Below are 56,138 nucleotides of genomic sequence, written 5' to 3'. Positions count from 1 at the left end.
GATGTCGTGCAGCAGGGCGGCGACGAGGAGGAGGTCGGGGCGGCTGACGCGCCGGGTGAGGGCGGAGGCGCGGACGGCGGTCTCGATGAGGTGCCGGTCGACGGTCCAGACGTGGACGGCGTTGCGCTGGGGGCGGCAGCGGACCCGTTCCCAGTCGGGGAGCAGTCGGCTGATCAGGCCCTCGGCCTCCAAGGCCTCCCAGACGTCGACGGTCGGGCGCCCCGAGCCGAGCAGCGTGACGAGCTGTTCGCGGGCCTCGGCGGGCCAGGGGGTGGGCAGCGGGCGGGCGAGGGAGGCCATGCGGCGGACGGCGTGCGGGGAGAGCGGGAGTCCGGCCTGTGCGGCGGCGGCCGCGGCGCGCAGGGGGAGGACGGGGTCGCGTTCGGGGCGGGCGGTGCGGGCGAGCACGGCCTCGCCGTCCTGTTCCACGACGCCCTCGGCGAGCGGTGAGCGCTCCACGGGGGGCTTTCCACCGCCGAGCATGGCGCGCAGGCGCGGTCGTACGGCGCGGGAGCGCAAAACGCGGCCCACTTCGCGCCAGGTGACGTCGCCCGCGTAGGAGATGATCCCGGCCGCTTCGTAGACCTGGCGGAGGAGGGTGTCGGCGTCGAGGAGGCCGAGTTCGGCGGCGACCTGGTCCTGTTCCTGGAGGGCGAGGCGGTCGGTGGCGCGGCCGGTGACGAGGTGGAGGGCGTCGCGGGCGTCGAGGAGGCGGCGGCGGGCGTCGGCGAGTCCTTCGCGGGGTGCGTCGGCGAGCCAGGAGGCGGCGACGGCGCGCAGGGCAGTGGCGTCGCGCAGCCCGCCGTGGGCCTCCTTGAGGTCGGGTTCGAGGAGGTAGCGCAACTCGCCCTGGCGCTCGGCGCGTTCGGCGCAGAGTTCCTGGAGTTCGGGGAGGCGTTTGGGGGCCTGGTTGCGCCAGTCGGCGAGGACGGCGGTGCGCAGTCCGGCGGTGAGGCCGAGGTCTCCGGCGAGGTGGCGGGCGTCGAGGAGGCCGAGGTGGACCTTGAGGTCGTCCCCGGCGGTCTTGCGGGCCTCGGCGGGGGTGCGGACGGAGTGGTCGAGGGTGAGGCCGAGGTCCCAGACGGGGTACCAGAGGCGGTCGGCGAGGGCGGCGACGGCGGTGGGGTCGCTGCCGTCGTGCAGCAGGACGAGGTCGAGGTCGCTGCGGGGGGAGAGTTCGCCGCGTCCGTAGCCGCCGACGGCGACGAGGGAGACGCCCTTGATGCCGGGGGCGGCGGTGGCGAAGAGTCCGGCGAGCCAGTCGTCGGTCAGTTCGGCGAGGGCGGCGCGGCGCGGCGGCCCGGGCCGCTCCCCCTCGGTGAGGAGGCGCAGCCGGGCCGCCGCGTAGCCGCTGGGTCCCGAGTCGTCGGTTTCTTTCCGGTCATCCGTGCGCGTCACCCAGCGGCTCCTGTTCGTGTCGTCGTGTCAGAGCGCGTCCGGGCCGCGCTCGCCGGTGCGGACCCGTACGGCCGTCTCGACCGGCAGGGACCAGACCTTGCCGTCTCCGATCTTGCCGGTGCGGGCGGCCTTGACGATGACGTCGATGAGCTGTTCGGCGTCGTCGTCCTCGGCCAGCACCTCGATGCGGATCTTGGGGACGAGGTCGACGGTGTACTCGGCGCCCCGGTAGACCTCGGTGTGGCCGCGCTGGCGGCCGTAGCCGCTCGCCTCGGTGACGGTGAGCCCGTGGACTCCGAAGGCCTGGAGGGCCTCCTTGATCTCGTCGAGGCGGTGCGGCTTGACGACCGCGGTGATCAGCTTCATGCGTCCACCTTCTTGTTGGGCGAAGCGGCCGTGGCGGGGGCACCGGCGACGACTCCGCCGCCCGCTCCGCTGAAGTCGTATGCGGTCTCGGCGTGCTCGGCGCGGTCGATGCCGGAGATCTCGTCGTCCTCGGGGACGCGCATCCCGATGGTCTTGTCGAGGAGGAAGGCGAGGACGGCGGAGACGACGAGGGAGTACGCGAGGACCGCGAAGACTCCGGCGCACTGCTTCCAGAGCTGGTCGAAGCTGTGGTCGCCGTAGAAGACTCCGGTGGCGGTGGACTGGCCCTTGCCGGTGGCGAAGAAGCCGATGAGCAGGGAGCCGACGATGCCGCCGACCATGTGGACGCCGACGACGTCGAGGGAGTCGTCGTAGCCGAACCTGAACTTCAGGCCGACGGCGGCGGCGCAGGCGACACCGGCGATGGCGCCGACGGCGATCGCGCCGAGCGGGGAGACGGCTCCGCCGGACGGGGTGATGGCGACCAGGCCCGCGACCGCGCCGGAGGCGGCGCCGAGGGTGGTGAAGGCGCCGTGCTTGATCTTCTCGTAGGCGAGCCAGGCGAGCATGGCGGCTGCGGTGGCGACCTGGGTGTTGACGAACATCAGCGCGCCGACGCCGTCGTCGTTGCCGAGCCAGGAGCCCGCGTTGAAGCCGAACCAGCCGAACCAGAGCAGACCGGCGCCGAGCATCACCAGCGGCAGGCTGTGCGGGCGCATCGGGTCCTTCTTGAAGCCGACGCGCTTGCCGATGACGAGGATGACGCCGAGGGCGGCGGCACCGGCGTTGATGTGGACGGCCGTACCGCCGGCGAAGTCGATGACGCCGAGCTTGAAGGCCCAGCCGTCCGCGCCCCAGACCCAGTGGGCGACGGGGACGTAGACGATCGTGCCCCACAGGGCGACGAAGAGGGCCCAGGCGGTGAACTTGACGCGGTCGGCGAGGGCGCCGCTGATCAGGGCCGGGGTGATGATGGCGAACATCATCTGGAAGATCATGAACACGAAGACCGGGATGGTGTAGCCCGGCCACAGCTCCGTGAGGCCGATGTCGCTGAGGCCGATCCAGTCGGCGTTCCACCCGATGAACGGCGAGCCCGAGCCGAAGGCGAGGGAGAAGCCGTAGAGCACCCAGAGGATGGTGATGATCCCGATGCTGACGAAGCTCATCATCAGCATGTTGAGGGTGCTCTTGACGCGGACCATGCCTCCGTAGAAGAAGGCCAGGCCCGGGGTCATGAGCAGTACCAGGGCGGAACAGATCAGCATGAAGCCTGTGTTCGCGGAGGACAGTTTGGGTGCCTCCGCCGCGAGCGTGATGGCTGGAGCCATCGGCGTCTCCTCATCGGTTGGTACGGCCCCGTGCGGGTGCCTGAACGGTCCGGTCGGTCGAGGGGGGCGGTTATGGGCCACGAGACTGACGCAGCGCGGTTTCGGTGGGCGCCCCTCGCTGTTTCGCCGGGGTGACGAAGGCACCTCGCGTGTTACGCGTGGATGAATTGCCGGATGCCGGGCGCGGCGATCGTTATCGTGACGCAACCGTCGGGCGCGGACGGGCAGACATGCGGAACCGGCCGCGTCCGGCCTCTCGATGACCTGGCATGGGGGAGCCGAGTCGGGCAGTTCGGGAGGACCGGCCGCGGCCGGGGCAAGGGGGGTGCCGGGCTCAGAGCGCTCCGGCGGACTCCGGGAGGTCGCTGGCGAGCTGGTCGGTGAGGTCGACCACGACGGCGAGGTCCCCGAAATCGCGTACGGCCGTGTCGACCGTCTTGCGGATACGGGTGTTGACCCGCTCGGAGCGGACCTTGCGGGCTATGTCCATGGCGCGCTTGGCGTACTCGGTGCTGTGCTCGGGCTCGCGCTGGAGCAGGTGCACGGTGGCCATGCCGATGAGGTTGAGCGCGTAGGACCGCTGGTGCTCGTCGTCCTTGGCGAACAGTTCGACCGCGCGCTCCATGAGGGGCTCGGCGAGGGAGGCGTAGGTGGGGCTGCGGCCCGCCACGTAGGCGAGGTCGCGGAAGGAGTGGCTGTTCTCGCCGTGCAGCTCGGCCTCGGAGAAGAAGCGGATCCAGTCGGGGTCCGGCTCGTCCCACTCGTCGGCCTCGGAGAAGGTGTCCTCGGCCATGCGGACGGCGCGTTTGCACTTGCCTGGCTGGCCCATGTTGGCGTAGGCGCGGGCCTCCATCGCATACAGCATGGACTGGGTGCGGGGCCCGGCGCAGTCGCGGCTGCCGTACTGCGCGAGGTGGATCAGCTCCAGGGCGTCGTCGGGCCGACCGAGGTGGATCATCTGGCGGCTCATGCTGGAGAGGATGTACGACCCGAGGGGCTTGTCCCCGGCCTCCTTGGCGGCGTGCAGGGCGAGGACGAAGTACTTCTGCGCGGTGGGCTGGAGGCCCACGTCGTACGACATCCAGCCGGCCAGTTCGGCCAGTTCGGCGGCGACCTTGAAGAGCCTGCGGGTGGTGGCCTCGGGCTGGGGTTCCTGGAGGAGGTCGGTGACCTCGTGGAGCTGGCCGACGACCGCCTTGCGGCGCAGTCCGCCGCCGCACTGGGCGTCCCACTGGCGGAACATGCGCGTGGTGGACTCGAGCAGCTCCAGCTCGGGCCGGGAGAGCCGGCCGGGCCTTCGGGAGTCGTACAGCGAGTCGGGTCCGGGGGGCAGCGGGGAGGAGGGCGAGGGCACCAGCCAGCGCTGCATGGGTTCGACGAGGGCGGGTCCCGCGGCCAGGCCGAGCGAGGTGCCGAGGAAGCCGCGCCGGGCGAGCATCAGGTCGCTGCGGGAGAACTCGCTGAGCAGGGCGACGGTCTGCGGGCCGGTCCAGGGGAGGTCGACGCCGGTGGCGGACGGGGACTGGCGGGCGACGCGCAGGCCGAGGTCGTCGGTGGAGACGACGCAGCCGAAGCGCTCGGAGAACAGCTCGGAGAGGATGCGCGGGATGGGCTCGCGCGGGTTCTCCCCGTCGAGCCAGCGGCGTACGCGTGAGGTGTCGGTCGAGATGTGGTTGGCGCCGAGCTGGCGGGCCCGGCGGTTCACCTGACGGGCCAGCTCGCCCTTCGACCAGCCGCTGCGCACGAACCACGAGCCGAGCAGCTCGTTGGGGCGCTTGTCAGCGTTCGTCCCGCCTCCGCCGTTGCCGCCCACTGGAACGCCCCCATCCCTGAAACCCTGTCGCCGTGCGCCAAGCCCTATCAGAATGCCGGTAAATACGGCCGCCCGTCCGGTGGTTCTCACCCTTCGAACGAGCTGACGACTTGCCTCCGGCATACCCACGAAGGCAAGTGCCCCCGGGGCTCGCATACTCACAGTAACCCCACGATCACCCTTCCAACCACGGCGATCCTTGAAACGCCACCATTCGCCACCCCTTCGAATGAACTCACGATCGCACCCACGCGATTCACTTGACATAGGACGGACGGAAGTGGGCGGAGCGGTGCACTCGGGGGCGCATGAAGCCCCGCGCACAACCCGCCGCGCCACGATGCGCCGCCTTGCTCCCGGGGCACCCCGGGAAGGCGGATGTCGTAGCGTCACGTTCCGCATCCATCTCGCTCCGGTTCGTAACCACCGGCGCGCTGGACCCGTTGGAGGGGGCATGGGCTTCACGATCGGCGGCATCCGGGAGATCCGCTCCGGCACACGTCGGCGCGGCCGTTCGCCGGAGTGCACGGCCGTCGCCGAGTTCACGGGCCTGTGGGGCTGGGACGTGGTGCCGGGCGCGCGGGCCGCGTCGGGCGTCTGCTCCTGCGGGCGCGCGAACTGCCCGGCGCCGGGCGCGCATCCGCTGGAGTTCGCCGCACCCGTGTCCGCCGGGGCCACGCTGGACGAGGTGGGCCGGGCCTGGGCCGAGGTGCCGGGCGCCGCGGCGATGCTGCCGGTGGGCCGCGCGTTCGACGTCATCGAGGTCGCCGAGGCGGCCGGGCGCCGCGCCCTGGTCCGCCTGGAGCGCATGGGCCTCCCCCTCGGCCCCGTCGCCGCGACCCCCGAGGGCCGCGCCCACTTCCTGGTCGCCCCCGGCGCCGCCGCCGAGCTGCCCCGGCTGCTCTACCGCCTCGGCTGGGACGACCCCGCCGCCCTGGACCTACGCGGCCTCGGCCCGGGTACGTACATCACCGCCCCGCCCTCCGACCGCGGCGGCCTCGGACCCGTGCGGTGGCTGCGCCCTCCGGCGCTGGACAGCGCGACGCGGCCGCCGGCGGCCCGGCTGCTGCTGGGGACGCTGGCGTATGTGGCACACCGGTCGCGGGCCGGGGCGTAGAAATCCGTACGGCATAGGGCCCCAATAACGCGGCTCACCGGCTCACACGGCGAAGCGCCCGTCCCCCACCGTTCGTGTGGGGACGGGCGCTTCGCCGTGTAGTGGAGTGATCGCGTCCGGGGGCTCAGTCACCGAGAAGCGCGTCCACGAACGCCTCCGGGTCGAAGGGCGCCAGGTCGTCGGGGCCCTCGCCCAGGCCGATCAGCTTGACCGGCACGCCCAGCTCGTTCTGGACGGCGATGACGATGCCGCCCTTGGCGGTGCCGTCGAGCTTGGTGAGCACGATGCCGGTGATGTCCACAACCTCGGAGAAGACGCGGGCCTGCACCAGGCCGTTCTGGCCGGTGGTGGCGTCGAGCACGAGCAGCACCTCGTCGAGCGGGGCGTGCTTCTCCACGACGCGCTTGACCTTGCCCAGCTCGTCCATGAGGCCGGTCTTGGTGTGCAGACGCCCCGCGGTGTCGATGAGCACCACGTCGACGCCCATCTCCTTGCCCTCCTTCACCGCGTCGAAGGCGACGGAGGCGGGGTCGCCGGCCTCCGGGCCGCGCACGGTGTAGGCGCCGACGCGCTCGCCCCAGGTCTGGAGCTGGTCGGCGGCGGCGGCACGGAAGGTGTCGGCGGCGCCGAGGACGACGGTGCGGCCGTCGGCGACCAGGACCCGGGCGAGCTTGCCGGTGGTGGTGGTCTTGCCGGTGCCGTTGACGCCGACGACCATGACGATGCCGGGCTTGCGGCCCTCGGGCTCGGTCTTGACCGCGCGGTCCATGTCGGTGCCGACGAGCTTGAGCAGCTCCTCGCGGAGCAGCCCGCGCAGTTCCTCGGGGGTGCGGGTGCCGAGCACCTTGACGCGCTCGCGCAGCCGCTCGACCAGTTCCTGGGTGGGCCGCACGCCGACGTCGGCGGTCAGGAGGGTGTCCTCGACCTCCTCCCAGGTGTCCTCGTCCAGGTGCTCGCGCGAGAGCAGCGTGAGCAGGCCCTTGCCGAGGGCGTTCTGGGAGCGGGAGAGACGGGCGCGGAGGCGGATGAGCCGCCCCGCGGTGGGCTCCGGGATCTCGATCTCGGGAGCCTTCTCGGCGGCGGGCGGCTCCTCGACGGTGGTGGTCCCGCCGCCCGGGAGGTCCACCTCCTCGATCGTCCGGCGCGGTTCGTCGCGCGGAGTCTCGGCCTCTTCGCCGACCTGTGGCTCGGCCGGGGGCGCGGTGAGGTCGGGCGCGGAGGGCGGTGGCGGCGGCAGCCGCTTCTTCTTCTTGAGTGTGCTGCCGATGAGGAGCCCGCCGAGCGCGCCGAGCACGACCACGGCGATGACTACAGCAAGGATGATGGTTTCCATAACGCGTCCAGTATCGGCCATGGGGTATCCGCCGAAGAGGCTTGCGGACGCCTGTCGTTTCCTCCAAGAGACAAATGCCACAGGGGCAGTGGAGTCGGATTAAACTACGATGACTCTTGGCTCCGCCGCGCGCGTCGAGCCCGTCGTCCTCGTCCCCCACCGCAAGGACACTCCTTTTTCATGAGCAAGACGGCCGCGCGCGAGAGCGCGCTGGAAACCCGTGGCATCGAGCCGGTCCCCGATCACGAACGCACCGCGCGTACGCGCGGGCTCTTCCCCACTTGGGTGGGCGCCAACATCAGCGTCCTGCTGCTCACGATGGGCGCGAGCCTGGTGGTGTCGTACCACCTGAACTTCTGGCAGGCACTCGTCGTCGCGGGCGTCGCGCCCCTCGTCTCCTACGGCCTGGTCGGTCTGCTCGGCATCGCGGGCAAGCGGGGTGCCGCGCCCGGCATGGCGCTGTCGCGGGCGGTCTTCGGCCAGCGCGGCAATCTGCTGCCCGGTTCGCTGATCTGGGTCGCACGCTGGGGCTGGGAGACGATCAACGCGGTGACCGGCGCGTACGCGCTGCTCACCATCCTGGACCTGGGTCTCGGGATCAAGGCGAACGGCGTGCTGGACATCGTCACGCTGCTGCTCTTCGTGATCGCGACCTTCGCGATCTCCGGGCTCGGCATCAATGCCGTGCAGAAGTGCAGCAAGTACGCGACGTATCTCTTCGGTGTCTTCTCGGTGCTGGTGCTCGGGTATCTCGCGGTGCACACCCACTGGTCGAAGGTGATGCACCAGGGCGCGGGGTCCACGGCCTCGCTGATCACCGCCGTCGGCATGATCGCGGCGGGTGGCGTGAGCTGGATTCCGTCCGCGCCGGACTTCACGCGCTATCTGCCGCGTACGGCCTCCTCCAAGGCGATCGTCGGCAACACCGTCGGCGGTGCGGGCATCGTCGTCCTGCCGCTGGTGCTGATGGGCGCGGTCATGGCGGTCGGCACGCCCGACCTGGCCTCGGCCACCGACCCGGTCTCCTTCCTCGGCACGATCCTGCCGCTGTGGATCACGGTGCCGTATCTGCTGATCGCGGTGGTCGGCATGCTGCTGATCAACTCGATGTCGATGTACTCGGCCGGTTTCACCGCGCAGACCCTCGGCTTCAAGATCCCGCGCCACTGGGCGGTCTCGGTGAACGCCGTGATCTCGCTGGCGCTGGGTGGCGTGCTGATGCTGGTGGCGACGAGCTTCATGGGCTCCTTCATCGCCTTCCTCTCCATGCTCGCGGTCGCCTTCTCCGCGTGGACCGGTGTCTTCGGCGCGGACATGTTCCGCCGCAAGGAGTACGACGCCCGCGCCATGGCCGACACCGGCCGCACCAGCGCCTACTGGTACCGGGCCGGCTTCTCCCCCACCGCGGTGGCCTCCTGGGCGATCGGCCTGGTCTCCGGCCTGATGTTCACCACCTCGGACTGGTTCACCGGCCCGCTGGCCAAGAACAACCTCGTCGGCGAGTACGGCCTCGGCTGGATCGCGGCGATCGTGATCTCGGGTGCGCTGTACCTGCTGCTGCCGAAGCCCGCGGTCCCGGCCCCGGCCGAGCCCGCCGCGACGGCCGCCGAGGAGCGGGTCCCGGCCGCGGTCTGACGTCGTACGGGGAGTTCCGCGGCGGCACTACGGTGCCCCCATGGAACTCCCCGCGCCTGTGCCCGACTGGTGGTCCCGCCTGGACGACGAGACCCGACGGGAAGCGGACACCCACGTCCTGCACGACCACTGCCTGATGGCGGTCAAGACGGTGTGGGAGGCCCTGCGCCCCCAGGGCCTGGGCCTCCACGAGGCCGAGACCCTGATCCGCACCCGCTACGGCTCCCTGGCCCCCCGTGTGCGCCCGCCCGACCCCCTCGACACCCCCTCCCTCGCAGCCCGTGCCGCCTCCCTCCCCGGCCGGGTGATCGCGATCGAGGCCGTGTGGGACGGCGACACGGTCCACGACTGGTTCGTCATCCTCCTGGCCATCCTGGACACCCCACCCGGCGAGTCCCACCTGGCCACGATCCACCAACGCCGCGGCACCCCCTCCCCCGCCACCCGCGCCACCGAGGCAGGCCACGCCCTCGCCGCCCACCTCGACATCCCGTTCCACTTCGCGTCCCCCGACGTCCCGGACGACGAGGCGCCACGCTGGAAACAGGGCTGACGCCGGGGGCGCGCTGCGGGACGGTCGGGTTCGGTCGGCCGGGGTGGTGGCACCGGCGCGTACGAGGTCGGGGTCCGTGATTGGTCAGGCTTGCGCGTGTCTCCGGCGGGGCGCCTTGGTAACTCGGTGGTCCAGGTCTACGAGCCGTCCCGGCAGGGTGTGTCGGCGTACGGGCCCGATGGCAGCCAGGCGGTTCGTCGCCGAGGGCCCATCGATCACGCGCCGCGCCCCACCTCGCCGACCACCCCCGCCCCCGGCACGCGGGGCCGTCCCCCTCCATTCGGGCTTGGGCGCCCTCCCGACGCCGTACCCGGTGATCTCATACAGGCCGTACCCGGTGACCTCATACAGCTCGTCCCGCCGGCCGTGACCGACCGGGCCCCGCCACGAACCAGGCCGACCGCCGTCACGCGGCCCCATCACACACACAGGCCACCCGAACCGCACTCGACGTCTGCGACAAGCCCGGCCCCATCCGCCGAAGCCCAGTGCAAACGCCACCGCCCCCGACCCAGGCAGTGGCCGGGTCGGGGGCGGTGGAGGGTGCGAGGAGAGGGGCAGCGGGGACTTGGCCCTTCTCCCCGGGTCGAGGGGGCTGCTAGCCCATCTCCTCCAGCGTCTTGCCCTTCGTCTCCTTGACGAACTTCAGGACGAACGGGATGGAGAGGGTGGCGAAGATCGCGTAGATCACGTAGGTGCCGGAGAGGTTCCAGTCGGCCAGCGACGGGAAGCTCGCGGTGATGGCCCAGTTGGCGATCCACTGCGCGGAGGCGGCCACGCCGAGGGCGGCGGCGCGGATCTTGTTCGGGAACATCTCGCCGAGGAAGACCCAGACCACGACACCCCAGGAGAGGGCGAAGAAGAGGACGAACAGGTGGGCGGCGACGAGCGCGATCCAGCCCTGGGTGGCGGGCAGCTTGCCGTCGACCAGGTGGTAGCTGAACGCCCAGGCCTCCAGGGCCAGACCGGCGGCCATGCCGACCGAGCCGATGAGGGCCAGCGGCTTGCGGCCGATGCGGTCCACGAAGATCATCGCGATCACGGTGCCGATGATGTTGATGATCGACGTCGTGAAGGAGTAGAGGAACGAGTCCGACGGGTCGACACCGACCGACTGCCACAGCGTCGAGGAGTAGTAGAACGCGACGTTGATGCCGACGAACTGCTGGAAGACCGAGAGGCCGATACCGATCCAGACGATCGGCTTGAAGAAGAAGCCGCCGCCGAGCAGGTCCTTGAAGGACGACTTGTGCTCGGACTTCATCGCGTGCTCGATCTCGTTGACACGCGCGTCGAGGTCGATGTCCTTGCCCTCGACCTCGGCCAGGATCTCGCGGGCGCGCTCACGCTTGCCGACGGAGAGCAGGAAGCGCGGGGACTCGGGGATCGCGAAGGAGAGCAGACCGTAGAGGACGGCCGGGATGACCATGACGCCCAGCATGACCTGCCAGACCTCGAGGCCCATGAGCTTGCCGCGCTGGTCGCCGCCGGCGGCGTTGAGCAGGCCCCAGTTGACGAGCTGGGAGATGGCGATGCCGATGACGATCGCGGCCTGCTGGAAGGAGCCGAGACGGCCGCGGTAGGCGGGCGGGGCGACCTCGGCGATGTAGGCCGGGCCGATGACCGAGGCCATGCCGATGGCGAAGCCGCCGATGATGCGCCAGAACGCGAGGTCCCACAGGGCGAACGGAAGGGCGGAGCCCACGGCGCTGACCGTGAAGAGGACGGCGGCGATCTGCATACAGCGGATACGGCCGATCCGGTCGGCTATGCGGCCGGCCGTGGCGGCACCGATGGCGCAGCCGATGAGCGCGATGGCGATGACCTGCGCGAGACCGGCGGAGCCCACGTGGTAACGGTCACGGATGGCCTCGACGGCGCCGTTGATGACGGAGCTGTCGTAGCCGAAGAGGAAGCCGCCCATGGCGGCCGCGGCCGCGATGAAGATGACGTGCCCGAGATGTTCGGGGTGAGCCGTCCCGGCTCCTGGCTGGGGTGCCTGCGCTGTGCTGGTCACGTGTAACTCCTCGGGCCACGGCAACGCTGCCGGGTGGGGGCGAGCCCTTCCAGGTTCCAGTGGCGCACAACTTGGCACCGCTCACACCTGAAGGTAAATGCAACGTTGCAGAGACTATGCCTTCAAGTTTCGAAGTCAATAGCCAGATGAGTGTGACTTAAGAGATACGACGAGCCCGCAGATGTTCAAGAAGTGAACGAGAGATTTGTTGATCTTGAAAGCGGGAGCTAACGCAGCCGCTGGGAGATGACCTTGGACACGCCGTCGCCCTGCATGGAGACGCCGTAGAGCGCGTCCGCGATCTCCATCGTGCGCTTCTGGTGCGTGATGACGATCAGCTGGGACGACTCCTGCAGCTCCCGCATGATGCGGATGAGCCGCTGGAGGTTGGTGTCGTCGAGCGCCGCCTCGACCTCGTCCATCACATAGAAGGGGCTCGGGCGGGCCTTGAAGATGGACACCAGCAGCGCGACCGCCGTCAGCGACCGCTCCCCGCCGGAGAGCAGGCTGAGCCGCTTGACCTTCTTGCCCGGCGGCCGCGCCTCCACGTCCACGCCGGTGGCCAGCATGTCGTCGGGGTCGGTCAGGATCAGGCGCCCCTCTCCGCCGGGGAAGAGCCGGGAGAACACGCCCTCGAACTCGCGCGCGGTGTCCCGGAACGCCTCCGTGAAGACCTGTTCCACCCGCTCGTCCACCTCCTTCACCACCTTCAGAAGGTCCGCGCGGGTCTTCTTCAGGTCCTCCAGCTGCTCGCTGAGGAACTGGTGCCTCTCTTCCAGCGCGGCGAACTCCTCCAGGGCGAGCGGGTTCACCTTGCCGAGCTGCTGATAGGCGCGCTCGGCCGCCCGCAGCCGCTTCTCCTGTTCGGCGCGGTCGAAGGGGCGCGGCCGGTTGCGGGGATGCTCGGGGTCCTCGGGCAGGGTCTCCCCCTCGGCCGGGAGCGACGGCGGCACCGGCTGCCGCGGGCCGTACTCCGCGACCAGCCCCTCCGGCTCCACCCCCAGCTCCTCCAGCGCCCTGGCCTCCAACTGCTCGATGCGCAGCCGCTTTTCGGCGCCGAGCACCTCGCCCCGGTGCACGGAGTCCGTCAACTTGTCGAGTTCGGCCTTGAGTTCGCGTCCCGCCGTACGCGCCTCCGCCAACTCCCGCTCCCGTAGCCCCTTCACGGTCTCGGCGGCGGAGCGCTCGCGCTCGGAGCAGGCGAGGGAGACCTCGATGTGCGCGAGCAGCTGCCGGGCGCCGGAGGCGACCGCCCCGGCGACGGATGCCTCGTGCCGCAGCCGGGCCCTGCGCTGCTCGGCCCGCGCGCGTGCCTCACGCTCCGCGCGGGCGGCCCGGTCCAGCGAGTCGGCCCGCCCGGCGAGCGCCTTGACCCGCTCCTCGTGCGTACGGACCTGGAGGCGCGCCTCCATCTCGGTCTGCCGCGCGTTGGCGCCGTCCGCCGAGAGCCGGTCCCGTACGGAGGTGTCGGGCTCCTCCTCGACCGGCATCTCCTCGGCCACGACGAGCCGCTCGGCCAGCTCCTCCGCCTCCCGCACGGCCCGCTCCAGCGCCTCCTGCGCACGGGCGGCCGCCGCGGCGGAGCGTTCCGCCTCGCCCACGGCCCCGCGCGCCTGCCCGGCGAGCCTGCCGAGCTGCTGGGCGACGGCCGACTTCTCCCGGTCGGCGGCCCGCCGCCGCTCCCCCAGCTCCTCCACGAGCGCGGCACTCCCGGTCCGCTCCTCCACGGCCGCCGCCCGCGCCCGCTCCAGTTCCTCGCAGCGCACCGCCAGCTCCGCCAGCTCGGCGGCGGCCTCGTCCACGGACGCCTGCACCTCGAGGAGGCTGGGCGCCCCGGCCGAGCCGCCCTGCGCGAAGTGGGCCCCGAGCAGATCCCCCTCGGCGGTGACAGCGGTGAGCCCGGGCCGCGCCCGCACCACCTCCTCCGCCTCCTCCAGCGTCCCGACGACGACGATCCCGCGCAGCAGCCGCCGCACGGCGGGCATCAGCTCGTCGGGGCCGCGTACGAGGTCGGCGGCGTAGGGGTGGCGGGTACGGACGCTGTCGGGCTCGCCCTGCTCCTCAGGTGCCCCCGCCAGCAGCAGTGCCGCACGTCCGCCCTCCTGCTTGCGGAGGAGTTCGATCGCCTCGACCGCCGCCGTGGGGCCGGTGACGGCGATGGCGTCGGCGGCCGTACCGAAGGCGGTGGCGAGGGCGGTCTCGTGGCCGGGGCTGATGGTGAGGAGTCCGGCGGCGGGGCCGAGTACGCCGGTGAGACGGTCGCGGGCCGACAGGAGGGCGCCGGTGCCGTCTTTCCGGCGCAGACCCAGGGCCAGGGTCTCGTGGCGGGCGCGGGTCGCGGCGCGGCGGCGTTCGGCGTCGGCGGCGGCCTCGCGGGCCGTGCTCAGCGCGTCCTCCGCCGCCGCGAGCCGGTGCCGGGCCTCCTCGTGCCGTACGGCGAGGCCGGCGTCGTCCGCGTCGAGGCCGTCCACCTCGGCCTTGAGGGTCTCGTACTCCTCCTGGGCGTGGGCGGCGCGCTCGGCCGCCTCGTCGCGGGCGGCGGCCAGGCGGTCGATCTCGGCCTGGGCGGAGGCGGCGCGGGAGCGGGCGGCGCTCACCTGCCCAGAGAGCCGGGCCAGACCCTCGCGGCGGTCGGCGATGGCACGGGCGACATCCTTGAGGCGGCGTTCCTCGGCGGTGAGCGCGCGTTCCAGTTCGGCGCGGTGGGCGACCGTGTCGTCCAGGGCGTGCCGGGCGGCGTCGAGGGCGGCCGCCAGCTCGGCCTCCTGTTCGCGGACCCGGGCGGCCTCGCGCTCCAGGTCCTCGGGGTCGCGGCCGCGCCGTTCCTCGGGGGGTGCGGAGGTGGCGCTGGTGACGCGGGCCTCGGCGAGGGAGACGGTGCCGCGTACGCGCTCGGCGAGCTGGGAGAGTTCGTACCAGGTCTGCTGGGCACGGGTCAGGCGCGGGGCGAGGCGTCGTACCTCTTCCTCCAGGCGGGCTTCCCGCTGGAGGGCGTCGCGCAGTTCGCGGGCCGCGCTCTCCTTGCGTTCCTTGAGGGCCGCCTCGTCGGCGATCTCGGCGCCGAGGGCTTCGCGCAGGGTCACGAGGTCGTCGGCGAGCAGGCGCAGACGGGCGTCGCGCAGGTCGGCCTGGATGACGGCGGCGCGGCGGGCGACGGCGGCCTGACGGCCGAGCGGCTTGAGCTGGCGGCGGAGTTCGTCGGTGAGGTCCTGCACACGGGCGAGGTTGGCCTTCATCGACTCCAGCTTGCGCAGCGCCTTCTCCTTGCGCTTGCGGTGCTTGAGGACTCCGGCCGCCTCCTCGATGAAGGCGCGGCGGCCCATGGGGTCGGCGTGCAGGACGGAGTCGAGCTGGCCCTGCCCGACGATGACGTGCATCTCGCGGCCGATGCCGGAGTCGGAGAGGAGTTCCTGGAAGTCGAGCAGACGGCAGGTCTCGCCGTTGATCTGGTACTCGCTGCCGCCGTTGCGGAACATGATGCGGGTGAGGGTGACCTCGGCGTACTCGATGGGCAGGGCGCCGTCGGCGTTGTCGATGGTCAGGGACACCTCGGCGCGGCCCAGCGGCGGGCGGCCCGTGGTGCCGGCGAAGATGACGTCCTCCATCTTGCCGCCGCGCAGCGACTTGGCGCCCTGCTCGCCCATGACCCAGCTGAGCGCGTCCACGACATTGGACTTGCCCGAGCCGTTCGGGCCGACGACACAGGTGATCCCCGGCTCGAACCGGAGCGTGGTCGCCGAGGCGAACGACTTGAAGCCGCGCAGGGTCAATGCCTTGAGATGCACGCAATCGGACTTTACCGGCAGCGGCTATCTCACTCCACGGACACTCGCAACCCCACGGTTTCGTACATGAACGAGAAGGGCACACCAGATGGTGAAACGGTTGAAAGGATGCGGGGGAAAGTACGAAGGGACGCCGAAGCGTCCCTTGCGGCTCGGACAGCCGGATCCCGGCCTGTGCCCGAACCTTCCTGAGCGGTTGTCACGGGCGGCCCGACCGCTGCGCGTGCTTTCGTGGAGCTGATGCAGCGATCAGGTGAGCGCAGGCTCCGCCTGGTGTGCGTCGATGCTCTCCATGATCCTGTCCTGAGAGGCGGCAGCCGCCAGCGCGTCGTTCTCCGCCTGGATCCGTACGAGCTCGGATTCCAGGTCCTGGACGCGCTGCTGAAGCCGTCGCATCTCGGCGAGGAGTCGAGGGTCGGAGCCGCCGACGTAACCGAGAAGCGCCTTTGCCATGATGGATGGTCCTCCACACTGAGTGACCGACCGATGCGGTGTGGGTCGTGAGGGATTCGCACCCGCGGTGCTTGGCACACTCGAGTGTTGCTCTGCGTCGCCATGCCAAACAGCTAAGGTGCGCGGGGCTTTCAGCGTCTCACCAAAAAGTTTGACGGTCAACACGATCACACCCCGTATCGGCGGGCGAACCCGGGGCGCGCGGCCGGTGGCCGGCGGCGCTGCGTCTCTGCGGGGCCCTGGAGGTGTGTCGATCAGCTGTACACCGGGAGCCTTTCACGGTGCGCCCTTCTTGGCAACCACCAGGCCGTTTCCACCCGGGCAGGTGCCGCAGGCACGTCCCGACGGCCCCGGTGGAGGGGGCAGGCGCGACCCGCTCAGCGGATGGCGAAGCCGTCGTAGCCGCCGCGCGGTGTGTCCCAGATCTCGGTGACTCCGTCCACCCGCCCGGGCGTGTCTTCGCCCTGGAGCCAGTCGAGCAGTCCCTCGCAGCCGGTGCGGGGGCCCTCGGCGACGACCTGGACCCGGCCGTCGGCCAGATTGAGAGCAAAGCCACTCAGTCCGCCGATCTCCAGCGCCCGCGCCCGGGTGAACCAGCGGAAACCCACACCCTGGACGCGTCCGCGTACCCAGGCGACCAGCCTTGCATCCTCGCTCATGGGTGCAACCTAACCGGACGCATGGGGGCAACCCAACCGCCAATGTCTCTCGGGGCACACCCGCCCCCCGCGCCATGCGGTACCGTCCCGACCCAATGAATCTCATATGAAACTCACTCGATCGAGTGAGCCGGGTTGGCCAGGGGGAGGCATCGGGCCCGTTCCGGCGCCCGGCCGACCGCGAGCACGAGGAAGAGGGCAGGGGATGGGACGCCACCGACGCGCCGGTGCGGGGAGCGACGCGCCGCACTCGTATGCGGGTGGGCACGAGCCCCGGGGGACCGCGCCGTATCTGAACCCCGAGGCCTACACCGTCGGTCCGCGCGGGCCCGTCTATCTGACCGGTGACGAGCCGATGGACGGCCGGGGCTCCCAGCGGGGCCGCAGGCGCGCCAAGAAGGCCGCGACGCCGGTCCGTACGGGTCTGCTCGGCGTCTCCGCCGCCGTGGCCTTCGGTACCGCCGCGGTGGGCGCGGGCGTGGTGCCCGGACTCCAGAGCTACCGTCTCGGCGGCGGTACGACCGCCAGCGAGGGCGAGCAGGTGCAGGCGGCCGGCCTGCCCGGCGACGGCAACGCGGCCAGCGAGCAGGGCGGCGCGGCGGGCGACGCGGACGTCCAGGCCGGTGGCGGCGGCGCCTCCACGGGCGGCCAGTCCACCCAGCCCGCCACGCCGGCGCCGACCCCGTCCGACTCGGAGACGTCCCCGGCGCCCGCCCCGGCCAAGCCGAAGCCCGAGCCGTCGCAGACCGCGGACCAGCCGGTCCCGGCCAAGCCCAAGCCCTCGGCTCCGTCGGACAGTTCCTCCAAGCCCGCCGAGAAGGACCCCTCCGCCTCCGCCCCCGCGGCCGTCTCGCCCCAGGCCGAGGCCGAGGCCCAGGTGCTCGCGCTCGTCAACGAGGAGCGCGCGAAGGTCGGCTGCACCCCGGTGACGGCGGACTCCTCCCTCGCCAAGCTCGCCGAGGCCTTCAGCGACGACATGGCCTCACGCGACTTCTTCGACCACACCGACCCCGACGGCGCCACCCCGTGGGACCGCGCCTCCAAGGCGGGCATCACCGGCCTCGGCGGCGAGAACATAGCCCGCGGCCAGGTCGACCCCGCCGCCGTCATGGAAGCCTGGATGAACAGCCCCGGCCACCGCGCCAACATCCTCAACTGCGACTTCAAGACCCTCGGCGTGGGCGTCCACTTCGGCGAGGGCGGGCCTTGGTGGACGCAGGACTTCGGGTACTGACCCCCTGACCGACCACCACCTGCCCCCCGATCGGCCACCTAGGGCAGCGCTAACCGGAACACAGCGCTACCTGGTGGCCAGTGCTCCGCTCGCCTACGCTGGGCGTATGAGTGGGATCACCCGGGAGTCGGGGGAGCTGGAGGCGCGGGACGCGTTCGACGTGTTCGCCAAGGCGTGTCCGTCGCGGGGGACGCTGGAGCATGTGACCGGGCGGTGGGGGTCGCTGGTGCTCGGGGCGTTGTACGAGGGGTCGCTGCGGTTCAACGAGCTGCGGCGGCGGGTCGACGGGGTGAGCGAGAAGATGCTGTCCCAGACGCTGCACGCGCTGGAGCGGGACGGGCTGGTGCTCAGGGAGGCGCAGCCGGTGAATCCGCCTCGCGTCGACTACGAACTCACTCCGCTCGGCCGTCAGGTGGCCGAGCGGCTGCTCGCGCTCATCCACTGTGTGGAGGGCGCCATGGGTGACGTACTCGCCGCGCGCGAGCGTTACGACGCGGCGCGCGGCGCCCGCTGACACTTCGGGCAGAAGTAGCTGGAGCGGTTCATCCAGGGGCGGCGCAGCATCGGCGTACCGCAGCGGCGGCACGGCAGGCCCTCGCGGCCGTAGGCGTCCAGGGAGCGGTCGAAGTAGCCGGACTCGCCGTTGACGTTGACGTACAGGCTGTCGAAGCTGGTGCCGCCGACTTCGAGGGCCGCGTTCATCACGTCCCGGATGTGGCCGAGGAGCTCCGTCGTCACCGGGCGGGTGAAGCCGGACGTGGGGCGCTCGTAGTGGAGGCGGGAGCGCCAGAGCGCCTCGTCGGCGTAGATGTTGCCGACGCCGCTGATCAGCGACTGGTCGAGCAGGGCCCGCTTGATGGTGCTGCGCTTGCGGCGCAGTGCCTGGTGGAAGGCCTCGTCGTCGAAGAGCGGGTCGAGCGGGTCGCGGGCGATGTGCCCGATGACGTCGGGCACGCCGTCCGGGGTGTTGTCGTGGAGGGACAGCCCGCCGAAGGTGCGCTGGTCGACGAAGCGGAGTTCGGTGCCCAGGTCGTCGGCGAAGCGGACCCGGACGCGCAGGTGCTTCTCGTCGGGCGTGGTGTGCGGCTGGACCAGCAGCTGGCCGCTCATGCCGAGGTGCGCCAGGACCGACTGCCCGGTGTCCGCGAGCGGCAGCCACAGATACTTGCCCCGCCTGCTCGGCACCCCGAAGGTGTGCCCCTTCAGCCGGTGCGCGAAGTCGTCGGCACCCGCGAGATGCCGGCGCACCGCACGCGGATGCAGCACCTCCGCCTCGGCGACGGTCCGCGCGGCCACCCACCGCTCCAGTCCACGCCGGACGACCTCGACCTCGGGCAACTCGGGCATCGACAACCCCCTGTGGGAAACCTGGGAAATCCGGGAAACCTGGTGACCTGGTGACCTGGTGAAAGGACCGAGCGCCCGCCCCGTCGTACGGGTGCGGGCGCTCGGGAAACGCTCGGTCAGGCGGTGGCGGACGACGCGGTGTCGTCCTCCGTGACCGGGGCGGACGGCGGGGTGCCGTCGACGGCGGCCGGGGCCGCCGTCTTCTCCGCCGCGGCTGCAGCGGCACGCTCGTCCGCGGCGGCCTTGATGGCACGCCAGGCGGACTCGGCGGCCTGCTGCTCCGCCTCCTTCTTGCTGCGGCCGGTGCCGGTGCCGTACGAGACGCCCCCGACGCGGGCAGCAGCAGTGAAGGTCTTCTCGTGGTCGGGGCCGGTCTCCGTGACCAGGTACTCGGGCACGCCGAGCCCTTCGGTCGCGGTCAGCTCCTGGAGGCTGGTCTTCCAGTCCAGGCCGGCGCCGAGGTTCGAGGACTTCTCGATGAGCGGGTCGAACAGGCGATGCACCAGTTCGGAGGCCGCGTCGAGGCCCTGATCGAGATAGACCGCGCCGATCACCGCTTCAAGGGTGTCGGCGAGAATGGATGCCTTGTCCCGGCCGCCCGTTCCCTCTTCACCACGGCCGAGCCGGATGAAGGAGCCCAGGTCGAGACCGCGGCCCACCTCCGCAAGCGCACGCGAGTTGACCACCGCGGCCCGCAGCTTGGCCAGCTGGCCTTCGGGCAGGTCGGGGTGGATGCGGTACAGCGTGTCGGTGACGACGAGGCCGAGCACGGAGTCCCCGAGGAACTCCAGCCGCTCGTTCGTCGGCAGACCGCCGTTCTCGTAGGCGTAGGAGCGGTGGGTCAGCGCACGCACCAGAAGGGCGGACTCGACGTGGTAGCCGAGCCGCCCTTCCAGAAGCGTGTGGGACGAGGCCTTGTTGTCCGCCGAGCCGTTCCCGCGTCGGCGGGAAGAACCTGCTTCGGCGTCTTCCACCTTCTTGGCAGTGGACACAGTGCCTCTCACCAGCCGCTCAGACCTCGAGGACCTGGCGCTTGTTGTAGGTGCCGCAAGACGGGCACGCGATGTGCTGCTGCTTGGGCTCGTGGCAGCGCTCGCACGCAACCAGGGTGGGGACCGCAGCCTTCCACTGCGACCGGCGGTGGCGCGTGTTGCTGCGCGACATCTTCCGCTTCGGAACAGCCACGGCTACTTCTCCTGCTTCTCGTCGACGCCCGCTTCGGCGCCGCTCATCTCGTCCTTCTCGCCGTCTTCGAGTGAACCGGCGAGTCCCTGCAAAGCCGCCCAACGGATGTCGACGGCGTCATGGTGGTGGTCCGGGTCGTCCGTGAGCCGTGCTCCGCACTCGGAGCACAGGCCCGCACAGTCGTCCTGGCACACCGGCTGCATCGGCAGTGCGAGCACCACCGCATCCCGCAGCACGGGTTCGAGGTCGATCAGACCGTCCTCGATGTAGAGCCTGTCCTCGTCGTCCTCGGCGTCGTCGCCCGGTTCCGCGATCACGCGGCCACGGTCGTCGGCGTCAGGGTACGAGAACATCTCCTGGAAGTCCGCTTCGAGCTCCAGCCCGACCGGCTCCAGACACCTTACGCACTCCCCCTTGGCCGATGCACGGGCGGTGCCTGTGACAAGCACCCCTTCCATGACCGACTCCAGGCGGAGGTCGAGCTCCAGCGGGGCGCCTTCCGGCACTCCGATGACACCCTCGATACCGAGGTCCCGGGGGGCGTCGACCTCACGGGTCAGGCGCTGCATCGCACCAGGACGCCGGCCCAGCTCGTGCGTGTCGATCACGAGGGGGTTGCGGTGGTCGAGGCGTGCGTTGGAGGCCATGGCCGCTTTCGGTCTTCGAGCTCGGGGGACGCCGCCCGCAGGTGTTCCGGGCAGCGGTGATCGCGGAATACACGCGACCGAAGAGCCAGGATACTGGACCTTTCGCTCAGGGCCCAATCCGGTCCCTGCGCCCCGGCTCCGCCTACATCCCCCGGCCCTGCTCGTACGCCCGCAGCTGCTCGGCGCTGATCATGCTGGTGTCGAAGAGGCTGGCCTCGTCGAGCGCGTAGTCCTGCGGCTGCCCCTGGTGCTGCTGGGCCTGTCCCTGGTTCGGGTCGTACGCCGCCTGCTGCGCGTCGTAGCCGTGGAAGGCGCCCTCGGCCTGCGGGGCGTAGCCGTTCGGCGCGTACGGGTCCTGCTGGTAGCCGTACGCCTCCTGCGGGGCGTAGCCGGGCTGCTGGGGGTAGCCGGGGTAGGCGTCGGGCTGCTGCTGGTAGCCGTACGCCTCCTGCGGCTCGTACGCCGGTTCCCGGGCGGCCGGGTCGTACGCCGGGTCCGCGGCGGGCCGGTCGTATGCCGGTTCCGGGGTGAGCGGGGCCGTCTGCGCGCGCTGCACCGGGGTGGCGGGGGTGTCGGCGAGGGCCGCGAGGTCGGCGAGGTAGTCGGCGTCGCTGGAGTGCTGGAAGGTCGTGGTGTCGTCGGCGAGGGCGCTGAGGTCGTCCGTGGCGATCCGGCCGTGCAGCTTCTGGCGGCCCCGGTGGACGGCGTCCAGGGTCTTGGCGAGGACGGCCTCGAAGGCGCCGAGCTTGGCGTCGACGTAGGAGTCGGCGGTGTGGCGCAGGGTCTCGGGGTCCTGGCTGCGCTCGGGGGCGTCCTCGTCCTCGTAGCCGTTCTCGTCCAGGCCGGGGCCGGTGCCGAGCAGCTTCTCGCGGCCGCGGCCGACCGAGCCGAGGGTCTTGGTGAGGACGACCTCGAAGTTCGCGAGCTTGGAGTCCACGTAGTCGTCGGCGTCGGCGCGGACCTGTTCGGCCTCGGTGCGGGCCTCGTTCAGGATGCGGTCGGCCTCGGCCTGCGACTGGCGGGCGACCTCGGTGCCCGCGATCAGCGAACCGCGCTCGGCGTGCGCGCTCTCGATGATCCGGTCGGCCTCCAGGCGGGCCTGCTCGACCATCTGCTCACGGTCCCCGATCAGCTCCTGCGCCTGCGCGAGGGAGCCGGGCAGCGCCTGGCGAACCTCTTCGAGCAGCGCGAGCAGCTCGGCGCGGTTGACCACGCAGGAGGCCGACATCGGCATGGACCGGGCGTTGGAGACCGAGGAGACGATCTCGTCGAGCTTGTTCTGGATGTCCACCTGTGCTCGCCACTCTCTACAGCTGTGTTGGAGACGGACGGCACGACTGTACGGCCCTGGGGCGGCCGTCCGACACGGGGTGACGTCTTGTCACCTTCCAGTGGGGCGCGGGCGCGTGCCGACGGGGCGCGGACGCGGGCGCGCCGGGACGGTCAGTCCCGCTTCAGGCGGTCGCGGAGCGCGCCGAGCACGGCCGGGGGCACCAGGTGGGAGATGTCGCCGCCCCACGCCGCGACCTCCTTCACCAGGGAGGAGGAGAGGAAGCTGTAGGTGGGGTTGGTGGGCACGAACAGCGTTTCGACGCCGGTGAGGCCGTTGTTCATCTGGGCCATCTGGAGTTCGTAGTCGAAGTCGCTGACGGCGCGAAGTCCCTTGACGATGGCGGGGATGTCGCGCTCTTTGCAGAAGTCCACGAGGAGGCCGTGGTGGGCCTCGACCCGTACGTTGGCGTATTCGGCGGTGACTTCGCGGATCAGGGCCATCCGCTCGTCGATGTCGAACAGGCCCTGCTTGGACTTGTTGACCATCACCGCGACGTAGACCTCGTCGTAGAGGCGGGACGCGCGGGCGATGATGTCGAGATGTCCGTTGGTGATCGGGTCGAACGACCCGGGACAGACGGCGCGGCGCACTTGAGATCCCTCGCTCTCCGGTCCGGTCATCGTGCGTCTTCGCACGTAGAGGCGGCGCGACCGTACCAAAACGTTCCCTCGCCGTAGCGACGGGACCGGATCGCCTCGAAGCCGTCCGGCCACCCGAATTCGCCGCCTCTGGTGCTGCGCTCCACGGTGACCAGGGCGTCTTCGGTCAGCCAGCCCCCTGCGCGGAGTGTGAGGAGGATCTCTCGGAGATCGTCGTCGGAGACGGCGTACGGGGGGTCCAGGAAGACCAGGTCGTACGGCTCGGCGGGGGGCGCGGTGCGGATGACTTGCTCCGCTTTGCCCGTTCTGACCTCGGCGCCGGGGAGGCCGATGTTCTTGACGTTCTCCCGGACGGTTTTCGCCGCGCGGGCGTCGGCTTCCACGAGGAGGGTGTGGCTGGCGCCCCGGGAGAGGGCCTCCAGGCCCACGGCTCCCGAGCCGGCGTAGAGGTCCAGGACCCGGGTGCCGTCCAGGGGGGTGGCGAGGAGGGACTGCCAGGTGGAGAAGAGGGCTTCGCGTGCGCGGTCCGAGGTGGGGCGGGTGCCGGTCCCTGGCGGGACGGCCAGGCGGCGTCCGCCGGCTGTGCCGGCGATCACGCGGGTCATGTGAGCGGTCCTTCTTTTTGCGGGTTCGTTTTATTTTCGCAGGTGGTGGGGGGTGGATGTGGTTCGTTGGCGGGTGCGGGTCGGTTGTGGTTGCTCGCGCAGTTCCCCGCGCCCCTTGGAGGTTGGGACAGTTCAGCCCTTTTCCAGGTACTGCTCTCTCTCCTCGTCCAGGAGGGCGTCCAGGGTTGTGCGGAGAGCTGGATAGTTCTCCAGGTCGGGGTCGGACTCGACGATGGCCGTTGCCTCTCGTCTCGCCTCCGCGATGATCTCCTCGTCCTCGATGACCTCCAGGACGCGCAGGCTGGTGCGGGCGCCGGACTGGGCCTGGCCGAGGACGTCGCCCTCGCGGCGTTCCTCCAGGTCGAGGCGGGAGAGTTCGAAGCCGTCGAGGGTGGAGGCCACGGCGGCGAGGCGGCGGCGGGCGGGGCTGGCCTCGGGCATCTCGGAGACCAGGAGGCAGAGGCCGGGGGCGGAGCCTCGGCCCACGCGGCCGCGGAGCTGGTGGAGCTGGGAGACGCCGAAGCGGTCGGCGTCCATGATGACCATGGCGGTGGCGTTGGGGACGTTGACGCCGACCTCGATGACCGTGGTGGCGACGAGGACGTCCGTGTCCCCTGCCGCGAAGCGGCGCATCACCGCGTCCTTGTCGTCGGGGTGCATCCTGCCGTGCAGGACCTCGACGCGAAGGCCCTGGAGGGGGCCCTTGGCGAGCTGCTCGGCGACGTCGAGGACGGCGAGCGGGGGGCGCTTGTCGCCCTCGGTGGCCTTCTTCTCGGCGGCGGTGTCCTGTTCGTCGCCGATGCGGGGGCAGACGACGTACGCCTGGTGGCCGCCCTCGACCTCCTCGCGGACGCGTTCCCAGGCGCGGGCGAGGAAGTGGGGCTTGTCGGCGGCCGGGACGACATGGGTGGCGATCGGGGAGCGGCCGGCCGGGAGCTGGTCCAGGACGGAGGTCTCCAGGTCGCCGAAGACGGTCATCGCGACGGTGCGCGGGATCGGCGTGGCCGTCATGACGAGCAGATGCGGGGGCTGCTTGCCCTTGCCGCGCAGGGCGTCGCGCTGTTCGACGCCGAACCGGTGCTGCTCGTCCACGACCACCAGGCCGAGGTCGTGGAACTGCACCACGTCCTCGATCAGCGCGTGCGTGCCGATGACGACGCCCGCCTCCCCGGTGACGATGTCGAGCAGCGCCTTGCGGCGGGCGGCGGCCCCCATCGACCCGGTGAGCAGTACGACCTTGGTGGCGTGCTCGGTCCCGCCCAGCATTCCTCCCTCGGCCAGCTCCCCCATCATCTCGGTGATCGACCGGTGGTGCTGCTGCGCGAGCACCTCGGTGGGCGCGAGCATGGCGGCCTGGCCGCCCGCGTCGACGGTGGCGAGCATGGCGCGCAGGGCCACCATGGTCTTGCCCGATCCGACCTCTCCCTGGAGCAGCCGGTGCATCGGGTGGGCCGTCGCCAGGTCCGTGAAGATCTCGGCGGAGACGCGTTGCTGGCCTTCGGTGAGGGTGAAGGGGAGGCGGTCGTCGAAGGCGGTGAGGAGGCCGTCGGGCTTGGGTTCGCGGGGGACGGCGGGGAGTTGGGTGTCGGCGTGGCGGCGGCGGGCCAGGGCGACTTGGAGGACGAATGCCTCGTCCCACTTCAGGCGGGCGCGGGCGTCGGCGACGTCGGCCTTGGTGGCGGGGCGGTGGATCTTGAGGAGGGCCTCGGGGAGGGTGACGAGGCCGCGCCCCTCGCGCAGGGCCGGGGGGAGGGGGTCGAGGGCTTCGGCCGCGCTGGGGAGGACCGTCTGGACGGCCTTGCCGATCTTCCAGGACTCCAGTTTGGCGGTGGCCGGGTAGAGGGGGATCAGGGAGCCGGCCCAGTTCTCCGCCGCGTCCTCGCTGTCGTCGTCCTTGTCCAGCAGTTCGTAGGCGGGGTGGGCGAGTTGGAGGCGGCGGTTGAAGACGGAGACCTTGCCGGAGAACATCGCGTGGGTGCCGGGGAGCAGTTCCTTGTGCGGCTTGTGCACGCCGTTGCCGAAGAAGACCAGCTGGAGGCGCCCCATGCCGTCCGTGATGGTGACTTCGAGGCGCTGGCCCTTGCCGCGCGGGGCGCGGGCGGAGGCGAAGGTGTGCAGCCGGGCGTCGGCGACCTGGGCGACCACCGTGACGTGCTCGTCCATGGGGAGGTCGGCCAGGTGGGTGAGCTGGCCGCGCTCCTCGTATCTGCGCGGGTAGTGGTGCAGCAGATCGCCGACGGAGTGCAGGCCGAGGTGCTCGGCCATCACCTTCGCGGTGGCGGGGCCGAGCACTTTCTTCAGTGGTTCTCGCAGTGCGGGCACGTGCTCCATTGCACACCACGCCAGTGACAATGCCCCACCCGCCGCCCCGCCCTCGTACCGGACCGCGAACGGCCCCCTGCCGCCCGCCGCCGTATACGGGGGCCGGCCCGCTGGTCAGGGACATCGGCGAAGCCCCTGGTCAGGTCATCGGCTCGGGCCTAGGATGGCGCGCCACAGCCATCCCCCTGCGGTCACCGCCCCACCCGGACCGCCCGACCCCGCGCCGGACAGCGTTCCCCCCACCGGCGCCGTGACGATGGACTCCCAGACCTCACAGTCATCCCAGGCTTCCCAGTCGCCCCATACGTTCCAGGTCGACCTGCGTGGTCTGGTGGACCTGCTCTCCCATCACCTCTACTCCAGCCCCAAGGTCTATCTGCGCGAGCTGCTGCAGAACGCCGTGGACGCCGTCACCGCCCGCCGGGAGCACGACCCCGCTGCCCCGGCGACCGTACGGCTGTACGCCGACGGCGCGGGCGGCCTGCGGATCGAGGACAGCGGCGTCGGGCTCACCGAGCCGGACGTGCACAGTCTGCTCGCGACGATCGGGCGCAGTTCCAAGCGGGCCGAGGGGCTCCAGGAGGCCCGGTCCGGGTTCCTCGGGCAGTTCGGCATCGGGCTGCTGGCCTGTTTCGTGGTGGCCGAGCGGGTCCGCGTGGTCAGCCGCAGCGCGCTCGATCCGGAGGCGGCGCCGGTGGAGTGGACGGCGCGCGACGACGGGTCGTACACCGTGCGCACGCTGGACGACTCCGCGCGGACCGAGCCGGGCACCACCGTGCACCTCATGGCGCGGGCGGGCGCGGCCGAGTGGCTGTCGCCGGAGCGGGTGCGGGCCCTGGCCCGGGACTTCGGCTCGCTGCTGCCGTACGACGTCCGGGTCGAGGACGAGCCGGTCACGGAGCTGCCCGCGCCCTGGGACCGCGCGTGGCCGAGCCCGGCCGAGCGGCGGGCGGGGCTGGCCCGGCACTGCCACGAGCTGTTCGGCTTCACTCCGCTGGACTCGATCACGCTGGACGTGCCGCTGGCCGGGGTGCGCGGGGTGGCGTATGTGCTGCCCTCGGCGGTGAGTCCCGCGCAGCGGGCCACGCACCGGGTGCATCTGAAGGGGATGCTGCTGACCGAGCGGGCCGAACAGCTGCTGCCCGACTGGGCGTTCTTCGTGCGCTGTGTGCTGGACACCGACAGTCTGCGGCCGACGGCCTCGCGCGAGGCGCTGTACGAGGACGAGACGCTGGCCGCCGTGCGGGAGGCGCTGGGCGAGCGCATCCGGGGCTGGCTGACCGGGCTCGCGGCGGGCGATCCGGAGCGGCTGAGCGCGTTCCTCGCGGTGCATCACCTGGGCGTGAAGTCGCTGGCGCGGCACGACGCCGAGCTGCTGCGGATCATGCTGCCCTGGCTGCCGTTCGAGACGACGGACGGCCGGCTGTCGCTGGAGGAGTTCGCCCAGCGGCACCCGGTGGTGCACTTCACGCGGACGGTGGAGGAGTACCGGCAGGTCGCGGCGATCGCCTCCGCGCAGGGGATCGGTGTGATCAACGGCGGTTACACCTACGACAGCGAGCTGGTGGAGGCGCTGCCGTCGGTGCGGCCCGGGACGGTGGTCGCGGAGCTGGACCCGGACACCGTGACCGCGCATCTGGACACCGTCGATCCGGCGGAGGAGCTGGCGCTGTCGGGGTTCCTGGCGGCGGCGCGGGCGAAGCTGGACCCGCTGGGCTGTGACGTGGTGCTGCGCGCGTTCCATCCGCTGTCGGTGCCCGCGCTGCATCTGGACGACCGGGCGGCACGGCACGAGCAGGCGCGGGCGGAGGCGGAGGAGCGGGCGGACGAGCTGTGGGCGGGCATCCTGGGTTCGCTGCGCGGGAGCGCGCCGCGGGCCCGGCTGGTGCTGAACCATCTCAACCCGCTGATCCGGCGCATCGGTTCGCTGGGGGACGCGGAGCTGATCGGCACCGCGACGGAGTCGCTGTACGGGCAGGCGCTGCTGATGGCGCGGCGGCCGCTCAGGCCCGCCGACTCGGCGCTGCTGAACCGGGCGTTCATCGGGCTGCTGGAGTGGGCGACCCATGGGGAGGAAGGCAAGTGACGGACGCGATCGGGGACTTCGACGCGCTGCGCCGGGCCATGGCGGAGAACGCCGAGCGCCCCGAGGGCCCGGCGCGCAACGCACGCGCGGAGGAACTGCTCACCGAGGCGGAGAAGTTGGGTATTCCGCTCGCGGTGATCGAGGCGCTGGGCCACCAGTTGAACGTCTACAACTACAGCTCCGAGAAGGACCGCATGTTCGTGCCCTTCGCGCGGCTGCTGCGGATGTGGGACGAACGCCCGGAGGACTTCGACGCGTACGAGGCGCACTCGCTGCACTGGGTGTTCAAGTGGATGTCGGCGGGGATGCTGGGCCAGCCGCACATCCCGCTGGCGTCGGTGGAGACGTGGCTGGGCGAGATGGAGGACCGGTACCGGATCGCCGGGCACTCCGAACGTGCCGTGCGCAGCGCGGAGTTCAGTGTGGCCGCGCATGTCGGTGACCGGGCGCGGGCGGAGCGGGCGTACGCCGCGTGGCTGGCGGCCGACCGGGACTCGATGGCGGACTGTCACGCCTGTGAGCTGCACGGGCAGGGGGTGTGGCAGTCCGAACTGGGCCGGGACGCGGAGGCGTTGGAGCTGTGGCGCCCGGTGCTGGAGGGCGAGTTCAGCTGTGCGCACGAGCCGCACCAGGTGCTGGGGTCCTCGCTGCTGCCGCTGGTGCGGCTCGGCCGCCTGGACGAGGCGCGCGCCCATCATCTGCGGGGTTTCCGGCTGGTGCGGCCGATGGAGAGCATGCGGGACGCCTACGCGGACCATGTGGAGTTCTGCGCGCTGACCGGCAACGAGGCGCGCGGTCTGGAGCTGCTCGCGCAGCGGCCCGCGTACTTCACGGACACCGGGCATCCGCGCAGCCTGCTGGACTTCCTGGCGGTGGTGACGCTGCTGATGGACCGGCTGACCGGGCTCGGTCTCGGCGAGCGGCAGGTGCCGGGGCCCGCCGGGCGGACCTGGACCGCGCGGGAGCTGGCCGGGTGGGCGCGGGCCGAGGCGCTGGAGCTGGCCGGGCGCTTCGACGCCCGCAACGGCACCGCGCACGTGGGCGACCAGGCCCGGGCGCGCATGGCGCAGGAGCCGCTGGTGGACCGGCTGCCGCTGGGCGTGCGGACGGTACGGGCCGCTCCGGCGCCGGTGGCCGCGCCGCCCGAGGCTCCCGCCGTACCCGACCCGGCGGGGCTGCCCGCGCTGCTCGCGGAGGCGCGGCGCCTGTCGGACGGCCTGCGGCCGCACGCGACCGAGGCGTGGGCGGCGGTCGCGCGGGCCGCCGAGGGCGTGGAGCTGGACGCCCGCGACCGGGCGGAGATCGCGGACCACGAGGCGATGGACCGGGGCCCGGAGGGCGTCGCGCTCTTCGAACGGGCGGCGGAGCTGTACCTGGAGGCGGGCGACCCCGGCGAGGCCCTGGCCGCCCGGGGCAGGGCGGCCTACATCCGCGCCCTCACCGGCGACGTCGAACCGGCCCTGGCCGCGACCGGGGAGCTGTACGACCGGGCGCTCGCGCTGTACGCCGAGGACGGCACCGGAGTACGGCAGACGGCCTCGGTGCTGCTGAGCCGGGCGCGGGTGCTGATGCGCGCGGTGCACGGCGGCGCGGCCGTCCTGGGGGACGCCCACGAGCCCGGCCAGGAGGCGCGGCCCGATCCCGACGCCGCGGAGGCCGTCGTACGGCACGTACGGGAGATCCTGGCGCTGGTCGACGGGCACACCGGAGACGACGTGCGGATGGCCGCCCGCGCCGCCGAGGCGCACGCGATGCTGGCCGAGCTCGCCGAGCTGAGCGGTGATCTGGAGCAGGCGGTGACGCTGTTCCGGCAGGCCACCGGGGCGTTCGTGGCCGCCGGGCTGCCGTGGTTCACGCCGGAGTACGACGTGCGCGTCGCGGCGCTGGCGCACCGGCTGGGGCGGGCGGACGAGACCGAGGAGGCGCTGCGGGACGCCCTCGTGCACGGCGGGCCGTACCTCGAACCGGTCGCGCGGGCGCAGCTGCACCTCCAGCTGGCCGAGGTGACCGGCGGCCGGGGTGCGGCCGAGGAGGCGGCCGGGCACGCGCTGGACGCCGCGCACTGGGCGGACGAGGCGGGCGAGAGCGGCACGCTCGGCGCCTGGGCCCGGCATCTGCTGGGCGGCGCCCTGCTGCGCCAGGGGCGCTGTGCGGAGGCGGCGGAGGTGCTGGAGTCGGCGCTCGCCGAGCTGTCGGTGGAGCGGCATGGGGACGGCACGGTGGTGCAGACCCGCTGGTGGCTCGGGGACTGTCTGAGCGAGCTGGGTGAGCACCGGGCGGCGGCCGAACAGCGGCTGCTCGCGGCCGAGATCGCCCGGCACTGGCCCGAGCAGCAGGACCACGCCACGCTGGCACACCTCGCGGGCGAGTCCCTGGGCCACGCCGGTCTGCCGGCCGAGGCCGACCGCGCCTATGTGCAAGCGGCCGAGCTGTGGCGGCAGTTGGGCAACGTCCGCTTCCTGGTCCGCTCGCTGCGCGCCCGTGCGTGGCTGGCGGCGGGCGAGGAGGACCGGGCCGAGGACGCGCGGCGGCTGATGGCGGAGGCGGTCGGCGAGTGCGGGGAGGCACTGGAGAACGCGGCCGACCCCGTGGAGCACGCGGAACTCACCGCCGAACTGGGCCACACCCACCGCCAGTTCGGCGACCTGCTGTTCCGTCTTGCGTCCGAGGCGGCCGAAGAGGACGCGGTCCAGGGCGCGTTGGCCGGGGTGCTGGAACAGATGGAGCAGGCGGCGACGGCCTTCGCGACGCTCGGCCCCGACGGCCTCCACAGCCGCACGAGCGCCGAACTGGCCGCCGGAAGACTGGAGTTCGACCTCGGTCACCAGGACGGCGCCCAGGCCCGCGCCCGTACCGTCCTCGCGCTCTACGCCGACGCCGACGACACGGACGAGGTGGCCCACGCCCGCCGCACGGAGGCCGCGGACCTCCTCGGCCACCTGCCCGAGCCGCCCGCGGAAGCCTGAGGCTCTACTCCACGGTCTGGGGCCCTACTCCACGCCGATCAGCAGCAGCGACCCCTGCCTGCCGCCCCGGTACACCACCGTGTCCACGGCCAGGTAGGACTCGCGGACCCGGGACTCCAGGCGGTCGGCGACCTCCTCCGGGGTCTCGTCGCCGACGACCAGGGTGACCAGCTCGCCGCCCGCCTGGAGCATCCGGTCGAGGACCGTCTCGGCGGTGGCCGTGAGGTCGGGGCCGATGACCGCCACGTCGCCGTCGATCAGGCCCAGGACGTCGCCCGCCTGGCAGATGCCGGCCGTGGTCCAGGACTGGCGCTCGGCGACGACGACCTCGGCGTGCCGGGTGGCGCCCGCCGCCGAGGTCATCTGGACCACGTCCTCGTCGAAGCGGCGGTCGGGTTCGTGCACGGCGAGCGCGGCGATGCCCTGCACCGCCGAGCGGGTCGGGATGAGGGCCACCCTGATCCCCTCGGCGCGGGCCTGCTCGGCGGCCGCGGCGGCGGTGTGGCGCAGCTCGGCGTCGTTCGGCAGCAGCACCACCTCGCGGGCGTGCGCGCGCCGCAGCGCCTCGGTCAGCTCCCCGCTCGCGGGCGGCTCCCCGGGCCGGGCGAGGACGGTGGTGGCCCCGGCCTCGGCGTACAGCCCGGCCAGCCCCTCCCCCGGTACGACGGCCACGACGGCCCGCTGGACGCGCTCGCGCGCGGGCCGCTCGCCGCCGGTGTGCACGTCACCGGCCGCGAAGTGGGTGATCCTGATCCGGTACGGCCGCCCGGCCTCCACGCCCGCCTCCACGGCGGCCCCGGCGTCGTCGACGTGCACATGGACGTTCCACAGCCCGTCCCCGCCGACCACCACGAGGGAGTCCCCGAGGGCGTCGAGCCGCTCGCGCAGCCGGGCCACGGCCGCGTCACCGGCCTCCAGCAGGTAGATGACCTCGTAGGCGGGCCCGCCGGGCACCGCGCTCTCGGGGCACGTCCCGCCCGAGGCGGAGGCAGGAGCGGGAGCGGGAGCGGCAGGGAGAGCGGGAGCGACGGCGGTCTCCTCGACCGCCTCCCCCGTGACCGCCTCCACCAGCGCCCCGAGCACCGCCACCAGACCGCGTCCGCCCGCGTCCACGACCCCGGCCCGCCCCAGCACCGCGAGCTGGCGCGGGGTCTCGGCCAGGGCGGTCCGCGCGCCCTCGTGGGCGGCCCGGGCGACGGCCCCGCAGTCGTCCCCGGCCCGCTCGGCGGCGTCGGCGGCCGCCGAGGCGACCGTCAGCACCGTGCCCTCGACCGGGTGGGCCACCGCCTCGTGGGCCGAGTCGGCGGCGTGCCGCAGGGCCAGCAGCAGCCGGGCGCCGTCGATGCGGGCGGTGTCGCCGTCACTCGCCGCGAGCACCTGGGACATCCCGCGCAGCAGCTGCGCCAGGATCGTCCCGGAGTTGCCGCGCGCCCCGATGAGCGCGCCGTGGGCCATCGCGCGCACGGCGTCGGCGAGCGAGGGCTGCCCGGTGTCCGCGAGCGAGGGGCGCCCGGCGCCGGTCTCGTACCCGGCGAAGACCGCCTCCACGGCGGCGGCGGCCGACTCCATGGTCAGGTAGAGGTTGGTGCCGGTGTCCCCGTCGGCGACGGGATAGACGTTGATCGCGTCGATCTCCTCGCGCGCGCGTCCGAGCGCCCGCAGCGCCCCACCGCACCAGGTGCGCACCGCGAGAGCATCGAGGAATGTCAGCGGCACCTGCGCCACCTGCGCCTCCCTGACTGGCCGACCGTGGGTCGCAGCGTAGACCCCGCGCCGGGGTGTCCTGGATCAAGGCCGGGAGCGGGCCTCCCCCGGGGCCGTGGTAGTTTCGTTGTACGGAAGCAGCCGATGTATGCTGCTTCGGTTGCCCGATCTCGATCGGGCCATTCCCCCTGGCAACGCCACTCAAGATCTCGGACCTCCGGGTCTCGATCCCGGCCTGCCGGGATCAACCGTAAGTGCATCTGAAGTCTTTGGAGTGACCCGTGGCTGCCAACTGCGACGTCTGCGGCAAGGGGCCGGGCTTCGGCAACAACATCTCGTTTTCGCACCGCCGTACGTCCCGTCGCTGGAACCCGAACATCCAGCGCGTCCGTACCGTGGTCGGCGGGACGCCGAAGCGCGTGAACGCTTGCACCTCGTGCATCAAGGCCGGCAAGGTCTCGCGCTGACGAATTGCAGCGCGCGACCATAGTCGGTTGCTGCGTCGAGCCGGTCCACCTTCGGGTGGGCCGGCTCTTCGCTTTGCCCGTACGGCGTCCGTACGGGCGTTTCAGTTCCGGAAGCGCCAGCCGTGGTCGACCGGCCCGATGCCCGCGCCCAGCGCGAACCCGGCCTCGATCGCCCCGGTGACGTACTCCTTGGCCGCCATGGCGGCGTCCGGCACCGAGAGCCCCTTGGCCAGCCCGGAGGCGAGGGCGGAGGCGAGCGTGCAACCCGTGCCGTGGGTGTGCCGGTTGTCGTGACGTGGAGCACGCAGCCAGTACTCCTCGGAGCCGTCCGTGAGCAGATCCACGGCGTCCCCGGCCAGATGACCGCCCTTGATCAACACCCAGCGCGGCCCGAACTCCAGCACCGCGTCGGCCGCCCGGCGCAGATCGCCCTCCGACTCGGCCCGGATTCCTGTGAGTTGCGCCACTTCGTCCAGGTTCGGGGTGGCCACGGTGGCCACCGGGAGCAACCGCTCGCGCACGGAGTCCAGGGCGGAGGCGGCCAGCAGCGGGTCGCCGTGCTTGGAGACGCCCACCGGGTCCACCACGGCGGGCGCGTCCGTGCCGGAGATCAACTCCGCGACCGCCTCGACCAGTTCCGCCGAGGCCAGCATCCCGGTCTTCACGGCCTGGACGCCGATGTCGTCGACCACGCTGCGGTACTGCGCCCGCACCGCCTCCACCGGCAGTTCCCAGGCGCCCTGCACGCCGAGCGAGTTCTGTGCCGTCACGGCCGTGATCACACTCATGCCGTGCACGCCGAGCGCCAGCATCGTCTTCAGGTCGGCCTGGATCCCGGCGCCTCCGCCGGAGTCCGAGCCCGCGACGGTCAGCACGCGCGGCGGCACCCGGGACCCGCTCACGACTCCACGTCTCCGAAGTGGTCCCAGCCGCCCTTGTTCGTCCAGGGCGCCCCGTCCACGGTCACCTGGGGCAGCGCCGAGGGGTTGAGGACCTCGCCGATGATCTTCCAGCGGGCGGGCAGCTTGGCGTCCGGCGGGAAGGTGGCCACGATCGCGTGGTCCTCTCCCCCGGTCAGCACCCACTGGAGCGGGTCCACGCCGACGGCCTGACCGATGTCGTTCATCTGGGTCGGGATGTCGATCGCGCCGGAGCGGATGTCGATACGGACCTTGCTGGCCTCGGCGATGTGCCCGAGGTCCGCGATCAGCCCGTCGCTCACGTCGCACATCGCGGTCGCGCCGAGCGCGGCGGCGGCCGGACCCGCGTGGTACGGCGGCTCGGGGCGCCGGTGCGCCTCCACGAACGCGCGCGGCGAGCGGAAGCCCCGGGAGAGCACCGCGAACCCGGCGGCGGACCAGCCGAGCCAGCCGGTGACGGCCACCAGGTCGCCGGGCTGCGCGCCCGCGCGGGTGACCGGCTCCTGGTTGCGCAGATCGCCGAGCGCGGTGATCGACACCATGATCGTGTCCCCGCGTACGACGTCCCCGCCGACCACGGAGGCCCCGGCGACCCGGCACTCGTCGCGCAGGCCGTCCATCAGCTCGCTGGGCCAGGTGACCGGCAGTTCGGCCGGGACGACCAGGCCGAGCAGCAGCGCGGTCGGCACGGCGCCCATCGCGGCGATGTCCGCCAGGTTCTGCGCGGCGGCCTTGCGGCCGACGTCGTAGGCCGTGGACCAGTCGCGGCGGAAGTGCCGGCCCTCCAGCAGTATGTCGGTGCTCGCCACCACCCGGCGGTCCGGAGCGGCGACCACCGCGGCGTCGTCACCGGGGCCGACCCGGACCGCCGGGGTGGTGGTGAGGCGGGAGGTCAGCTCCCGGATGAGCCCGAACTCACCTAGCTCACCCACTGTGCCCTTCATGCCGTCAAGCCCCTTCTCTGCCTGTCCGTGCCCGGTCGCGTCTTCAGTGTCCCCGATACGGCCCGGGCGGCCCTCCCTGGGACGCCGGCCGTCAACTTTCGTCCCGCTCGCACCCCGGCACGCGGACCCGGTCGCGGAGGTCTCCCCGCGGGGACCGGCGACGCGATACCGTGGCGTTCCTTTCCCCCACATGATCCTCGTGGCCGCACCCTGGAGGTTCCGTGGTACAGGCGTACATCCTGATCCAGACGGAGGTCGGCAAGGCGTCGACCGTCGCCGAGACGATCGGCAAGATTCCCGGAGTGATCCGGGCCGAGGACGTCACGGGGCCGTACGACGTCATCGTGCGCGCACAGGCCGACACCGTCGACGAGCTGGGTCGGATGGTGGTCGCGAAGGTCCAGCAAGTGGACGGCATCACGCGCACCCTGACCTGCCCCGTCGTCCATCTGTAGCCCCCGTCTACCCTTGGCCGGTGAACTTCTTCCGTCACCGGCCCCTCGGCCTGCTCGCGCCCGCGCTGCTGATCGCGGTCGCGGGCTGCTCCCCGGCGCACGACGGCGGTTCGGTCGAGGCTCCCCGCCCCGACGCGAGGACCGCCCCCCTGTGCCGGAAGCTGCACGAGGTGCTGCCCGGGAAGGTGGACGGCAAGCGCCGCAGCGACCCCGGTCCCCGGTCCGTGTACACGGCGGGCTGGGGAGGCTCGGCGATCATACTGCGCTGCGGGGTGGTCCGGCCGCCGAAGATGATCGACCCGAAGGTGGCCCAGGGAAACGACCCCGACGCGATCGCGGGCGGGGTCGACGGCGTGGACTGGCTCATGGAGAAACAGGGCGACGGCGTCTGGCGTTTCACCACGGCCAACCGCCTGGCCTACGTGCAGCTGACCCTGCGCGGCCTCGCCGGCCCGGACGACGCCACCCCGGCGCTCGTCGCCCTGGCCCCGTCCGTGAAGAAGGCGATCCCCGAGGGGATCGCCTCCATGCGGCACTGAGCCCGGACCAGCGGAGCCCGGACTAGCGCAGCCCGGTCGAGCGCCGCAGCGCCGCCTGGATCAACCGGTCCACCAGCTCCGGGTAGGAGATGCCGGAGGCCTCCCACATCTTGGGGTACATCGAGATCGGCGTGAAGCCGGGCAGGGTGTTGATCTCGTTGATGACGAACTCGCCCTCGTCGGTGAGGAAGAAGTCCGCACGGACCAGGCCCTCACAGGCGGCCGCGTCGAACGCCTCCACCGCGAGCCGCTGGACCTCGGCGGTCTCCTCGTCGGTGAGCGGGGCCGGGACGACACCGGGCGTGGAGTCGATGTACTTGGCGTCGAAGTCGTAGTACGCGTGCGCGCTCGGCGGCGGGATCTCGGCCGGTACGGAGGCGCGCGGTCCGTCCTCGAACTCCAGGACGCCGCACTCGATCTCGCGGCCGCTCAGCGCGGCCTCCACGATGATCTTCGGGTCGTGCCGCTGGGCCTCCGCGATCGCCTCGTCCAGACCGGCCAGGCCGTCGACCTTGGTGATGCCGATGGAAGAACCCGCGCGGGCGGGCTTCACGAACAGCGGCCAGCCGTGCTCGCCCGCGAAGTCCACGATCTTCTTGCGGGCGGCGGACTCGTCCCGCTCCCACTCGCGGGGCCGGATCACCACGTACGGGCCGACCTTGAGCCCGAAGGAGGTGAACACCCGCTTCATGTACTCCTTGTCCTGGCCGACGGCCGAGGCGAGCACACCGCAGCCGACGTACGGCACACCGGACAGCTCAAGGAGACCCTGCAGGGTGCCGTCCTCGCCATAGGGGCCGTGCAGCACCGGGAAGACCACGTCGACCTCGCCGAGCGCCTTCGGCACCGCGCCGGGCTCGCTGTAGACGACCTCGCGGTTCGCGGGGTCGACGGGGAGCACCACACCGCCCTCGCCGGACTCGGCCACGTCCGCGACCTCGGGGGTACGCCGGTCGGCGATGGCCATGCGCTCCGGCTCGTCGGCCGTCAGCACCCAGCGGCCGTCCCGGGTGATGCCAATGGGCAGGACGTCGTACTTGGTCCGGTCGACGGCACCGAGGACGGCGCCGGCGGTGACCGTGGAGATCCCGTGTTCGGAGCTGCGGCCGCCGAAGACGACGGCCACACGCGGCTTGCGCGACTGCTGCGGCTCGGGGCTCTGGGGGAGGTTCTCGGTGCTCATATCGCGATGAGCGTACCCGTTGGTACACCTTCGCGACAGCGTCGACCGGGGGCTCCGGGCGCGGTGTCGCTCAGTGTCGTTCGGGCTTCGCGCTGCGCGACATCAGCTCCTTGAGGGCGACCACCGGCGGCTTGCCCTCGTGCACGATGTCCACCACCGTCTCGGTGATCGGCATCTCGACACCGTGCCTGCGCGCCAGATCCAGTACGGACTCACAGGACTTGACGCCCTCGGCGGTCTGCTTGGTGACCGCGATGGTCTCCTGGAGCGTCATGCCCTTGCCGAGGTTGGTGCCGAAGGTGTGGTTGCGCGACAGCGGCGAGGAGCAGGTGGCCACCAGGTCGCCGAGCCCGGCGAGTCCGGAGAAGGTGAGCGGATCGGCGCCGAGCGCCATGCCGAGCCGGGTGGTCTCGGCGAGGCCGCGCGTGATGAGCGAGCCCTTGGCGTTGTCACCGAGGCCCATGCCGTCGGCGATGCCGACCGCGAGCCCGATCACGTTCTTGACCGCGCCGCCGAGTTCGCAGCCGATCACGTCGGTGTTGGTGTACGGCCGGAAGTACGGCGTGTGGCAGGCCGCCTGGAGCCGCCGGGCCACGGACTCGTCGGTGCAGGCGACCACGGCGGCGGCCGGCATCCGCGCGGCCACCTCACGGGCGAGGTTGGGTCCGGTGACGACCGCGACGCGCTCGGCCGGGATCTTCGCGACGTCCTCGACGACCTCGCTCATCCGCATGGCGGAGCCGAGTTCGACGCCCTTCATCAGGGAGACGACGACGGTGTGCGGGGCGAGCAGCGGGGCCCACTCGGCGAGGTTGGCGCGCAGCGTCTGGGAGGGGATCGTCAGGACGGTGAAGTCCGCGTCCCGCAGGGCCTCGGCGGCGTCCGGGGTGGCGCGCAGGTTCTCGGGGAGTTCGACGCCGGGGAGGTAGTCGGGGTTGGCGCGCGTGGAGTTGACCACCTCGGCCACCTCGGGGCGGCGGGCCCACAGGGTCACCTCGCAGCCCGCGTCGGCGAGCACCATCGCGAAGGCGGTGCCCCACGAGCCGGTGCCCATGACGGCGGCGCGGACGGGCTTGCTCACTTGCCGGTCCCCCCTTCGGTACCGGCGGTCTCGGCGGTGGGAGCGGGCTCCTTCACGGCCGGCGTCCCGGTGGCGGACTGGGCACGGGTCCTGCGGCGCTGCTCGATCCGCTCGCGACGCGGGTCGTAGGGCGTGGCGGGTGCCTTCTCGCCGCGGATCTCCTCCAGCTGGCGGGTGACGGCGGCCATGATGACCTCGGTCGCCTCCTTGAGCAGCTCGGCAGTCATCTCCCGGTCGTAGAAACGGGAGAGGTCGACGGGCGGCCCGGCCAGGACGTGATGGGTCTTGCGCGGGAAGAGGTTCGGCTTCTTCGCGTAGGGAGGCAGGAGTTCGTTGCAGCCCCACTGCGCGACGGGCACGACCGGGCACTTGGTCTGCAGGGCGACGCGGGCCGCACCGGTCTTGGCGGTCATGGGCCAGCCGTCGGGGTCGCGGGTGAGGGTGCCCTCGGGGTAGAAGGCGACGCACTCGCCGCGCTCCACGGCGTCGATCGCGGCCCGGAAAGCGCTCAGCGCGTCGGTGCTCTCGCGGTAAACGGGGATCTGCCCGGTGCCGCGCATCGCGGCTCCGACGAATCCCTTCTTGAAAAGGCCGCTCTTCGCGAGGAATCGCGGAACCCGGCCGGTGTTGTACTGATAGTGCGCGTACGCGAAGGGGTCGACGTGTGAATTGTGGTTCACCGCGGTGATAAATCCGCCCTCGGCCGGAATGTGCTCCATTCCGCGCCAGTCACGCTTGATCAAAACCGCCAGTGGCGGTTTGCAGATCACCGCGGCGAAGCGGTACCAGAAGCCGATTCTGCGGCGGGACACGCGGACACCTTCCTCCAGGGCCTCTGAGGGCCTTCATCTCGGCCGGTGGTCGCACAAGTTTCACTTGAGGCCGCCGGTCTGTCGAGAACACCGTACGCCCGCACGTCAGTACGCACCGCCCCCGGACGGGGCTTCACAGCATTACTCCAAAACCGGCCGGACGGAAGACGCCGGGGTCCGCGGGTGACAATGATCGCGACGAGAGAGGGACGGTACGCCGGTGCAGTGGACCTTGGTGATCCCCCTGAAACCCTTGGCGCAGGCCAAGAGCAGGCTCGCGGCCACCGTCCCCGACGGGGTGCGCTCCGGTCTGGTTCTGGCGTTCGCGCGGGACACGGTGGCGGCGGTGCTGGCGTGTGCGGGAGTGAACGGTGTGGCGGTCGTCACGGACGACGCGGTGGCCGGCCGGGAACTGGCGGCGCTGGGGGCGCGGATCGTCCCGGACGCGCCGGGGGGCGGTCTGAACGCCGCGCTGGCGCACGGTGCCGCCGCCGTGCGCGCCGCGGCGGCCGATGCCGCCGTCGCCGCGCTCAACGCCGATCTGCCCGCGCTGCGCCCCGCGGAACTGGCCCGGGTGCTGGAGGCGGCCGCCGCCTTCCCGCGTGCGTTCCTCGCGGACGCGGCCGGGATCGGCACCACCCTGCTCACGGCGACGCCCGGCCACGCCCTGCAGCCCGCCTTCGGCGGCGCCTCCCGCGACCGGCACCGCGCCTCGGGAGCGGTGGAACTGCTGCTCGCGGACGTGGACTCGGTACGGCAGGACGTGGACACCGGCGAGGATCTGCGGGCCGCGCTGACGCTCGGGGTGGGCCCGTACACGGCCGCGTCGGCGGCCCTGCGGCCCTCGGCGGTGCCCGCGCCCGGACAGTAGGCTGCCGTCATGCAGGCGACCGCTTACACGTACGACCCCGAAACCCGCAGCGGCCAGGTGCTGCTGGACGACGGCACGCCGCTGCCCTTCGACGCGGCGGCGTTCGACGCGGGCGGGCTGCGGCTGCTGCGGCCCGGTCAGCGGGTGCGGATCGAGACCGCGACGGCCGAGGGCGCCGAGGGGGCGCCCGGGGAGCGCCGGATCACACTGGTGACGCTCCAGACGTTCTGAATTTCCCTGGACGTTCTGAATTTCCCTGTGGACACACCGCGGGCCGGACTCCCGGTGGGAGTCCGGCCCGGCGTGTTGAGCGCCCTCGGGTGTCCTTGCCTGTCCGGCGGAGGCGGTGCCTAGCGGGCGGTGGCCTTCTTGGCGGCGGTCTTGCGCGCCGTCGACTTCTTGGCGGGCGCCTTCTTCGCGGTGACCTTCTTCGCCGGGGCCTTCTTGGCGGTGGTCTTCTTCGCCGCGGCGGTCTTGGCGGTCGCCGTGGCCTTCTTGGCGGGCGCCTTCTTCGCCGCGGTCTTCTTCGCGGCGGCCGTCGTCTTGGCCGGGGCCGCCTTCTTGGCGGTGGCCTTCTTCGCGGCGGCGGCCTTGGTGGTCTTCTTCGCCACGGCCTTCTTCACCGTCGCGGAAGCACCGCCGCTGAGGCTGCCCTTGGGCGCCTTCTTCACGGCGACCTCGCCACCGCGCGGCAGCTTCTTCGAACCGCTCACCAGATCCTTGAAACCCTGACCGGCGCGGAAGCGCGGCACGGAGGTCTTCTTCACCCGGACCCGCTCGCCGGTCTGCGGGTTACGGGCGTAGCGGGCGGGGCGGTCCACCTTCTCGAAGGACCCGAAGCCGGTGACCGAGACCCGGTCGCCCGCGACGACGGCGCGGACGATGGCGTCCAGGACCGCGTCGACAGCATCGGCGGCCTGCTGGCGGCCCCCCACCTTGTCGGCAATCGCTTCTACGAGCTGCGCCTTGTTCACGTCTTCCCCTTCGGAGACATCGCCAGAACGAAAGTGTTCAAGCTTTTTCGCACGTTAGGCAGATATATACCGCAAATCAAACACGAAACGGGCTTCTCACCCTTGTGCCGCAACGGAATCGGCGTTTTCTCCGGAGAGTTCAGTTGTCCTCTTCGGGCACTCGGCCCGCGTCGAGGTCTTCGGTGAACCGCTCCAGCCGCCTTGCCGCACCGGCGAGATCGTGTTTGGCCATGGCCGTGATGACCAGCAGCTTCCGGGTCAGCGCCATCCGTACGCCCTCCGGGACTTGCAGTGCGCGCACAGTTGTGTGCGCTTCCTTGAGCCGGTCCGCGACCGCCGCATAGAGCTCGAGTTGGCCGTCGCGTTCCATGCACAGATTGTGCCATCTGGGGCGAGTTGTCGCCTGCGCAGGGGGCAACTGCCGCCTCCGCGCGCCGCGCCGGGGCCCTTCCCGGACCCGGTTCCGGCGGGCTTCCTGACCTGCAACTACGCGCATATGAAAGGGAGTTGGAGGCCCGCAATGGTCGTCCCACGGACGTCAGGAGCCGGACATGGCTGTACCCCCAATCGTGGTGATCGGGGGTACAGAGGGGCCGTTGAGGTGGCCGAAACCTGTCTTGCCGGACGGCTCCGGATCAGCCCCGCAGGGTTCGGGGCTTGAAGGCGGGACGCTCCGCCTCGTAGGCGGCGATGTCGTCCTCGTTCCGCAGGGTGAGGGAGATGTCGTCGAGGCCGTTCAGCAGCCGCCAGCGGGAGTTCTCGTCCAGCTCGAAGGAGGCGGTGACGCCCTCGGCGCGCACTTCGCGGGCTTCGAGGTCGACGGTGATCGCGGCCTCGGGGTCGCTCTCGGTGAGCTCCCACAGCGCGTCCACGACCTTCTGGTCGAGCACCACCGTGAGCAGGCCGTTCTTCAGCGAGTTGCCCCGGAAGATGTCGGCGAAGCGGGCGGAGATCACGGTCTTGAAGCCGTAGTTCTGCAGCGCCCAGACCGCGTGCTCGCGGGAGGAGCCGGTGCCGAAGTCGGGACCGGCGACCAGAACCGTGGCGCCCTGCCGCTCGGGGCGGTTGAGGACGAAGGAGGGGTCCTTGCGCCACGCCTCGAAGAGGCCGTCCTCGAAGCCGTCGCGGGTGACCTTCTTGAGCCAGTGCGCCGGGATGATCTGGTCGGTGTCGACGTTGCTCCGGCGCAGCGGTACGGCCCGGCCGGTGTGGGTGGTGAAGGCTTCCATGGTGTTCGGGCTCCGGTTCTCAGACTCCGGCGCCGGCGGGCGCGGTGGCGTCGGACAGGTCGGCGGGCGAGGCCAGATGGCCGAGGACGGCGGTGGCGGCGGCGACCTGCGGCGAGACCAGGTGCGTACGGCCGCCCTTGCCCTGCCTGCCCTCGAAGTTGCGGTTGGAGGTGGACGCGGAACGCTCGCCCGGGGCCAGCTGGTCGGGGTTCATGCCGAGACACATCGAGCAGCCCGCGTACCGCCATTCGGCACCGGCCTCCTTGAAGACCACGTCCAGTCCCTCGGAGACGGCCTGGAGACCGACCCGCGCGGAGCCGGGGACGACCAGCATCCGTACGCCGTCGGCGACTTTGCGGCCTTGCAGGATCTCGGCGACCGAGCGCAGGTCCTCGATGCGGCCGTTGGTGCAGGAGCCTACGAAGACGGTGTCGACGCGGATGTCGCGCAGCGGCTGTCCGGCCGCCAACCCCATGTATTCCAGGGCCCTTTCGGCGGCGTGCCGCTCCGATGCGTCTTCGTACGAAGCCGGATCGGGGACGTGTGCCGAAAGGGGCGCGCCCTGGCCGGGGTTGGTGCCCCAGGTGACGAACGGGGAGAGTTCCGCGGCGTCGATGACGACCTCGGCGTCGAAGACCGCGTCGTCGTCGGTGCGCAGGGTCTTCCAGTACTCCACCGCCGCGTCCCAGTCGGCGCCCTCGGGGGCGTGGGCGCGGCCCTTCAGATAGGCGAAGGTGGTCTCGTCGGGGGCGATCATGCCCGCGCGGGCGCCCGCCTCGATGGACATGTTGCAGATGGTCATCCGCGCCTCCATCGAGAGCTTCTCGATGGCCGGGCCCCGGTATTCCAGGACGTAGCCCTGGCCGCCGCCGGTGCCGATGCGGGCGATGATCGCGAGGATCAGGTCCTTGGCCGTGACGCCGTCGGGCAGTTCGCCCTCGACGGTGATGGCCATGGTCTTCGGGCGGGCCATCGGCAGCGTCTGGGTGGCCAGCACGTGCTCGACCTGGGAGGTGCCGATGCCGAACGCGAGCGCGCCGAACGCGCCGTGCGTGGAGGTGTGCGAGTCGCCGCAGACGACGGTGGTGCCGGGCTGGGTCAGGCCCAGCTGCGGTCCCACGACGTGGACGACGCCCTGCTCGACGTCGCCGAGCGGGTGCAGCCGGACGCCGAACTCCGCGCAGTTCTTGCGCAGCGTCTCCAGCTGGGCCCGGGAGACCGGGTCGGCGATGGGCTTGTCGATGTCCAGGGTCGGGGTGTTGTGGTCCTCGGTCGCGATGGTGAGGTCGAGACGGCGCACCCGACGGCCGTCCTTGCGCAGTCCGTCGAAGGCCTGCGGGCTGGTCACCTCGTGCAGCAGGTGCAGATCGATGTAGAGGAGGTCGGGCTCGCCCTCGGCGCGCCGGACGACGTGGTCGTCCCAGACCTTCTCCGCGAGTGTCCTACCCATCGCTTTCCCTCCGGCCGGCCACGGTCCCGCCGACGCATCTAGATCCTGAGGAAGCGGCGCCCGCGCCGTGATCTCGACGGCGTACGGGCGTCCGGCACCGGGCCCGCCGTGCGCGGGCCACCGTGTGCTTCAAGGGTGGCGCGTTCCGGAGAAAATTGAACTTGCGTTTCACAGAGTGAGACGGGAGTATCGTTTCATGGACAACAGTAGCGGCGTCGGCGTTCTGGACAAGGCGGCCCTTGTCCTGAGCGCCCTGGAGTCCGGTCCGGCCACCCTCGCGGGTCTGGTCGGGGCCACCGGACTGGCACGGCCCACGGCCCACCGGCTGGCCGTGGCCCTGGAACATCACCGGCTGGTGGCGCGGGACATGCAGGGCCGGTTCATCCTCGGCCCGCGCCTTTCAGAACTGGCCGCGGCGGCCGGTGAGGACCGCCTCCTGGCGACGGCGGGCCCGGTGCTCACGCATCTGCGGGACGTGACGGGCGAGAGCGCGCAGCTCTACCGGCGCCAGGGCGACATGCGGATCTGTGTGGCGGCCGCCGAGCGGCTGTCCGGACTGCGGGACACGGTGCCGGTGGGCTCGACGCTCACGATGAAGGCCGGCTCCTCGGCGCAGATCCTGATGGCCTGGGAGGAGCCGGAGCGGCTGCACCGCGGCCTCCAGGGCGCCCGCTTCACGGCGACGGCCCTGTCGGGCGTACGGCGGCGCGGCTGGGCCCAGTCCATCGGCGAGCGGGAGCCGGGCGTCGCCTCGGTCTCGGCGCCGGTGCGGGGCCCCTCCAACCGCGTGGTGGCCGCCGTCTCGGTCTCCGGACCGATCGAGCGCCTGACCCGCCACCCCGGCCGTATGCACGCCCAGGCGGTCATCGACGCCGCCGCCCGCCTCTCGGAGGCGCTGCGGCGCGCGGGCTGACCGTTTCCCTCCACCTTCTCCACCTTCTCCACCGGATCCGGCCGGGGAGGGCCGCCTCAACGCCGCGGCAGGCCTTCCCCGCACCGGACACCACTCACGGCGCCGACGACTCCCGCTTCAGGCCGAGCCGCTCGGCCGCACGCTCGCCCCGCCGCCCGACCGGCACGACACCCGTGGCCGCGCCCAGCCCGAAGGCGGGCATGTTCACGTACACGGACTCGTAGGACCCGGCCGGCACGACGTACGTCTCGTGCCAGATGCCGACCTTGCCCCTCCCCTGCCTCAGCCGCCGGTTGAACTCGCCCCACGCGGGCCGGTGTTCCTTGTCCGGCGCCGACGCGTAGGCGAGCAGCTTCTCCTTGGACTCCCAGTACTGCACGACGTACACCACCCGCGGAAGGCCCAGCAGGGCCTGGTATCCCAGCAGTCCGTTCTCCTTCTCGCGCGCCAGCTCTTTGATCATCGGCCGCATCGCGCGCGCCGAGGGCACCCAACTCCGCAGCGCGGCGAAGCTGTTGATCCGCAGCCCGATGAGGAAGACGACGATCTCGTCCTCCGCCGCGGCGGTCACACGCCCCTCGATCGGCTCGCTCATGACGTCCCCCACTCCCTGTCGGTGTCTCGCCTGTCCTTCGCCTGTTCTTCCTGCCGTGCACGCTTTGGATAGCTGAACTATCCATGCTTGGATAGTGACACTCTCCAATGAAGGACGCAAGAGGAAGCACGAGGGCGAGGCGGATATGCGACTGGCGGAGCTGAGCGAGCGCAGCGGGGTCTCCACGGCCACGATCAAGTACTACCTGCGCGAGGGGCTGCTCCCGGCCGGACGCCGGGTCACGGCGACCCAGGCCGAGTACGACGAGGAGCATCTGCGCCGACTGCGTCTGGTGCGGGCACTCATCCAGGTGGGCGGCATCACGGTGTCCTCGGCCCGCGAGGTGCTCGCCGCACTGCAGGACGAGGGCCTCGACCACAACGAGCGCCTGGGAACCGCCGTCTGGGCGCTCCCCCACGGCCCCGCACCCGCCGCGGACGACCCGGTGGCGGCCGAGGCGGCGCGGCGCGCCGGCGAACTGGTGCGCCGACTCGGCTGGGGTCACGGCGAAGGCCTCGCCGAGGCGCCCGCCTACGGGATGCTGGTGGGCGCGATCGCGGCGCTCACCCGGCTCGGATACCCCTGCGCCGTCGAGGACTTGGAGCCGTACGGCCGGGCGATGGGCGAAATCGCCGGCTCCGATCTGGACCTGGTGGAGCGCTACGGCGGTTCGGCGGACGAGCAGGTGGAGGCGGCGGTGGCGCTCACCGTGCTGTACGAGCCGGTGCTGCTGAGCCTGCGGCGGCTGGCCGAGGCGGAGGAGTCGCGGCGCCGGTTCACGGGGAAGTGACGGCGCCCGCGAGACCCTCCCCGTGGGGTCCTCGTACACGTCGAAGGCCCTCCACCGAAGTGGAGGGCCTTCGAACTGCGTACCCCCGACCGGATTCGAACCGGCGCTACCGCCTTGAGAGGGCGGCGTGCTAGGCCGCTACACAACGGGGGCCTGGACACTGCGTTTCCGCAGGTCCGAGCTGGTCTACCTGGACTCGAACCAAGACTAACTGAACCAGAATCAGTCGTGCTGCCAATTACACCATAGACCAATGATGGTTTAGACCAGTCGTACCCCCGACCGGATTCGAACCGGCGCTACCGCCTTGAGAGGGCGGCGTGCTAGGCCGCTACACAACGGGGGCCCTAGCGATTCCGAGTGATCGGAACCAGTACCCCCGACCGGATTCGAACCGGCGCTACTGCCTTGAGAGGGCAGCGTGCTAGGCCGCTACACAACGGGGGCTTGCGGATGTGATCCGCGGTGCAGATGAGCTCTGCGAGCTGGCCTACCTGGACTCGAACCAAGACTAACTGAACCAGAATCAGTCGTGCTGCCAATTACACCATAGGCCACTGGAACGCAAGCCCTGGAAGGGGATCTTGTTCTAGTTTGTGCGCTTGGGGCCCGGCCTTTCGGCCTGTTCCCCTCGGCGCAGGAAGAACATTACCCGAAGGTGGACGGGGCTCCAAAACGGGTATCCCCAGGGGCCTGCGCGGCTCAGCCTTCGCTCGGGTCCGGGGCCACGAAGAAGTCCGTGAGGAAGCAGGTGACCTCGCCGTCGGCGTTGCGGCCGATCCAGGTGGGGTAGGCGCCGTCGCCCCAGCCGGAGGTGAAGGCGATCAGGTCGTGGCCGCCCTCGGTGGACGTGATCCGGTGGGGCCTGGGGGCCCACTTGCCGTCCTCCAAGGCGTCCCAGAGCGGCCCCTCGTCGCCCTCGCACTCCGGGAAGGCTCCGTCGGCGGACGCGTCGTAGAAGCAGCCGGTGCCGGCGTCCACGCCGTAGCCGTAGAACTCGTCGTCGCCGAGTTCGGCGGGGTCCTGGTCGGGCAGCAGGGCGAGTTCCCAGTCGGCGGCCGGCTCGTCGCGTATGACGAGGCGCGCCGCGGCCACCCGGTGGTGCGGGGTGTCCGAGGGCTCCTCGCCGGGCCGGGTGAGGGTCGCCACGGCCGTCTCGACGCGGTAGCGGCCCGGCTCGACCGTGACCGTGAACGGCTCGATGTCGCCGCTGCCCAGGTACACGAACGGGTCGCAGGCGATCACACGGCCGGTGGGCAGCGACAGCTCCCCGCCGTCCACGACGTGGATCACGCCGACCGACCCGGACGCCTCGTACGTGAACGAGCTTCCCGGAGTGAACAGCCAGGTGTGGTCGCGAGCGGACATCGGCATGACGGCGCCTTTCCTCGGGGTCGGTTTCCCGCAGCGTAGGCCCCGCCACCGACAACGAAGGGGCGGCACCCGGTGACCGGGTGCCGCCCCTCGCAGGGTGTGGCGTGCGTTACGCGGCGAGCTTCGCCAGCGCCGCGTCGATACGGGCCAGCGTGGTGTCCTTGCCCAGGACCTCCAGGGACTCGAACAGCGGCAGGCCGACCGTGCGGCCGGTGACAGCCACGCGGACCGGGGCCTGGGCCTTGCCGAGCTTGAGGCCGTGGGCCTCACCGGCGGCCAGGACGGCCTCCTTCAGCGACTCGGCCGACGTCCAGTCCGCGGACTCCAGCTTCTCGCGGGCGGTGCCCAGGAGGGCGTCGGAGCCCTCCTTCATCGCCTTGGTCCAGCTCGCCTCGTCGAAGACCGGCTCGGGGAGGAAGAGGAAGTCGACGTTGTCGGTGATCTCGGAGAGCACCTTCAGACGCGTCTGCGCGTGCGGGGCGATCGCCTGCCACTTGGCCTCGTCGAAGTCCTCCGGCGCCCAGGGGGCGAACGGGGCCTTCAGCCACGGCGCGCAGCGCTCGGTGAAGTCCTTCACGTCGAGCATGCGGATGTGGTCGGCGTTGATCGCCTCGCACTTCTTCAGGTCGAAGCGCGCCGGGTTGGGGTTCACGTCCGAGATCTCGAAGGCCGCGACCATCTCCTCGATCGAGAAGATGTCCTGGTCCGCCGAGAACGACCAGCCCAGCAGGGAAAGGTAGTTGAGCAGACCCTCGGGCAGGAAGCCGCGCTCGCGGTAGAGGTTGAGGGACGACTCCGGGTCGCGCTTGGAGAGCTTCTTGTTGCCCTCGCCCATCACGTACGGCAGGTGGCCGAAGGCCGGGATCCGCTGCGCGATGCCCAGCTCCATCAGCGCCTTGTACAGGGCGATCTGGCGCGGGGTGGAGGAGAGCAGGTCCTCGCCGCGCAGGACGTGGGTGATGTCCATCAGCGCGTCGTCGACCGGGTTCACCAGCGTGTACAGCGGGGCGCCGTTGGCGCGCACGATGCCGTAGTCCGGGACGTTCTCGGGGAGGTAGGTGATCTCGCCGCGGACCAGGTCGTCGAAGGTGATCGTCTCGTCCGGCATCCGGAAGCGGACGATCGGCTCGCGGCCCTGCGCCTTGTACTCCTCGGCCTGCGCGTCGCTCAGCTCGCGGCAGTGGCCGTCGTAGCCGGAGGGCTTGCCGGCGGCGCGGGCGGCCTCGCGGCGGGTGTCCAGCTCGTCCTGGGAGCAGTAGCAGTAATAGGCGTAGCCGCCGTCGAGCAGCTTCTGGGCGACGTCCTTGTAGATGTCCATCCGCTGCGACTGGCGGTACGGCGCGTGCGGGCCGCCGACCTCGGGGCCCTCGTCCCAGTCGAAGCCGAGCCAGCGCATCGCGTCGAGGAGCTGGTTGTACGACTCCTCGGAGTCGCGGGCCGCGTCGGTGTCCTCGATGCGGAAGACCAGGGTGCCCTCGTTGTGCCGGGCGAAGGCCCAGTTGAACAGGGCGGTGCGCACCAGGCCGACGTGGGGGTTACCGGTGGGCGAGGGACAGAAACGGACGCGTACAGGTGCGCTAGCCACGCTTGACAACCTTGTTGGTGAGAGTGCCGATGCCTTCGATGGTGACGGCGACCTCGTCGCCGACGTTCAGGGGTCCGACGCCCGCGGGGGTGCCGGTAAGAATGACGTCGCCGGGGAGCAGGGTCATCGCCTCGGAGATGTTGACGATCAGGTCCTCGATGGGACGGATCATCTCGCTGGTGCGGCCGAGCTGGCGCTGTTCGCCGTTCACGGTGAGCTGCACGGTGAGGTCGTTGGCGCGCGCGAGGTCCATGTCCGTCTCGATCCACGGACCGAGCGGGCAGGCGGTGTCGAAGCCCTTGGCGCGGGCCCACTGCTTCTCGCGGCGCTGCACGTCGCGGGCGGTGAGGTCGTTGGCGCACGTGTAACCGAGGATGACGTCCTTGACGCGCTCGCGGGGCACCTCGCGGCACATGCGGCCGATGACGACGGCCAGCTCGGCCTCGTACTGGAGGTCCTCGGTGAACGGCGGGTACTGGATGTCGTCGCCCGGGCCGATCACCGAGGTGGACGGCTTGAGGAAGGCGAAGGGGACGTCGGGCACCTCGTGGCCCAGTTCCTTCGCGTGCTCGGCGTAGTTGCGGCCGAAGGCCACGACCTTGTTGGGGAGCACCGGCGGGAGCAGCCTGACCTTGCTCAGCGGGACCTTGGTCCCGGACAGCTCGTGGTCGGCGAACGGGATGCCCTTGATGATGTCGAGGACCAGCTCGTCCTGCTTGTCGCCCTCGACCGCGCCGAAGGCTACGTTCCCGTCGATGGAGAACCTGGCGATGCGCACGGGATTCCTGCGCCTCTCATTGAGAACCGGCGTACTGTCGTCCCAGGTTAACCGCTCCGGCGGCGCGGTGTTCGCCGATGGTCCGCGGCGGTGGAGTTTATCGGCGCCGAATACCGGACCGGGGGAATTGCGAATTCGCCGGGCCGGGACGGCTCCGGGGCCTCGCGGGGGCGCCCTGCCGGGCCGTACCCGGCGGGGGCGGGGGCGAGCGGCCGGGCCGCGGGGAAATTCCGTGGCTTTTCCGGTCGGCGGCGGGGAAAATACCGCGCGGGACCAGGGGTGCGGGATTAACGGTTTTCGGGGCCGTGCCCTCCTCCCGGGGAGGTGCCCGGAAATGACTGAGCGCGGCCGGGAAGAACACGGCTGTGCGTGGTCTTCCCGGCCGCGCTCAGTGCGCGGTCCGCGGCTTCCCGTCAGACGCCGACGGAGGCGGGCAGCTCCATGAGGATGGTGCGCCGGGGGTTGGCGGTGCTCGCGGGCAGCTCGCCGGCGTGCTCCTGCGGCTCCGGGGCCCACAGCTCGGTGGCGTCCTCCAGGTGCGCCAGCGTCGTGCGGCGCGGGTTGGCGGTCTTCTGGAACATCTGAGTCGTCTTCACCGTTGTCTTCCTGTGGCCTCGTGTCGTGGGGGGGCGGCCGGGTGGGCAGAGCCGCTCATCCTGTAAAGCGTCAGGCTAAACATGCGATTCGCCGCCACTGCCGTGAACCACGCATGAATCGCGTGTGAGTTTGCTCACTTACTCGCGAACAAAACGGTCAATTCCGACCGTCAATTCGGCATGCCAAAACGGACATTGGTGATCTGAAGCCACCATTCCGCTCCTGATCATGGCGACTGGGACACCCGTCGGCCCTCGGCGGTTCGCCGGGATGCGCCCGCTTTGCGGGAGATCGACTTACACGCTTCGTGTCCCGTGCGCCACTCCCTGTCACGTAGGTCACAGCTCGGGGTACGTCCCTTGTTGGAGATCCGGCACTGTGCTGGAATGCCACGGACCGCCGCAGGATCGAGCCGGCGCGGGGGGCGCGACACAGCGCCGCGCGGCGGTTGAGAACAGGGGGGAATCCAGCGCCGGTCACTTCAAGACCAACACGGGGGGCGTATTCAGGGCGCTCTCCGAGACGCCGACACCGTGTCCCGCCGTTCGCGCGGAGGGGCGCCTGGTCCAGAGGTTGCGACGCTAGTGCAGGGACGTTTCAAGAGGGATGGCAGCGCTTCGGCCGAGCCGGAGCCGCACGGCGGGGCCGGCCGCGGTGCCTCGCCCCAGCACGCCCAGAACCCGGCTCCGGGCCAGTCCGAGAACGGCGAGCGCCCCGGAGGCCCGGGCGCGTCCGCGCCGTCGGGGACACCGGGCTCCGTGACCCCGACGCCGACCGTGAAGCCCGCCAAGGGCGTCGACGCCGGCCCCGGTTCGCGGCTGGCGATGCGCAACTGGCGCATCTCGACCCGTCTGGTGTCGCTTCTGGCGCTGCCGGTCGTCGCGGCCACCACGCTCGGTGGCCTGCGCATCGGCGACTCGATGGACGACATCAAGCAGCTCGACAACATGAAGCTGCTGACGGAGATGACCCAGCGCGCCACCGAGCTCGCCGCGGCGCTCCAGGACGAGCGTGACCAGTCCGCCGGTCCGATGTCGCACGGCGTCAAGGCCTCGGACTTCACCCTCAAGGGCTACCGCGACAAGTCCGACCGCGCGAAGGACAACTTCGAGGACACCGCCGAGCAGATCGACGCGGCCAGCAAGGACGGCAACCTCAAGGGTGTCCGCGACACCGTGGTCGGCCTCGTCTCCCAGCTGGGCAACCTCAGCAAGGTCCGCAACGACGCGTACACCACCGACGGCAACTCCAGCCAGACCATCGAGTCGTACCACCGGCTGATCACCCAGCTGATCGACCTCTCCCAGGACATGGCCGAGGCGACCAGCAACCCGGAGATGATCCAGCGCACCCGTGCGCTGTCCGCGTTCTCCAGCGCCAAGGAGTACGCCTCGGTGCAGCGCGCCGTCATCGCCGCCGCGCTGCCCGCCAACACCGACAGCAAGGGCCAGCTCTCCACGAACGACCGCCTCTACGGTGAGGCGGCCTTCGACAGCGAGCGCTCCGAGCTCAACATCTTCCGCAAGGTCGACGGCCAGGAAGCGGAGACGGTCCTCCAGCCGATCCAGGAGGACAGCCCGCAGATCCAGGCGGCCGACCAGTACGCCAAGCGTGTCCTGACGTCCACGAACGGCTTCGCGAGCCTGCCCGCCCGTTCCTACCGCGACTGGCTCGACGACAGCACCAACAAGCTCCAGCAGATGAAGAACATCGAGCACGAGCTGCTCGGTGACATGGAGCAGAAGGCCCGTGAGCTGAAGTCGACCTCGGAGCAGGAGGCGATCCTCTCCGGTGCGCTGATCCTGCTCGTGCTCGGCGTCTCGCTGGTCGGCGCCTTCGTCGTGGCCCGCTCCATGATCCGCTCGCTGCGCCGTCTGCAGGAGACCGCCACCCGGGTCGCCCAGGACCGCCTGCCCGAGCTGGTCAAGCAGCTCTCCGAGTCCGACCCGCAGGACGTCGACACGTCCGTGGAGTCGGTCGGTGTGCACTCCAGCGACGAGATCGGCCAGGTGGCCGCGGCCTTCGACGACGTGCACCGCGAGGCGGTCCGACTGGCCGCCGAGCAGGCCCTTCTGCGGGGCAACGTCAACGCGATGTTCACCAACCTCTCGCGCCGCTCCCAGGGCCTGATTCAGCGTCAGCTCTCGCTCATCTCCGAACTGGAGTCCCGCGAGGCCGACCCGGACCAGCTGTCCTCCCTCTTCAAGCTCGACCACCTCGCGACGCGTATGCGCCGTAACGGTGAGAACCTCCTCGTCCTCGCCGGTGAAGAGCCCGGCCGGCGCTGGACCCGCCCGGTCCCGCTGGTCGACGTGCTCCGCGCCGCCGCCTCCGAGGTGGAGCAGTACGAGCGCATCGAACTGGCCTCGGTGCCGAGCACCCAGGTCGCCGGCCGCGTCGTCAACGACCTCGTGCACCTCCTCGCCGAGCTGCTCGAGAACGCGACCTCGTTCTCCTCCCCGCAGACCAAGGTCAAGGTGACCGGTCACGCGCTGCCCGACGGCCGTGTGCTGATCGAGATCCACGACACCGGTATCGGTCTCTCCCCGGAGGACCTGGCCGCGATCAACGAGCGCCTCGCGGCGCCGCCCACGGTGGACGTCTCGGTGTCCCGCCGCATGGGTCTGTTCGTGGTCGGCCGTCTGTCCCAGCGACACGGCATCCGTATTCAGCTGCGTCCGTCCGACTCGGGCGGTACGACCGCGCTGGTCATGCTGCCCGTCGACGTCGCCCAGGGCGGCAAGAAGCCCGCTCCGGGCAAGGCCGGTGGACCCGGCGCCGGTGGCGGTCCCGCCGCCGCGCAGGCCGCGGCCGGTGCCGCGGCGGCCCGCCGGAACAACGGCGGAGGCGGCCAGGGCGGTGCCCTCGGCGGCGCTCCCGCCGGTGGCGGACTCCTCGGCGGCGGTTCCGCGCCGCGCGGTCAGGTCGGCGCGGGCCAGGGCCCGCGTGCGGCGCTGCCCGGTGCCGGCCAGGGCGGCCGTCCCGGTGGCGGACGCGGAGCGCAGGGCCCCGGTGCCGCGTTCCAGGGCCGTCAGGCCGCCGGTGCCGGTGCCCCGGGCGGTCAGAACGGTCAGGCGCCCGGTGGTCCGCAGGGTCTCCAGGCCGCGCAGCCGGGTGGCCCGCAGCAGGACGCCTTCGGCGGCCGCGGTCCGGCCGCCCCGCGCGGCGGCGCCGACCAGGGCCGTCAGCCCCAGCTGCCGCCGCGTGGCGGTCCGCGTGCCGAGCTGCCCGGCGGCAACCCGCAGCAGCGTGGCCCGGAGTGGGGCGACGCCCCGCAGAACCGCGCTTCGATGGACACCCCGCGCGGCCACGACGAGCAGGCCCCGCACACCGCGCGGATGCCGCGCGTGGACGACCGCCAGGGCGCGGGCGCGACCGCGGAGATGCCCCGCATCGACGCGCACGACCCGTCCGGCACCGGCGAGTTCCCGCGCCAGGACCTGTACGGCAACAACGAGGGCCACCACACCGGCCAGTTCGCCCGGCCCGGTGCGGGTGCCCCGCAGCAGCCGCACAACACGGGTCAGTTCGCCCGGCCCGGTGCCAGCGAGCAGCAGAACACGGGCCAGTTCCAGCGGCCCGGCATGAACGACCAGCACGGCAACGGTCAGTTCGCGCGTCCCGGTGCGGGCGAGCAGCAGAACACCGGACAGTTCCAGCGGCCCGGTGCCCAGCAGGGCAACCGGTTCGCCCAGCAGGGCGGCGGCCACGACCCGTACGCCCAGAACAACGGCTTCGGCGGCCCGGGAAGCGGCCAGGACCCGCAGAGCACCGGCCAGTTCGCGGCGCCGCAGGCGTACGACGGCGGCGGTTACGACGCGGGCAACACCGGTCAGCACGCGCTGCCCGGCAGCCACGGCGCGAACGGACCGCACACCGGTCAGTTCGAGCGTCCGCAGCAGGGCGGTCACGGCGACTTCGGCGCACAGCGCCCGCAGTTCCCGCAGCGCCAGGCGGCCCCCGAGCCCGACCGGGCTCCCGCGCAGCGCCAGGCGCCGAACGAGGGCTGGGCGGCGCTGCCCCCGGCCGGCGCTCCCGGTGACGGCCGTACCCCGCTGTACGACACGCTGGAGACCAACTGGTTCCACGGCGGCGGCCAGCAGGAGGCCGAGCAGGCCCCCGCTCCGGCGGCCCCGGCCGCTCACCAGCAGGCGCCCGCCCAGGCTCCGGCTCCGCAGCGTGCCGCGGCTCCCGCCTCCTCCTCGTCCACCACGGGCACCTGGCGCACCTCGCCGAACGACGAGATCGTCCGGCAGGCCGAGCGCGTACGGCAGCCCGCGGCAGGCGGCATCACCACCTCCGGTCTGCCGCGTCGCGTGCCCAAGGCGAACCTCGTCCCGGGCACCGCACAGCAACAGCAGCAGACCCAGACCGGTCCGCAGGTTTCGCGCTCCCCCGACGACGTGCGAGGCCGACTGACCAATCTCCGCCGGGGCATCGCGCAGGGCCGCCAGGCCGGCAACGGCCAGACCGGCAGCTTTTCCAGCCCCACTCACCAGCAGGAGCGTTAGTTGAGTCCGATGAGCCAGGCGGCACAGAACCTGAACTGGTTGATCACCAACTTCGTGGACAACACCCCAGGGGTGTCCCACACGGTGGTGGTCTCCGCCGACGGCCTTCTGCTGGCGATGTCCGAAGGTTTCCCCCGTGACCGCGCCGACCAGCTGGCCGCGGTCGCCTCCGGGCTGACCTCTCTCACGGCCGGGGCTTCCCGGATCTTCGAGGGAGGCAGCGTGTCGCAGACCGTCGTCGAGATGGAACGCGGCTTCCTCTTCCTCATGTCCGTCTCGGACGGGTCGTCCCTCGCGGTTCTGGCCCACCCCGAGTGCGACATCGGTCTCGTCGGCTACGAGATGGCGCTGCTCGTCGACCGTGCGGGTGCGGTACTCACCCCGGATCTGCGCGCCGAACTACAAGGCAGTCTGCTCCACTGACCCGCCCCGGCACCACCCACCTCACAAAACAACCGTCCGGCCGCCACAATCCCCCCACCGGCCCCGTCAGACGGCACGACTGACCGACTTGCTGTCCCGCCCGGAGGATTCATGACCCCGCCCAACGCCTCTCATGATCCGTACGCGGAGTCGTACGGCGATGAGGGGGACCAGCCGCTGGTCCGTCCGTACGCGATGACCGGCGGCCGGACGCGGCCGCGCTATCAGCTCGCCATCGAGGCGCTGATCAGCACGACGGCCGACCCGGCAGCGCTCATGGGACTGCTCCCGGAGCACCAGCGCATCTGCCAACTGTGCGTCGAGGTGAAGTCGGTCGCGGAGGTGTCCGCGCTACTGGCCATGCCGCTCGGTGTGGCCCGGATTCTGGTCGCCGACCTCGCCGAGGCCGGCCTGGTCGCCATCCACCAGCCGGGTGGCGACGAGAACAACGGCGGCGCTCCCGATGTGACGCTGCTCGAAAGGGTGCTCAGTGGACTTCGCAAGCTCTGACGGAGGGCGGGCCACGACCTCCGCGAAGATCGTGGTGGCGGGTGGCTTCGGCGTGGGCAAGACCACGTTCGTGGGCGCCGTCTCGGAGATCAACCCGCTGCGTACCGAGGCCGTCATGACGTCCGCGTCCGCGGGCATCGACGACCTCACCCACACCGGCGACAAGACCACCACCACGGTGGCCATGGACTTCGGCCGTATCACCCTGGACCAGGACCTGATCCTGTACCTCTTCGGTACGCCCGGTCAGGACCGCTTCTGGTTCATGTGGGACGACCTGGTGCGTGGTGCCATCGGCGCCGTGGTGCTCGTGGACACGCGGCGGCTGGCGGACTGCTTCCCGGCGGTGGACTACTTCGAGAACTCGGGTCTGCCGTTCGTGGTCGCGCTCAACGGCTTCGACGGACAGCAGCCGTACCAGCCGGAGGAGGTGCGCGAGGCCCTCCAGATCGGCCCCGACACCCCCATCATCACGACGGACGCCCGTCACCGGTCGGACGCCAAGAGCGCGCTGATCACCCTGGTCGAGCACGCGCTGATGGCCCGCCTTCGGTAGTACGCCGACCGCAGTACTCAAGTGGGATCTGCCGTACGGCAGTTGCCCTGAACGGACCGGAGCCGGCTGTGGCCTTGGACACGGCCGGCTCCG

50 protein-coding genes and 5 tRNA genes (1 of these 55 only partly in view) are annotated in these 56,138 nt (G+C 71.6%); 18 read left to right on the top strand and 37 right to left on the bottom strand.

From position 1 onward, the window contains the following. From AB0E91_RS26100 to AB0E91_RS26085, 4 genes are all read right to left on the bottom strand, one after another. On the bottom strand, positions 1–1,398 hold the 5' portion of the coding sequence (locus tag AB0E91_RS26100; protein WP_361786569.1) for a [protein-PII] uridylyltransferase. Its footprint begins 1,056 nt before the window's first position; 1,398 of the gene's 2,454 nt are visible here — the first part of the coding sequence; its start codon is at positions 1,396–1,398; the stop codon falls past the left edge of the window. A 27-nt stretch (positions 1,399–1,425) separates the two neighbouring features. Next, the gene (locus AB0E91_RS26095) at positions 1,426–1,764 is read right to left on the bottom strand and encodes a P-II family nitrogen regulator (protein ID WP_003997576.1); all 339 of its coding nucleotides are present in this window, start codon (positions 1,762–1,764) and stop codon (positions 1,426–1,428) included. Then, entirely contained in the window at positions 1,761–3,095 is a 1,335-nt protein-coding gene (locus AB0E91_RS26090; protein ID WP_361786566.1) for an ammonium transporter, read from the bottom strand. The genes AB0E91_RS26095 and AB0E91_RS26090 overlap by 4 nt, the downstream gene beginning before the upstream one ends. Positions 3,096–3,429: 334 nt before the next feature. Continuing rightward, a complete protein-coding gene (locus tag AB0E91_RS26085) occupies positions 3,430–4,908 on the bottom strand; it encodes a hypothetical protein (RefSeq protein ID WP_361786563.1) in 1,479 nt (492 codons plus the stop codon). A 454-nt stretch (positions 4,909–5,362) separates the two neighbouring features. On the opposite strand from AB0E91_RS26085, the gene AB0E91_RS26080 reads away from it, so the two are divergent. Continuing rightward, a complete protein-coding gene (locus AB0E91_RS26080) occupies positions 5,363–6,025 on the top strand; it encodes a bifunctional DNA primase/polymerase (RefSeq protein WP_361786560.1) in 663 nt (220 codons plus the stop codon). Positions 6,026–6,149: 124 nt separating this feature from the next. On the opposite strand, the gene ftsY is transcribed toward AB0E91_RS26080, so the two are convergent. Further along, positions 6,150–7,358 carry a signal recognition particle-docking protein FtsY gene (ftsY, locus tag AB0E91_RS26075; protein ID WP_361105983.1) on the bottom strand — a complete coding sequence of 403 codons (1,209 nt, stop codon included), beginning with the start codon at positions 7,356–7,358 and terminating at the stop codon, positions 6,150–6,152. Positions 7,359–7,538: 180 nt separating this feature from the next. Here ftsY and AB0E91_RS26070 point away from each other — a divergent pair, with 180 nt between their 5' ends. After that, entirely contained in the window at positions 7,539–8,993 is a 1,455-nt protein-coding gene (locus AB0E91_RS26070; protein ID WP_361786555.1) for a cytosine permease, read from the top strand. 40 nt (positions 8,994–9,033) lie between these two features. Then, positions 9,034–9,546: a hypothetical protein gene (locus AB0E91_RS26065; protein WP_361786552.1), complete on the top strand. Its 513-nt coding sequence runs from the start codon at positions 9,034–9,036 to the stop codon at positions 9,544–9,546. A 598-nt stretch (positions 9,547–10,144) separates the two neighbouring features. Here AB0E91_RS26065 and AB0E91_RS26060 read toward each other — a convergent pair. From AB0E91_RS26060 to AB0E91_RS26045, 4 genes are all read right to left on the bottom strand, one after another. Next, entirely contained in the window at positions 10,145–11,563 is a 1,419-nt protein-coding gene (locus AB0E91_RS26060; RefSeq protein WP_361786549.1) for a sugar porter family MFS transporter, read from the bottom strand. Between the two features lie 227 nt (positions 11,564–11,790). Next, on the bottom strand, positions 11,791–15,348 hold the full coding sequence (smc, locus tag AB0E91_RS26055; protein WP_361786546.1) for a chromosome segregation protein SMC: 3,558 nt from the start codon (positions 15,346–15,348) through the stop codon (positions 11,791–11,793). 249 nt (positions 15,349–15,597) lie between these two features. Beyond that, positions 15,598–15,801 (bottom strand): hypothetical protein, encoded by a 204-nt coding sequence (locus tag AB0E91_RS26050; protein ID WP_018544743.1) that lies wholly within the window; start codon positions 15,799–15,801, stop codon positions 15,598–15,600. Positions 15,802–16,178: 377 nt separating this feature from the next. Beyond that, entirely contained in the window at positions 16,179–16,460 is a 282-nt protein-coding gene (locus tag AB0E91_RS26045) for an acylphosphatase (RefSeq protein ID WP_161180725.1), read from the bottom strand. A 205-nt stretch (positions 16,461–16,665) separates the two neighbouring features. Here AB0E91_RS26045 and AB0E91_RS26040 point away from each other — a divergent pair, with 205 nt between their 5' ends. Beyond that, the gene (locus tag AB0E91_RS26040; RefSeq protein ID WP_361786542.1) at positions 16,666–17,694 is read left to right on the top strand and encodes a CAP domain-containing protein; all 1,029 of its coding nucleotides are present in this window, start codon (positions 16,666–16,668) and stop codon (positions 17,692–17,694) included. A 106-nt stretch (positions 17,695–17,800) separates the two neighbouring features. After that, on the top strand, positions 17,801–18,208 hold the full coding sequence (locus AB0E91_RS26035; protein ID WP_361105964.1) for a helix-turn-helix domain-containing protein: 408 nt from the start codon (positions 17,801–17,803) through the stop codon (positions 18,206–18,208). On the opposite strand, the gene mutM is transcribed toward AB0E91_RS26035, so the two are convergent. The 8 genes from mutM to recG all read right to left on the bottom strand — a co-directional run bounded on the left by mutM (position 18,181) and on the right by recG (position 25,741). Beyond that, positions 18,181–19,041: a bifunctional DNA-formamidopyrimidine glycosylase/DNA-(apurinic or apyrimidinic site) lyase gene (gene mutM / locus AB0E91_RS26030; protein ID WP_361786539.1), complete on the bottom strand. Its 861-nt coding sequence runs from the start codon at positions 19,039–19,041 to the stop codon at positions 18,181–18,183. The genes AB0E91_RS26035 and mutM overlap by 28 nt on opposite strands. Positions 19,042–19,157: 116 nt before the next feature. Further along, positions 19,158–20,045 (bottom strand): ribonuclease III, encoded by an 888-nt coding sequence (gene rnc, locus AB0E91_RS26025; protein WP_361786536.1) that lies wholly within the window; start codon positions 20,043–20,045, stop codon positions 19,158–19,160. A gap of 7 nt (positions 20,046–20,052) precedes the next feature. Beyond that, complete coding sequence (rpmF, locus tag AB0E91_RS26020) at positions 20,053–20,226, bottom strand: 50S ribosomal protein L32 (protein WP_003951102.1); 174 nt, start codon at positions 20,224–20,226, stop codon at positions 20,053–20,055. A 2-nt stretch (positions 20,227–20,228) separates the two neighbouring features. Beyond that, complete coding sequence (locus AB0E91_RS26015) at positions 20,229–20,873, bottom strand: DUF177 domain-containing protein (RefSeq protein WP_199585339.1); 645 nt, start codon at positions 20,871–20,873, stop codon at positions 20,229–20,231. Positions 20,874–21,015: 142 nt separating this feature from the next. After that, positions 21,016–22,164 carry a cell division initiation protein gene (locus AB0E91_RS26010; RefSeq protein ID WP_361786533.1) on the bottom strand — a complete coding sequence of 383 codons (1,149 nt, stop codon included), beginning with the start codon at positions 22,162–22,164 and terminating at the stop codon, positions 21,016–21,018. 152 nt (positions 22,165–22,316) lie between these two features. Further along, complete coding sequence (coaD, locus tag AB0E91_RS26005) at positions 22,317–22,796, bottom strand: pantetheine-phosphate adenylyltransferase (protein ID WP_361786911.1); 480 nt, start codon at positions 22,794–22,796, stop codon at positions 22,317–22,319. 26 nt (positions 22,797–22,822) lie between these two features. Continuing rightward, a complete protein-coding gene (gene rsmD / locus AB0E91_RS26000; protein ID WP_361786530.1) occupies positions 22,823–23,410 on the bottom strand; it encodes a 16S rRNA (guanine(966)-N(2))-methyltransferase RsmD in 588 nt (195 codons plus the stop codon). 132 nt (positions 23,411–23,542) lie between these two features. Next, positions 23,543–25,741 (bottom strand): ATP-dependent DNA helicase RecG, encoded by a 2,199-nt coding sequence (gene recG, locus AB0E91_RS25995; RefSeq protein ID WP_361786527.1) that lies wholly within the window; start codon positions 25,739–25,741, stop codon positions 23,543–23,545. Between the two features lie 247 nt (positions 25,742–25,988). On the opposite strand from recG, the gene AB0E91_RS25990 reads away from it, so the two are divergent. After that, complete coding sequence (locus AB0E91_RS25990) at positions 25,989–27,818, top strand: HSP90 family protein (protein ID WP_361786908.1); 1,830 nt, start codon at positions 25,989–25,991, stop codon at positions 27,816–27,818. A 38-nt stretch (positions 27,819–27,856) separates the two neighbouring features. Next, a complete protein-coding gene (locus tag AB0E91_RS25985; RefSeq protein WP_361786905.1) occupies positions 27,857–30,784 on the top strand; it encodes a tetratricopeptide repeat protein in 2,928 nt (975 codons plus the stop codon). A gap of 24 nt (positions 30,785–30,808) precedes the next feature. On the opposite strand, the gene AB0E91_RS25980 is transcribed toward AB0E91_RS25985, so the two are convergent. Then, positions 30,809–32,509 (bottom strand): DAK2 domain-containing protein, encoded by a 1,701-nt coding sequence (locus tag AB0E91_RS25980; protein WP_361786524.1) that lies wholly within the window; start codon positions 32,507–32,509, stop codon positions 30,809–30,811. Between the two features lie 260 nt (positions 32,510–32,769). Between AB0E91_RS25980 and rpmB the strand changes: the two genes are divergently transcribed. Continuing rightward, a complete protein-coding gene (gene rpmB, locus AB0E91_RS25975) occupies positions 32,770–32,955 on the top strand; it encodes a 50S ribosomal protein L28 (RefSeq protein WP_009190838.1) in 186 nt (61 codons plus the stop codon). A 101-nt stretch (positions 32,956–33,056) separates the two neighbouring features. Here rpmB and thiD read toward each other — a convergent pair whose 3' ends face one another. Together thiD and AB0E91_RS25965 are read right to left on the bottom strand one after the other, a co-directional pair. Further along, positions 33,057–33,857, bottom strand: a complete 801-nt coding sequence (gene thiD, locus AB0E91_RS25970; RefSeq protein WP_361786521.1) for a bifunctional hydroxymethylpyrimidine kinase/phosphomethylpyrimidine kinase — start codon at positions 33,855–33,857, stop codon at positions 33,057–33,059. Further along, positions 33,854–34,819, bottom strand: a complete 966-nt coding sequence (locus tag AB0E91_RS25965; protein ID WP_161181520.1) for a thiamine-phosphate kinase — start codon at positions 34,817–34,819, stop codon at positions 33,854–33,856. Before AB0E91_RS25965 ends, thiD begins: the two co-directional genes overlap by 4 nt. Positions 34,820–35,040: 221 nt before the next feature. On the opposite strand from AB0E91_RS25965, the gene AB0E91_RS25960 reads away from it, so the two are divergent. After that, entirely contained in the window at positions 35,041–35,274 is a 234-nt protein-coding gene (locus AB0E91_RS25960; protein WP_161181519.1) for an Lrp/AsnC ligand binding domain-containing protein, read from the top strand. A gap of 20 nt (positions 35,275–35,294) precedes the next feature. Beyond that, the gene (locus AB0E91_RS25955; protein ID WP_361786516.1) at positions 35,295–35,813 is read left to right on the top strand and encodes a DUF3515 family protein; all 519 of its coding nucleotides are present in this window, start codon (positions 35,295–35,297) and stop codon (positions 35,811–35,813) included. A gap of 22 nt (positions 35,814–35,835) precedes the next feature. Here AB0E91_RS25955 and AB0E91_RS25950 read toward each other — a convergent pair whose 3' ends face one another. From AB0E91_RS25950 to AB0E91_RS25940, 3 genes are all read right to left on the bottom strand, one after another. Then, positions 35,836–36,996 (bottom strand): D-alanine--D-alanine ligase family protein, encoded by a 1,161-nt coding sequence (locus tag AB0E91_RS25950; RefSeq protein ID WP_361105932.1) that lies wholly within the window; start codon positions 36,994–36,996, stop codon positions 35,836–35,838. A 70-nt stretch (positions 36,997–37,066) separates the two neighbouring features. Beyond that, the gene (locus AB0E91_RS25945; RefSeq protein ID WP_361786511.1) at positions 37,067–38,077 is read right to left on the bottom strand and encodes an NAD(P)H-dependent glycerol-3-phosphate dehydrogenase; all 1,011 of its coding nucleotides are present in this window, start codon (positions 38,075–38,077) and stop codon (positions 37,067–37,069) included. Next, complete coding sequence (locus AB0E91_RS25940; protein WP_361786508.1) at positions 38,074–38,889, bottom strand: lysophospholipid acyltransferase family protein; 816 nt, start codon at positions 38,887–38,889, stop codon at positions 38,074–38,076. Before AB0E91_RS25940 ends, AB0E91_RS25945 begins: the two co-directional genes overlap by 4 nt. 220 nt (positions 38,890–39,109) lie before the next feature. Here AB0E91_RS25940 and cofC point away from each other — a divergent pair, with 220 nt between their 5' ends. Together cofC and AB0E91_RS25930 are read left to right on the top strand one after the other, a co-directional pair. After that, positions 39,110–39,760, top strand: coding sequence for a 2-phospho-L-lactate guanylyltransferase (gene cofC / locus AB0E91_RS25935; RefSeq protein WP_361786505.1), 651 nt, complete (start codon positions 39,110–39,112; stop codon positions 39,758–39,760). A gap of 9 nt (positions 39,761–39,769) precedes the next feature. Beyond that, positions 39,770–39,991 (top strand): hypothetical protein, encoded by a 222-nt coding sequence (locus AB0E91_RS25930; protein WP_161181513.1) that lies wholly within the window; start codon positions 39,770–39,772, stop codon positions 39,989–39,991. Positions 39,992–40,110: 119 nt separating this feature from the next. Here the strand turns inward: AB0E91_RS25930 and AB0E91_RS25925 are convergent, their stop codons facing one another. The 4 genes from AB0E91_RS25925 to leuC form a co-directional block, all read right to left on the bottom strand. After that, a complete protein-coding gene (locus tag AB0E91_RS25925; protein ID WP_361786502.1) occupies positions 40,111–40,734 on the bottom strand; it encodes an HU family DNA-binding protein in 624 nt (207 codons plus the stop codon). Positions 40,735–40,873: 139 nt separating this feature from the next. Further along, on the bottom strand, positions 40,874–41,104 hold the full coding sequence (locus AB0E91_RS25920; protein ID WP_161181511.1) for a hypothetical protein: 231 nt from the start codon (positions 41,102–41,104) through the stop codon (positions 40,874–40,876). Positions 41,105–41,369: 265 nt separating this feature from the next. Next, complete coding sequence (gene leuD, locus AB0E91_RS25915; RefSeq protein WP_361786499.1) at positions 41,370–41,963, bottom strand: 3-isopropylmalate dehydratase small subunit; 594 nt, start codon at positions 41,961–41,963, stop codon at positions 41,370–41,372. A 19-nt stretch (positions 41,964–41,982) separates the two neighbouring features. Beyond that, complete coding sequence (leuC, locus tag AB0E91_RS25910; protein WP_361786496.1) at positions 41,983–43,413, bottom strand: 3-isopropylmalate dehydratase large subunit; 1,431 nt, start codon at positions 43,411–43,413, stop codon at positions 41,983–41,985. A gap of 196 nt (positions 43,414–43,609) precedes the next feature. Between leuC and ndgR the strand changes: the two genes are divergently transcribed. Continuing rightward, a complete protein-coding gene (ndgR, locus tag AB0E91_RS25905; protein WP_161181508.1) occupies positions 43,610–44,326 on the top strand; it encodes an IclR family transcriptional regulator NdgR in 717 nt (238 codons plus the stop codon). Between the two features lie 94 nt (positions 44,327–44,420). Here ndgR and AB0E91_RS25900 read toward each other — a convergent pair whose 3' ends face one another. Next, on the bottom strand, positions 44,421–44,921 hold the full coding sequence (locus tag AB0E91_RS25900) for a DUF4188 domain-containing protein (RefSeq protein ID WP_361786493.1): 501 nt from the start codon (positions 44,919–44,921) through the stop codon (positions 44,421–44,423). 145 nt (positions 44,922–45,066) lie between these two features. On the opposite strand from AB0E91_RS25900, the gene AB0E91_RS25895 reads away from it, so the two are divergent. After that, complete coding sequence (locus AB0E91_RS25895) at positions 45,067–45,711, top strand: MerR family transcriptional regulator (protein ID WP_361786902.1); 645 nt, start codon at positions 45,067–45,069, stop codon at positions 45,709–45,711. A gap of 80 nt (positions 45,712–45,791) precedes the next feature. Here AB0E91_RS25895 and AB0E91_RS25890 read toward each other — a convergent pair. The 9 genes from AB0E91_RS25890 to AB0E91_RS25850 all read right to left on the bottom strand — a co-directional run bounded on the left by AB0E91_RS25890 (position 45,792) and on the right by AB0E91_RS25850 (position 50,044). Then, positions 45,792–45,864, bottom strand: a tRNA-Glu gene (locus AB0E91_RS25890). A 28-nt stretch (positions 45,865–45,892) separates the two neighbouring features. After that, positions 45,893–45,964, bottom strand: a tRNA-Gln gene (locus tag AB0E91_RS25885). A gap of 20 nt (positions 45,965–45,984) precedes the next feature. After that, positions 45,985–46,057: transfer RNA gene (locus AB0E91_RS25880), tRNA-Glu, on the bottom strand. A gap of 28 nt (positions 46,058–46,085) precedes the next feature. Then, positions 46,086–46,158: transfer RNA gene (locus tag AB0E91_RS25875), tRNA-Glu, on the bottom strand. A 38-nt stretch (positions 46,159–46,196) separates the two neighbouring features. Further along, positions 46,197–46,268: transfer RNA gene (locus AB0E91_RS25870), tRNA-Gln, on the bottom strand. A 145-nt stretch (positions 46,269–46,413) separates the two neighbouring features. After that, complete coding sequence (locus tag AB0E91_RS25865; protein ID WP_361786490.1) at positions 46,414–47,085, bottom strand: DUF4241 domain-containing protein; 672 nt, start codon at positions 47,083–47,085, stop codon at positions 46,414–46,416. Positions 47,086–47,194: 109 nt separating this feature from the next. Next, positions 47,195–48,679 (bottom strand): glutamate--tRNA ligase, encoded by a 1,485-nt coding sequence (gltX, locus tag AB0E91_RS25860; RefSeq protein ID WP_361786487.1) that lies wholly within the window; start codon positions 48,677–48,679, stop codon positions 47,195–47,197. Continuing rightward, positions 48,663–49,448, bottom strand: a complete 786-nt coding sequence (locus tag AB0E91_RS25855; protein WP_361786484.1) for a fumarylacetoacetate hydrolase family protein — start codon at positions 49,446–49,448, stop codon at positions 48,663–48,665. The genes gltX and AB0E91_RS25855 overlap by 17 nt, the downstream gene beginning before the upstream one ends. A 413-nt stretch (positions 49,449–49,861) precedes the next feature. Next, positions 49,862–50,044, bottom strand: coding sequence for a hypothetical protein (locus AB0E91_RS25850; RefSeq protein WP_361786481.1), 183 nt, complete (start codon positions 50,042–50,044; stop codon positions 49,862–49,864). Between the two features lie 585 nt (positions 50,045–50,629). Here AB0E91_RS25850 and AB0E91_RS25845 point away from each other — a divergent pair. From AB0E91_RS25845 to AB0E91_RS25830, 4 genes are all read left to right on the top strand, one after another. After that, positions 50,630–54,556 (top strand): nitrate- and nitrite sensing domain-containing protein, encoded by a 3,927-nt coding sequence (locus AB0E91_RS25845; protein ID WP_361786478.1) that lies wholly within the window; start codon positions 50,630–50,632, stop codon positions 54,554–54,556. A gap of 9 nt (positions 54,557–54,565) precedes the next feature. Next, on the top strand, positions 54,566–54,979 hold the full coding sequence (locus AB0E91_RS25840; RefSeq protein ID WP_018544706.1) for a roadblock/LC7 domain-containing protein: 414 nt from the start codon (positions 54,566–54,568) through the stop codon (positions 54,977–54,979). A 111-nt stretch (positions 54,980–55,090) separates the two neighbouring features. Further along, positions 55,091–55,489: a DUF742 domain-containing protein gene (locus AB0E91_RS25835; RefSeq protein ID WP_161183362.1), complete on the top strand. Its 399-nt coding sequence runs from the start codon at positions 55,091–55,093 to the stop codon at positions 55,487–55,489. After that, positions 55,470–56,045, top strand: coding sequence for an ATP/GTP-binding protein (locus AB0E91_RS25830; RefSeq protein ID WP_030793795.1), 576 nt, complete (start codon positions 55,470–55,472; stop codon positions 56,043–56,045). The genes AB0E91_RS25835 and AB0E91_RS25830 overlap by 20 nt, the downstream gene beginning before the upstream one ends. The last annotated feature ends 93 nt before the right edge of the window (positions 56,046–56,138 follow it).

This window comes from Streptomyces sp. NPDC026659, from assembly GCF_040638245.1.
In the GTDB taxonomy this organism is placed as follows: Bacteria; Actinomycetota; Actinomycetes; order Streptomycetales; family Streptomycetaceae; genus Streptomyces.
This window is presented reverse-complemented; position numbering and strand designations above follow the sequence as displayed.

Coding starts and splice junctions, on each gene's coding strand:
- AB0E91_RS26095 (WP_003997576.1), bottom strand. CDS start 1,764: ATGAAGCTGATCACCGCGGTCGTCAAGCCGCACCGCCTCGACGAGATC.
- AB0E91_RS26090 (WP_361786566.1), bottom strand. CDS start 3,095: ATGGCTCCAGCCATCACGCTCGCGGCGGAGGCACCCAAACTGTCCTCC.
- AB0E91_RS26080 (WP_361786560.1), top strand. CDS start 5,363: ATGGGCTTCACGATCGGCGGCATCCGGGAGATCCGCTCCGGCACACGT.
- ftsY (WP_361105983.1), bottom strand. CDS start 7,358: ATGGAAACCATCATCCTTGCTGTAGTCATCGCCGTGGTCGTGCTCGGC.
- AB0E91_RS26070 (WP_361786555.1), top strand. CDS start 7,539: ATGAGCAAGACGGCCGCGCGCGAGAGCGCGCTGGAAACCCGTGGCATC.
- AB0E91_RS26065 (WP_361786552.1), top strand. CDS start 9,034: ATGGAACTCCCCGCGCCTGTGCCCGACTGGTGGTCCCGCCTGGACGAC.
- AB0E91_RS26050 (WP_018544743.1), bottom strand. CDS start 15,801: ATGGCAAAGGCGCTTCTCGGTTACGTCGGCGGCTCCGACCCTCGACTC.
- AB0E91_RS26045 (WP_161180725.1), bottom strand. CDS start 16,460: ATGAGCGAGGATGCAAGGCTGGTCGCCTGGGTACGCGGACGCGTCCAG.
- AB0E91_RS26040 (WP_361786542.1), top strand. CDS start 16,666: ATGGGACGCCACCGACGCGCCGGTGCGGGGAGCGACGCGCCGCACTCG.
- AB0E91_RS26035 (WP_361105964.1), top strand. CDS start 17,801: ATGAGTGGGATCACCCGGGAGTCGGGGGAGCTGGAGGCGCGGGACGCG.
- mutM (WP_361786539.1), bottom strand. CDS start 19,041: ATGCCCGAGTTGCCCGAGGTCGAGGTCGTCCGGCGTGGACTGGAGCGG.
- AB0E91_RS26015 (WP_199585339.1), bottom strand. CDS start 20,873: ATGGCCTCCAACGCACGCCTCGACCACCGCAACCCCCTCGTGATCGAC.
- rsmD (WP_361786530.1), bottom strand. CDS start 23,410: ATGACCCGCGTGATCGCCGGCACAGCCGGCGGACGCCGCCTGGCCGTC.
- recG (WP_361786527.1), bottom strand. CDS start 25,741: ATGGAGCACGTGCCCGCACTGCGAGAACCACTGAAGAAAGTGCTCGGC.
- AB0E91_RS25990 (WP_361786908.1), top strand. CDS start 25,989: ATGGACTCCCAGACCTCACAGTCATCCCAGGCTTCCCAGTCGCCCCAT.
- AB0E91_RS25985 (WP_361786905.1), top strand. CDS start 27,857: ATGGCGGAGAACGCCGAGCGCCCCGAGGGCCCGGCGCGCAACGCACGC.
- AB0E91_RS25965 (WP_161181520.1), bottom strand. CDS start 34,819: ATGAAGGGCACAGTGGGTGAGCTAGGTGAGTTCGGGCTCATCCGGGAG.
- AB0E91_RS25950 (WP_361105932.1), bottom strand. CDS start 36,996: ATGAGCACCGAGAACCTCCCCCAGAGCCCCGAGCCGCAGCAGTCGCGC.
- AB0E91_RS25930 (WP_161181513.1), top strand. CDS start 39,770: ATGCAGGCGACCGCTTACACGTACGACCCCGAAACCCGCAGCGGCCAG.
- AB0E91_RS25920 (WP_161181511.1), bottom strand. CDS start 41,104: ATGGAACGCGACGGCCAACTCGAGCTCTATGCGGCGGTCGCGGACCGG.
- leuD (WP_361786499.1), bottom strand. CDS start 41,963: ATGGAAGCCTTCACCACCCACACCGGCCGGGCCGTACCGCTGCGCCGG.
- leuC (WP_361786496.1), bottom strand. CDS start 43,413: ATGGGTAGGACACTCGCGGAGAAGGTCTGGGACGACCACGTCGTCCGG.
- ndgR (WP_161181508.1), top strand. CDS start 43,610: ATGGACAACAGTAGCGGCGTCGGCGTTCTGGACAAGGCGGCCCTTGTC.
- AB0E91_RS25900 (WP_361786493.1), bottom strand. CDS start 44,921: ATGAGCGAGCCGATCGAGGGGCGTGTGACCGCCGCGGCGGAGGACGAG.
- AB0E91_RS25895 (WP_361786902.1), top strand. CDS start 45,067: ATGCGACTGGCGGAGCTGAGCGAGCGCAGCGGGGTCTCCACGGCCACG.
- AB0E91_RS25865 (WP_361786490.1), bottom strand. CDS start 47,085: ATGCCGATGTCCGCTCGCGACCACACCTGGCTGTTCACTCCGGGAAGC.
- AB0E91_RS25840 (WP_018544706.1), top strand. CDS start 54,566: ATGAGCCAGGCGGCACAGAACCTGAACTGGTTGATCACCAACTTCGTG.
- AB0E91_RS25835 (WP_161183362.1), top strand. CDS start 55,091: ATGACCCCGCCCAACGCCTCTCATGATCCGTACGCGGAGTCGTACGGC.